Raw genomic sequence first — 55123 nt, 5'->3', positions numbered from 1 at the left:
AAGGTGGCCGCCGCCAAGGAGCTCGAGGCGCTGCTCGACGGCGAGGCGGATGCCAATGACACCTTCCTTGAGATCAATGCGGGCGCCGGTGGCACCGAGAGCTGCGACTGGGCGTCGATGCTGGCGCGGATGTATGTCCGCTGGGCCGAAAAGCGCGGCTACACCGTCGAGCTGCAATCGGAATCGGCGGGGGAAGAGGCGGGGATCAAATCCGCCGCCTACAAGATCAGCGGGCACAATGCCTATGGCTGGCTGAAATCGGAATCGGGCGTGCATCGCCTTGTCCGGATCTCGCCGTTCGATTCGGCGGCCAAGCGCCACACCTCGTTTTCGTCGGTCTGGGTTTATCCGGTAGTCGACGACAATATCGAGATCGAGGTGAATCCCGCCGATATCCGCATCGACACCTATCGCAGTTCGGGCGCGGGTGGGCAGCACGTCAACACCACCGACTCGGCGGTACGGATCACCCATATCCCGACCGGCATCGTTGTGACCTCAAGCCAGAAATCCCAGCACCAGAACCGCGACATCGCCATGAAGGCGCTGAAATCGCGGCTCTACCAACAGGAGCTTGACCGCCGCAACGCCGCGATCAACGAGGCGCATGACAACAAGGGCGATGCGGGATGGGGCAATCAGATCCGCTCTTACGTGCTGCAACCCTACCAGATGGTCAAGGATCTGCGCACCGGGGTGGAGACCTCCGATACCAAGGGGGTTCTGGACGGCGATCTCGATCAGTTCATGGCGGCAACGCTGGCGCAGAATGTCAGCGGCAAGAGCCGCGCCGAGGCGCAGGGGGGCGATTGACCGCCTTGCGGCGCGCACCTAGGGTGGGGGCAAAGAAATTGTCATGTTTTAGGGGCGCGCGCTCGCATTGGTGCTTCCAACCGGCGCTTTGAACGACTAGATAAACCAATGATATTCCCGGGGGCGATCGATGGACCCCCGTGAAAGGGAGAGACAGACATGCTGAACAATATCGGCCTTCCCGGCCTTCTTCTCATCGCCGTGGTGGTGCTGGTGCTATTCGGTCGCGGCAAGATTTCCTCGCTGATGGGCGAGGTGGGCAAGGGCATCACCTCGTTCAAGAAGGGTGTTGCCGAGGGCACCAAGGAGCTCGACGAGGACTCCAAGAAGGACGACGAGGTCGAGACCGCCCGCGACGTGACCCCCGAAGACAAAAAAGACAAGGTCTGATCGCCAAATGTTCGACCTGGGCTGGACCGAGCTTTTGCTCATCGGCATCGTGGCGCTGATCGTCGTGGGCCCCAAGGACCTGCCCGGGATGTTTCAAGCCGTGGGCAAATTCGTGGGCAAGGCCAAGGGCATGGCGCGCGAATTCAGCCGCGCGATGAATGATGCCGCCGATCAATCCGGCGTGAACGATATCCAGAAAACCTTCAAGGCCGCGTCCAACCCGATGAAATCGGCGATGGATGAGGTCAGGAAGACGACCGAGAACGCGACCCGCGATCTGACCACGGTTGACACCCCCGCGCTCAGCCCCGAACGGCAGGCGCAGGCCGACAAGATCCGTGAAAAGGCAGGCGAGATGGCCACCGCCCGCCGCGCCGCCGAGGCCGAGGCGGAGGCCAAGACCGCCGAGGCGCAGACCACGGACGCGCCCGCTAGCAAGGCTGCCAAGCCGAAGCCCAAAGCAAAACCCAGGGCCAAGGCCAGCAAGCCCGCCGCGGCCAAGACCAAGGCCGAGGACAAGGCATGAGCAGCCCAGACGAGATCGACGACAGCAGTGCCCCGCTGATCGAGCATCTGGCGGAACTGCGCACGCGGCTGATCCATTCGGTCGTGGCCTTCATCATCGGCATGGTGATCTGTTTCACCGTCGCCACCCCGATCTTCAACTTCCTCACCGCGCCGCTCTGTCAGGTCCTGGCCGAGCGCGGGCAGGATTGCGACCTGATCTTCATCTCCCCGCAAGAGGGGTTCTTCGTCGCCATCAAGGTCTCGCTTCTGGGCGGGTTCATGCTGGCCTTTCCCTATATCGCCAACCAGATGTGGCGGTTCGTGGCACCGGGGCTCTATAAATCGGAAAAGGGCGCGTTCCTGCCCTTCCTCGTCGCGTCCCCGTTCATGTTCTTCCTCGGCGCGTCCTTCGCATTCTACGTGGTCACCCCGCTGGCCTATGACTTCTTCCTCGGTTTCCAGCAATTCGGCGGGCAGGGCGAGGTGGTCGAGGGCGTGCAGGGCGCGGCTCCCCTGTCGGTGGTGTTCCAGGGCTCCGCGCAGGAATACCTCAACCTGACGATCAAGTTCATTGTGGCCTTTGGTCTCTGTTTCCAGCTTCCCGTGCTGCTCACGCTTATGGGCAAGGCGGGGCTGGTGAGCGCGCCGGGCCTGCGGTCGGTGCGCAAATACGCTGTGGTCGGCATCCTTGTGCTGGCCGCCTTGGTGACGCCGCCCGATGTCATCACCCAGATCATTCTCTTCGTCGTGGTTTACGGCCTCTACGAGGTATCGATCCAGCTTGTGCAGCGCGTGGAGCGCAAGCGCGAGGCGGAACTGCGCGAACAGGGCCTGTGGTTCGATGACGACGACGATGACGAGATCGTCCCCGACGAGGAGGAGTTGCAGGCCGAGTTCGACCGCGACGCCGCCAAGGGCAAGGACAAGGACTGAATGACCGCCGACCCGATGGACCGAATCGCCGCCGCGCTGGAGCGGATGGCCCCCGCCCCGCTGACCGCGCCCGATTTCGACACAGCCGATGCCTTTGTCTGGCATGTGTCGCCGGATCGGCTCGAGCCGGTGGCGACCGTCAACCGAGTCGATATGCAGCTTCTGGTCGGCATCGACCGGTCGCGTGATACGCTCCTTGCCAATACCCAGCAATTCGCGCGCGGTCTGTCGGCCAATAACGCGCTGCTATGGGGCGCGCGAGGCATGGGGAAATCGAGCCTTGTGAAGGCGGTACATGCGTCTGTGCGAGCCGAGGGGCTGCCGCTCAAGATCGTGGAATTGCAGCGCGAGGATCTGCCCTCGGTGGGTCGTCTGCTGAACTTTTTGCGCGGGGCGGATGCGCGGTTTCTGCTGTTTTGCGACGATCTGAGTTTTGGTCATGACGACCAGCATTATAAATCGTTGAAAGCGGTGCTCGATGGCGGGATCGAGGGGCGGCCCGAGAACGTGGTTTTCTACGCCACCTCGAACCGCCGCCACCTGATGCCGCGCGACATGATCGAGAACGAGCGCTCGACCTCGATCAACCCCTCCGAGGCGGTCGAGGAAAAGGTGTCGCTCTCGGATCGGTTCGGGCTCTGGCTGGGCTTTCATCCCTGCGATCAAGACGAATACCTGTCGATGATCCGGGGCTATTGCGATGCCTACGGGGTCGAGATCGACGACGCCACCTTACGCGCCGAGGCGATCGAATGGCAGGCCACGCGCGGTGCGCGTTCGGGCCGGGTGGCCTGGCAGTATTTCACCGACCTGGCGGGGCGGCGCGGCGTTCGGGTCTGAGCGCGCGCCGGGCCCCGGTCGAGCGCGCTCAGCCCGCGACAGAGGCCTTGTGGATACCGTCGATCGAGGCGGCGATCGTGGCGTTGAACTCAGCATCCGATTGCCGGGCCGAGAGCCCTTCGGTCAGCGCGCGGCTGAAGCTTGCGATCACGCCCCGGTTCTGCGCCAGACGCGCATTGGCCTCCTCCCGGCTATAGCCGCCCGACAGCGCCACCACGCGCAGCACGCGCGGGTGATTGACCAGCGCCTCGTAGAGATTGGGTGCCTCGGGCAGGGTCAGCTTGAGCATCACCTCCTGATCGGCGGGCAGGGCGTCGAGCTGCGCCAGGATCGCGGCGCGCAGCATCTCCTCGGCCTCGGCCTTGTCGGCGATGGAGATCGTGACCTCGGGTTCGATGATCGGCACGAGCCCGTGGCCGAGGATTTGCTGCCCGACCTCGAATTGCTGCGCGACCACGGCCTCGATGCCCGCTTCATTGGCCGCGTCGATGACCGAGCGCATCTTGGTGCCAAAAATCCCCGCCTCGACGCCGCGCGCGAGCAGCGCGTCGAGGTCCGGCATCGGTTTCATCAGCTTGACGCCGTCTGCCTCGTCGGCCAGCCCCTTGTCGACCTTGAGAAACGGCACCACGCCGCGCTCCTGCCAGAGGAAGTCGGGCGCGGGCTTGCCGCCAATGTCCCGATCCATGGTCATCTCGAAGAGGATCGCGCCGAGCACCTTCTCGCCGGTAAAGGCCGGGGCCTGCGCGATGCGGGCGCGCATGGCGTGGATCAGGTCGAACATTTCGGCGTCCGAGGCGTATTCGCTTTCCTCGACCCCGTAGAGGCGCAGCGCCTTGGGGGTGGAGCCGCCCGATTGATCGAGCGCGGCGATAAAGCCTTGCCCCTCGCGGAGTTTCTGTCTTTGCTCGGCCTGCGACATGCGATGCCCTCTTTGGTCAGGATGGAGTTTCCGCCGTCTTAGGCGAGGGGCGCGCGCCGTGCAATCGTGATGGCGCTAACAGCGGATGTCCGGGCTGCGGGCTTTTGGGGGTACTGCCGGAATTTCCAGCGACGGTCTCAGCGCAGCTTCGGCACCCCGCCGGGCAGGGTGTCACGCTCGACCACCCCGGCGCGCAAGGACCGCCCGATGCGATGCGCCAGGGCCGACCATGCGGCGGCCTGATCCGGGCGCAACTCAGCGCTCAACACACTGTCAAACAGGTCGAGCCAGGTGGAGAACATGCCGGGCCGGACATTCCTGGCCTTCACATGTGCAGCCATCGGCGACCCGTCATAGACCCGCTCATGCAGGATGGAATTGGCCCAGAAATCGGCGACCTTGGCCTCATGCGCCGGCCAGTCATCGACATGCACGGCAAAGACCGGGCCGAGCGTGGGATGCGCGCGCACCGCCTCGTAGAACGCGGCGACGACCCGCTCGATCTCGGGGCGGGTGATGTCAAAACGCGGGGGCAGGGCGGTTCTCATGGGTGTTATGTGGCCTGTCGGGGCGGTGGAGGCAAGCCCCGGGGGAAGTGTCATCATCCGGCTAGACCGGATGATCATCTGGCCGGGAGATCCTCGGGTCAGGCCCGAGGATGACGACGCAGTGCACCGGGGCGGGTCCGCGTGCGTCATCGCCCTCTGGACGTTGCCGTTCGCCCCCCCTATAAGGCGGGCCATGACGCAGACCTTCGCGATCATTATTCGAATTACATGCCCGGCGCTCTGACCCTATCGAGCCGCCGGGATCACAGGCGTTTGAGCCATCGCGCCGCCCCAGACCCCCAGATTTTCAACACCCCGTGACAAAGGACGTCACCCATGTGTTATGACATGCCCGACTACAAAGACACCCTGAACCTGCCGCAGACCGAGTTTCCGATGCGCGCGGGCCTGCCCAAGCGCGAGCCGGAATGGCTCGCCCGATGGGAAGAGATCGGCATCTACGAGCGGCTGCGCGAGCGGGCGGAGGGCCGTGCGCCCTTTACCCTGCACGATGGCCCTCCTTATGCCAACGGCCACCTGCATATCGGTCACGCGCTGAACAAGATCCTCAAGGACATGGTGGTGCGCTCGCAGCAGATGATGGGCCGCGACGCGCGCTATATCCCCGGCTGGGATTGCCACGGTCTGCCCATCGAATGGAAGATCGAGGAACAGTACCGCGCCAAGGGCATGGACAAGGACAAGGTCGATATCGTCGATTTCCGGCAGGAATGCCGCAAGTTCGCCGAGGGCTGGATCGATATCCAGCGTGAGGAATTCAAGCGGCTGGGGATCACCGGCTGTTGGGACCGGCCTTACCTAACGATGGATTTCCGCGCCGAGCGGATCATCGCGGAGGAATTCCAGAAGTTCTTGATGACCGGCGTGCTCTATCAGGGCTCCAAGCCCGTGATGTGGTCGCCGGTCGAGAAAACCGCGCTGGCCGAGGCGGAGGTGGAGTATCACGACAAGGAGAGCTTTACGGTTTGGGTGAAGTTCAAAGTCAGTGATTTCTCAGTTGGTGCTCCCGTTGTCGCTGACAAACCAGATGGAACTTTGAGCGATAATGCCAAGGCAGAGTACAAAGGTGCGGGTGACCTGAAGGGCGCCTTCATCGTCATCTGGACCACGACCCCTTGGACCATCCCATCCAACAAGGCCGTGGTCTATGGCGCTGACATTTCCTATGGCCTCTACGAGGTGACTGGCACGCCCGGTGAATGCTGGGCCAATGTGGGCGACAAGTTCATCCTTGCGGACAAGCTGGCCGGGGACGTGATGACCCGCGCTCGTCTGGAGGAAGGGATGTATACGCGCCTGCGCGACGTCACCGCCGATGAGCTGGCGGGCCTGTCGCTGCAACACCCGCTCGCCGGGGCAGAAGGCTCAAACGGCGAATGGGATGCCCCCCGCGATTTTCGGGCCGCTGATTTCGTCACCGATGAGGAGGGCACGGGATTTGTCCATTGCGCGCCGAGCCACGGGATGGAGGAATACGAGCTCTATCGCGGGCTCGGGATGCTGGGGCAGGTGATCACCTACAACGTGCTTGACGATGGGTCGTTCCGCCCGGATCTGCCGTTCTTTGGCGGCAAATTCATTCTTGATCGCAAGGGGAAAGAGGGCAACGCCAACAAGGCCGTCATCGACAAGCTGGTGGAGGTCGGCGGGCTGCTGGCGCGGGGCAAGATCAAGCACAGCTATCCGCATAGCTGGCGCTCCAAGGCGCCGGTGATCTATCGCAACACGCCGCAATGGTTTGCCGCCATCGACCGCGCGGTCGGTGACGGGCAGGACGAATACGGCACCACCATCCGCGAGCGTGCGCTCAGATCCATCGACGAGTTGGTGACATGGACGCCGAAAACCGGGCGCAACCGGCTCTATTCCATGATCGAGGCGCGGCCCGACTGGGTGCTCTCGCGTCAACGTGCCTGGGGCGTGCCGCTCACCTGCTTCACGAAGAAGGGGGCCACGCCCACCGATCCCGATTACCTCTTGCGCAACGCCGAGGTGAACGCGCGCATCCTTGCGGCCTTCGAGGCCGAAGGGGCGGATGCGTGGTATAAAGCGGGGGCCAAGGAGCGGTTCCTGGGCGGCATCGTCAACCCGGACGATTGGGACAAGGTCGACGACATTCTCGATGTGTGGTTCGATTCCGGCTCCACCCATGCCTTCGTGCTGCGCGACCGCGACGACGGGTCCGAGGACGGCATCGCCGATCTTTACCTCGAAGGCACCGATCAGCATCGCGGCTGGTTCCATTCCTCGATGTTGCAGGCCTGCGGCACCATCGGGCACGCGCCCTATCGCGGGGTGCTCACCCACGGGTTCACGCTGGACGAGAAGGGCAACAAGATGTCCAAATCGCTCGGCAACACCGTGGCGCCCGAGGATGTGACCAAGCAATACGGGGCCGATATCCTGCGGCTCTGGGTGGCGCAGGCGGATTACACGGCCGATCTGCGCATCGGGCCCGAGATCCTCAAGGGCGTGGCCGATGGCTATCGCCGCTTGCGCAACACGATGCGTTTCATGCTGGGCGGGCTGAGCCATTTCAGCGAGGCGGACCGCGTTGAACACTCGGAGATGCCGGAGCTGGAGCAATGGGTGCTGCACCGGCTGGCCGAGCTGGATCACAAGGTGAGGATGGGCTATGAAGCCTATGATTTTCAAGGTGTCTTCCAGCAGATATTCAACTTCGCCACGATCGAGCTGTCAGCCTTTTATTTCGACATCCGCAAGGACGCGCTCTATTGCGATGGCGATACTGCACGTCGCCGTGCGGCGCGGACGGTGCTTGATCTGCTCTTCCACCGGCTGACCACCTGGCTTGCGCCGGTGCTGGTCTTTACCATGGAAGAGGTCTGGCTGGAGCGCTTCCCTGGCGCGCAAAGCTCGGTGCATCTGACCGATATCCCGGACACCCCCGCCGACTGGCTGAACGAACCGCTGGCGGCGAAATGGGCGCAGGTGCGCCAAGCGCGGCGCGTGGTGACGGCGGCGCTGGAGGTGCAGCGCAGCGACAAGGTGATCGGGGCCTCACTGGAGGCGGCCCCCATCGTGCATGTGCGCGATACGGGCATGCTGGCGGCGCTGAAGTCGGTTAACTTCGAGGATATCTGCATCACCTCGGACATCACCCTCACTGACACGCCGCGCCCCGATGAGGCGTTCCGCCTGCCCGAAGTGGATACGGTCGGCGTGGTCTTTGCCAAGGCGGACGGTGAGAAATGTCAGCGTTGCTGGAAGATTCTGCCGGATGTGGGCAATCACGCCCATCCCGGCACCTGCAAACGCTGCGATGCCGCGTTGTCCAACATTAAGATTGAGGCGTAAACCGAAGGATTATTAAGGTATTGTTGCCAAGAAGAAGACGCAGGCGAGGCTCAGGCCTCGCCGCGTTCTTCGGCCTTGGCGCGGTTCCAGAGCGCGTCCATCTCCGTAAGATCCGACTGATCGGGTGTCATGCCCGCCTCGGATAACAGCGCCTCGATCCGCTCGAACCGGCGGGTGAATTTCGCGTTGGCGCGGCGCAGAGCGGTTTCTGGGCACAGATGCATGTGCCGTGCGAGATTGGCCATGACGAACAGGAGATCGCCGAATTCCTCTTCGACCTTGTCTTGTGTTAGATGCTCTGCGGCCTCGTGAAGCTCTTCAACTTCTTCCTGTATCTTGCTGAGAACGTGAGAGGTTTCAGGCCAGTCAAAGCCCACGCGTGCGGCGCGTTTCTGCAGCTTGACGGCCCGCAGCAGGGCCGGAAGCCCGAGCGCCACCCCGTCGAGCGTGCCGGATTTGGCCTCGGCTGCCCGCTCGGTGGCCTTGATCGCCTCCCAGTCGCGGGTCTGTTGTTCGGCGCTCTTGTCACGGCTCTCGGCCCCGAAGACATGCGGATGCCGCGCGACCATCTTGTCGGAAATCGCATTGGCCACGTCCTCGACATTGAAGAACCCGCGATCCTGCGCGATCTGCGCGTGAAAGATCACCTGCAGCAGCAGATCGCCCAATTCGCCGCGCAATCCCGGCCAGTTTTCCTGTTCGATGGCATCGGCGACTTCGTAAGCCTCTTCAATGGTATAGGGGGCGATGCTTGCAAAGTCCTGCTCGATATCCCAGGGGCAGCCGGTCTCGGGATCGCGCAACCGCGCCATGATGGCGATCAGGCGCGGCATGCCGCCTTTGGGGTCGTGAATGAGCGTGTCGTCAGGCATTGCAGCGGCCTCTGCTTTGGGGTTGAGTGGACCCTGACGCGAGAAGGAAAGGATGTCCAGAGATGGCCGTGATCAACCGCATAGCGGGCTTTGCCGATGAGATGACCACCTGGCGCAGGCACCTGCATGCCAATCCCGAAATCGGATTCGACTGTCATGAGACGGCAGCCTTCGTGGTCGAGCGGTTGCGGGAGTTCGGGATCACCCAGATCGAGACGGGCGTTGCCGAGAGCGGCGTCGTCGCGGTGATCGAGGGGCAGGGCGAGGGCCCCTGCATCGGCTTGCGCGCCGATATGGACGCGCTGCCGATGGAGGAGATCACCGGGGTCGAGTATGCCAGCCAACGCCCCGGAAAGATGCATGCATGTGGCCATGACGGGCATACCACCATGCTTCTCGGTGCGGCCAAGTACCTTGCCGAAACACGGAACTTCGCGGGCAAGGTGGTGCTGATCTTTCAACCCGCCGAAGAGGGGCCGGGCGGTGGCCGCGTGATGGTCGAGGAGGGTGTCCTGACCCGTCACGCAGTGGACCAGGTCTATGCGCTGCATACCTTGCCGGGCGCGCCGGAGGGCACGTTCGAGACGACGCCGGGGCCGATCATGGCGGCGGTGGATACGCTGCATGTGGACGTGATCGGGCAAGGCGGGCACGGTGCCTTTCCGCATGAGACGCGCGATCCGGTGATCGCTGCCGTGGCGATCGTGCAGGCCATCCAGACGATCATAACAAGGAACCGTAACCCTTTGGATGATCTGGTGATTTCGGTCACGCAGATCCATACCGGCAGTGCCGACAACGTCATTCCCGAGACCGCCTATATCAACGCCACAATCCGCACCTTCAGCCCTGAGGTTCAGGCGATGGTGCACCGGCGGCTGCGCGAGGTCGCCGAGGGCACGGCGGCGGCGCATGGCGTGCGCGCGGAGGTGAGAATCGACTTGGGCTATCCGGCGACGCTGAACGATGCCGACAAGACTGGCTTTGCCGCAGAGGTGGCGCGGGAGGTCGCGGGGGCCGACGCAGTGATCGCGGATCGCACCCGCGAAATGGGGGCCGAGGATTTCTCCTACATGCTGCAGGAGCGCCCGGGCTGTTATCTGTTCCTGGGCCAAGGCGACGGGCCGGGTCTGCATCATCCGGGGTTTAATTTCAACGATGCTGTAGCCCCGGCCGGGGCGTCGTTCTTTGCCCGGCTGGTGGAGCGGGCACAGCCGGTGAACGGAGGGGCGTGATATGGCGCTGGAAGATGCGAAAACACAAGTCGATCAGGCGTTTACGCGCGAAACCTCGCGTGGTCTGAGTTATGAGAATACCTTTGGTGGGGCGCTGTCCTTTGCGCGGCGGCGCTATACCAAGGATCTGACCGGCGTGGATGTGGCGATCACCGGGGTGCCGTTTGATCAGTCGGTGACCAACCGTCCGGGCACGCGGTTGGGGCCGCGCGCCATTCGCGAGGCGAGTGCGTTGCAGGTGTTCGATCCGCCTTATGGGTGGGACGGGTATGATCCGCTCTCAAGCCTCAGCATTGTGGATTATGGCGATCTGGCGTTTGATTACGCCAAGATCGCCGAGTTTCCCGAAGCGCTGACGGCGCATATCCGGGGCATCCTCGACGCCGGTGCGGCAACCATCACGCTTGGCGGCGATCACTATATTTCTCTTCCGATTCTAAAGGCTTACGTGGAGAAGTTCGGGCCCGTGGCACTGGTTCAGTTCGATGCGCATTCCGATACTTGGGTCGATGACGACATGGGGCGGATCGATCATGGCACGATGTTCTACAAGGCGGTGAAACTGGGGCTGATCGACGTCGAGCGGTCGGTGCAGGTGGGCATTCGCACGGTGAACCCTGACACGATGGGCATCACGACCATCGACGCGCGCGAGGTGCATCTGGAGGGCCCGGTCAGAACCGCAAGCAAGATCAAGGAGATCGTCGGCGATGCTCAGGTCTACATGACCTTCGATATCGACGCGCTGGACCCGGCATATGCGCCCGGCACGGGCACGCCGGTCTGGGGCGGGCTTACCTCGGCGCAGGCGGCGATCATGCTGCGCGATCTGGCCGACATTAACCTGCTGGGCGGCGATGTGGTGGAGGTGTCGCCGCCTTTTGATACGACCGGGTCCACGGCGATTGCCGGGGCGCATGTGGCGATGGAAATGCTGTGCCTCTGGGGCTGGACGCGGCAATGAGGTGGGCTGCCCGTCCTGCGTGATCGCCCGGCTTGACCGGACAGTCTGGTGGCCGGGAGATCCTCGGGTCAAGCCCGAGGATGACCGGTGACTGCCCGAGGAGGAAGGTCCATTCGCTCAGGCGTTGGCTTCGCGGATTTTCTCGGCGGCGGCCTTGTCATAGGTGACGCCGTTCTGCTCGAAGAGCTGGTCAAGCTCGCCCGAGAGGGTCATCTCGGTGATGATGTCGCAGCCGCCGACGAATTCGCCCTTGACGTAGAGCTGCGGGATGGTCGGCCAGTCTGAATAATCCTTGATGCCCTGACGGATTTCCTCGTCGGCGAGCACGTTCACATCGGCGAAATCGACGCCCATGTAGTTGAGAACGCCCGCCACGCGGCTGGAGAAGCCGCATTGCGGCATGTCCTTTGTGCCCTTCATGTAGAGCACCACGTCGGCGGATTTTACGGTTTCCTCGATGCGGGATTTTGCGTCGGTCATGTGCGGCTATCCTGTTCGTTGGTATCAGCGGGATCGGATTGGGTGCTGGCGGTGTCGTCGCCGTCGCCGGGGGTGTATCTCTCGGGATCGTAGCTTTCGTCATCCTCGGCGATGGCACCCACATGGGTAGTATTTGTTTCAGGGTCGTAAGTCAGCCCGTATTCGGCGCGCCCCTCACGCTTGAACCGGCTGTATTCCGACCATGTGGCGTAGACGAAGACCGCCACGAAGGGCAACAGCAGGAAAGCGACGATCAGGCGGACGTCCAAAACGGGTTACTCCGGGGCCTTTGTGGTGAGCGCGAGCGCATGCACCGCGCCGTTGGGGCCGTCCATCCTGCCCTTGAGCGCGGCATAGACCGCGCGCTGCTGCTGCACGCGGTTCATCCCGCGAAAGCTCTCGTCGATCACCTCTGCCGAGAAGTGCACGCCGTCGTCACCTTCGACCCGGATGCGGGCATTCGGCAGGGCTTCGCGGATCAACGCTTCAAGATCCGAGGCGAGCATGGCCATGGTCGTCTCCTTCGTCACGGTCTATCTCTGATTTAGAGCGCGACCGACCCGAGCGCAAGGGACCGTGACGGCTAGATCTCCTGACCCTTCTTCAGCAGGTCGTCGATCAACTGCCGTTGCAGCGCGCCGCTGTCGCCGCCGCCATAGCGCAGCGCGCCGCTTGAATACAGCGTGCCATAGCTCTGCGCGAGGTTCACCACCTGGCCGAGCCCGGAAATGAGCTGATCCTTTTCAAGCGGTGTCAGCGGGTGGATATAGGCAGACCAAAGGATCTCCTTGGCGATGGCGTAGCGCGCGTCGAGCGCTGTGTCAAAATTGGCCTGAAGGATGCGCTGCATGTCCTCGGCCGAGACCTCGTCGGCCTTGGCGATGGGGGTGATGGCGCGCATGCGGTCGGCGGCCTCGTCGGTGACGATCAGTACCTGCACCTCGTTGATGGTGAGCTGCCACATGGTGCCGTTTGATTGCGCCTCGGGGTCGAGCGCGCGCACGATCGCGTCGAGCCGGTCGAGCGTCATGGGGCCTTCGGGCGTGGCGGCGGGGGCGCTGTCGGAGGGAGGCTCAGGGATCGTCTCCGGCGCGGGTGCGGTCTCTTGTGCGGCAAGGCTCACCGGAAGCAACAGCAGGCTGGCGAGTAGGATCAGGGGGCGGAGCATCTGCGCGTCCTTTCATGGCGTTGGTCGAGCCTGCCACAGCGCGGACGGGCACGCCATGCCGCTCCGGAAAACGTGAAAGCGCGTCAGCCGCGCGACAGCCGCGCCGCGCGGCCGCCCCGACGCTTTTTCAGCAGTCCGGCGCGGTCGGGCAGGGCGGCCATCACCTCGCGCCGCTCAGCGCCGCTCATTTTCGACCAGCGGGTGATCTCGTCGATGGAGCGCAGACAGCCGGTGCAGATCCGTGCCTCGGGGTGCACCACGCAGACCCGGACGCAGGGGCTTTCGACCTCATCGCGCTGCCACGGTGTTTCATCCGTCATGTTCTGCCCTCATATGCCTCATCCGGTCCAGCACCCCTTGCAGGATATAGCTTGCCGCGACGCTGTCGATCACCTCTGCGCGACGCTTTCTGGTCGCATCCGCCTCCAGCAGGGCCCGTTCGGCGGCCACCGTGGACAGGCGTTCGTCCCAGAAACCGATTGGCCGGTCGGTCAGCGCGGCCAGATTGCGGGCAAAAGCGCGGGTGGATTGGCACCTTGGCCCCTCGCTTCCGTCCATGTTGCGCGGCAGGCCGAGGATCACGCCGCCCACCTCGCGCGCCGCGATCACCTCCAGCAGATGCGCGGCATCGAGGCCGAATTTGCGGCGCTTCACGGTCTCATGCGGGCTTGCCACCGACCAAAGCCGGTCTGACAGCGCCACGCCGATTGTCTTTGTCCCCAGATCAAGGCCCATTATCGCGCGCGCGCGCGGCAGGGCGGCGGCGAACCCGGCGATATCCTCGACGATCACTCTGCCACACCTGCGTTCTCCGCCGCCGCCCGCACGGTGGCAAGACGGCGCGGGAACTCGGCAAAGACCGCCTGCGCTTCGGTCCAGATGCGGCGCGCGCGGCCTGTCTCGCCCAGCACGCCATAGGCGTTGATCAGCCGGGCCCACTCGTCGGCGGTGCCGCCCTCTTGCGCAAGTCGGTTGGCCAGTTCCGCGACCATGCCCCGGATCAACTCCTGCCGGGCTTCGGGGTCCATGTCCTCGGCGGCCTCGATATCACCTGCCGAGGGACCGGGCGCGCCCACGGACGGCGGCAATCCATAACGTTCGCCTGCCCGCGCCGCCAATTCTTCGATGCCTGCCCGGATCGGCGGCACCCAGGGCGCGTCGGGCGTGCTGTCCTCCAGGAGGTCGCGCCACAGCCGGAACGCTGCATCGGGTCGGTCGATCTGCGTCATGTAAAGGCCAAGGTAGAATCGCGCGGTCGGCGCGCGCGGGTCGCGGTCGAGGGCTTCGCGCAGCGCCGCCTCGGCATCGCTCGAGACATAGCCGCTCGTGGCGTTGATCATCAACTCGGCCAGCGTGGCGTAATCCTCCGCGTTCGCGCCGTCTCCCTTGACCTCGATCAGCTGTGCCTGCGCTCGGCGCGCGGCCTCCATGTTGCCGAGCGCCGCCTCGCTGCGCACCAAAAAGCGCAAGCCCTGCTGATCCTCGGGCCGCTCCGCCACCGTTTCGCGCAGCCGCTCGACCAGCGCCATATATTCGTCGCTGGTGCCGTCGGGCCGGGCGGTGTCCTGCGGGGCAAAGCGGACCTCGGCCGCCGCCTGATCCAGGCGTTCGGCGCGCGCCGCCTCGGAATTAGCGATCCGCGTGGCCATCGGCAGGTCGCCGTAACCCGGCGCGCCGATCTTCGAATAAAGCAACACGCCACCGCCGGTGATCATTGCCACCACGACGCCGGCCATCGCCACCCCGAGCGCCTTTGGTTGCCCGCCGCTCTCGCCGCCCGCGCGCAGCTGCGCATCTGCGGCGAGGATCTTGCGCGACACCTCGGCGCGCAGCCGTTCGGCATCCTCGGCCTCCAGCACGCCACGTTTCGTATCACGCTCGATCTCGCGCAGCTGATCGCGGTAGACGTCGAGGTCATAGGCCGCAGGTGGCGCCTCGCCCACCCGGCCACGCATGAGCGTCAGCCCCAATATGGCCCCGACCCCGATTGCAAGGGCCGCCACGATGATCCAGAATACCATTGTCTCTCCTCGGGTGACTGCCCCCATGTAACGACCCGCAGCGGCGGAAAAAAGAGGCAGATGGTCACTTGGCCGAGGGTGGGGCGCGCCCCGATGTCGCAATGTCGCTATTGATACGCAAATCGCCGCCCCGGGTATCCTTTCCCCGGGCCGTCCATCGCATTACGGTGCCAACGCTACGCCCCTTGCGAATCCACCAACCCCGAGAGCGCGCATGAAACACTATTCCGCCTTTGCCGTCGCCCGAGAGGCGCTCCGCTACCACATGGGATGGGAGCGGGCATGGGCCTCGCCCGAGCCCAAAAAGAAATACGATGTCATCATCGTGGGCGCGGGCGGTCATGGCCTCGCCACCGCCTATTACCTCGGCAAGAATTTCGGCATCACCAATGTCGCGATTTTGGAGAAGGGCTGGCTTGGCGGCGGCAATACTGGCCGCAACACCACGATCATCCGCTCCAACTACCTGCAAGACCCCTCGGCGGCGATCTATGAGAAATCCCGCTCGCTCTACGAGACGCTGAGCCAGGATTTCAACTACAACATCATGTATTCGCCCCGCGGAGTGATCATGCTGGCGCAAACCGAGCATGAGGTGCGCGGCTATCAGCGCACGGCCCATGCCAATGCGCTCCAGGGCGTGACCACCGAATTCATCTCGCCCCAGCGGGTCAAGGAAATCGTCCCGATCATCAATCTCGACGGCCCGCGCTATCCGGTGCTGGGCGGCCTCTGGCAGGCGCGTGCGGGCACGGCGCGGCATGACGCCGTGGCCTGGGGCTATGCCCGGGCCTGCTCGGCCATGGGCATGCACATCATCCAGAAATGCGAAGTCACCGGGATCAGCCGTGACGGCGACAAGGTCACAGGTGTCACCACCAATCGCGGCGATATCGCCTGTGACAAGCTGGGGCTGGTCGTCGCCGGTCACTCCGGCCACCTCGCCGACATGGCGGGCTTCCGCCTGCCCATCGAGAGCGTCGCCCTGCAAGCGCTGGTCTCCGAGCCGATCAAGCCCTGCATGGATTGCGTCGTCATGGCCAACACCGTGCATGGCTACATGTCGCAGTCCGACAAGGGCGAGATGGTCATCGGCGGCGGCACCGACGGCTACAACAACTACACGCAGAGGGGCAGTTTCCACCATATCGAGGAGACCGTGCGCGCCCTGATCGAGACCTTCCCGATGGTCGCCCGCCTCAAGATGCTGCGCCAATGGGGCGGCATCGTGGACGTCACCGGCGACCGCTCGCCGATCCTCTCGAAAACCCCGGTCGATGGCATCTTCATCAACTGCGGCTGGGGCACGGGCGGGTTCAAGGCCATCCCCGGCTCCGGCTGGGGCTTTGCCGAACTGATGGCCAAGGGCCACTCGCCGCTCTGCGACGAGTTTGGCCTCGACCGCTTCTATCAGGGGCGGTTTATTGATGAATCCGTGGCTGCGGGGGTGGCGCACTGATGGAGTATCCGAAGGAAGATACAATAAAGAATCGCCTGAGACCCTACGCTATTGTTCTGTGGATTGCGTCAGGTTTGCTATTGGGACTCGGCATGTTTCTCGATTGGACCGGACTGGTTCCCGAGGCGCTTTCCCGAGCCGGTGCTCTTTCTGTTCTTCTAGCTCTTGCCGTATTCTTCTACTTGGAAAAGAGAGAGTTTTTGACCGGCAATCCCGCACATCTTTTTGACAGTGCGGGTCATGTCGTTCCCAAGGGCATAATTGGTCCTCATGTGACTTGGACTACAATACTGGGTTCTTTCACAGCCATTTTCGGGGATTTAATCGTGTCGCTTTTGAAATGTGGAGCAATGAAATGCTAATCCTCACCTGCCCCTGCTGCGGCGTTACGGGCGAAGAGACGGAATTCCACCAAGGCGGCGAGGCGCATCTCAAGCGTTTCGGCCCCGGCTCGGCGGATGATGAGTTCCACACCTACATGTTCGCCAAGGAAAACCCCAAAGGCGCGCATTTCGAACGCTGGCGGCATAACAACGGCTGCGGCAAGTGGTTCATCATGGCCCGCGATACCGTGACGCTCGAGGTCTACGGCAGCTATCCCGCCCAGACCCATGAGCCGCCCAAACATATCCGCGATGCGATCACCGCCAAACGCCCCGGCTGGACATGGCGCGACTTCGCATGAGCTTTCACCGTTCCAAAAATACTCACAACACGACGCCCGCACCGGGCACGAGGGTTTAAGACATGAGCACGCGTCTGGCCAAGGGTGGCCGCCTCCTCGACAAGGGCCGCGCCCTTCACTTCACCTTCAACGGCAAGCGCCTCAAGGGCCATGCCGGCGATACGCTCGCCTCGGCCCTTCTGGCCAATGATCAGATGCTGGTCGGGCGTTCGTTCAAATACCACCGCCCGCGTGGCATTGTGGCAAGCGGGGCCGAAGAGCCCAACGCGCTCGTCCATCTGGGCGAGGGTGCGCGCATGGAACCCAACCAGCGCGTCACCACGACCGAATTGTTCGACGGCCTGACCGCGACATCGCAAAACCACTGGCCCAGCCTTGAGTATGACATTGGCGCGGTCAACACGCATCTCGCGCGCTTCCTGCCTGCGGGCTTTTACTACAAGATGTTCATCCACCCGCGCCCCTTCTGGAAGCATGTCTACGAGCCGTTCATCCGCCAATCGGCAGGCTTGGGCAAGGCGACCAACCCCGGCGACCCCGACCGGTATGAGCATTTCTACTTCTTCTGCGACGTGGCCGTGATCGGTGGCGGCGTGGCGGGCCTGCAATCCGCCCTCGCGGCGGCAGAGGCCGGGGCCAAGGTGCTGCTGATGGAACAAACCGCCCATTGGGGCGGCCGCGCGCCGGTTGATGGCGGCGAGATTGATGGCCAGCCCGCCGAGGATTGGATCACCGCCACCATCGCCAAACTGCGCGACATGCCCAATGTCACCCTGCGCCTGCGCTGCATGGGGGCAGGGGTCTATGACCACGGCTATCTTCTGGGCTACGAGCGCGTGAATGACCACGCGCCCAGCACCGATACCCCCCGCCACCGCCTCTGGCGCATCCGCGCAGGCCAGATCATCACCGCCACTGGCGCGATTGAACGCCCGCTCAGCTTTGCGGGCAATGACATCCCCGGCGTAATGCTGGCCTCGGCCATCCGCGACTATGCGGTGAATTATGGCGTTTCCATCGGCGACCGCACCGTCGTCGTCACCAATAACGACGATGCCTACCGCACCGCGATCACGCTTAAGAAATTGGGTCTGGAAATCCCCGCCATCCTCGACGCCCGCCAATCGGGCGGCGGCGCTCTGGCGGCAGAGGCCCGCGCGCTTGGCATCCGCGTGGAAAACGGCAAGGGCATCGCCAAGGTCAAAGGCGGCAAGCGCGTGACAGGCGTCGCCATTTGCGCCCAGGCAGGCGAAGGCGCGGTGCTGGAAGAGATCAAATGCGACGCGGTCGCCATGTCCGGCGGCTGGTCGCCTGTGGTCCACCTCTGGTCCCATTGCGGCGGCAAACTCCTCTGGGATAGCGCACAAGCGCATTTCCGCCCCGACCCCGCCAATCCCCCGCGCGGTGCGCAGGGCGAGGCGTTTGTGGTCGTCGCAGGCTCGGCCAACGGCAACCTTGATCTGGCGGCCGCGCTCACCGACGCCGACACTGCCGGTAAAACCGCGGCCAAGGCCATGGGCCACGACACCAAATCCACCAAGGCCCCCACCGCCACCGCAACAGACGAAGCGGCGCTCGAGGCGGTCTGGCTCATGCCCCAAGGCGCCAATATCAAGCTGCGGATGAAATCCTGGCTCGATTACCAGAACGATGTGAAGGTTTCCGACGTTCAATTGGCGGCCCGCGAAGGCTATGAGAGCGTCGAGCACGCCAAGCGTTACACCACGCTCGGCATGGCCACCGATCAGGGCAAGCTCAGCAATATCAACGGCTTGGCGATCCTCTCGGATGCCCTCGGTCAGCCCATCCCGCAGACCGGCACCACCACCTTCCGCCCGCCCTATACGCCGATTTCCCTCTCGGCCATCGCAGGGGCGGCGCGCGACGCCGTGTTCCAGCCGATCCGCAAGACCCCGATCCACGGCTGGCACGAGGCCAACAACGCCCATTTCGAACCCGTGGGCCAGTGGCGCCGCCCCTATTGCTTCCCCAAGGGCGAGGAAACCCACCGCGATGCCGTGAACCGCGAGATCAACCAGACCCGCGCGCGTCTCGGCCTGCTCGACGCCTCCACCCTTGGAAAGATCATCGTCAAGGGACCGGACGCCGGTAAATTCCTCGACATGCTCTACACCAATGTGATGAGCAGCCTGAAACCCGGCAAATGCCGCTATGGCCTGATGTGCAACGAAAACGGCTTCCTCATGGATGACGGCGTCGTGGCGCGCATCGACGAGGATACATTCCTCTGCCACACCACCACCGGCGGCGCGGAATCGATCCACGGGCATATGGAGGATTGGCTGCAATGCGAATGGTGGGACTGGAAGGTCTACACCGCCAACGTGACCGAGCAATATGCGCAAATCGCCGTCGTCGGCCCCAAGGCCCGCGAAACGCTTGCAAAACTGACCACCGATGACCTCAGCAACGACGCGCTGCCGTTCATGGGCTGGGCCGATCTCACACTGGCAGGCATGCCGGTGCGCGCCTATCGCATCTCTTTCTCCGGCGAGTTGAGCTATGAAATCGCCGTTCCCGCCAGCCATGGCCGCGCCCTCTGGGATGCGCTCTTGGACGCCGGGGCAGAACATGGCGTCACCCCCTATGGCACCGAAGGCCTGCACGTCATGCGCGCCGAAAAGGGCTTCATCATGATTGGCGATGAAACCGACGGCACCGTGATCCCCCAGGATTTGGGCATGGGCTGGGCGATTTCCAAGAAGAAAGACGACTACCTTGGCAAACGCGCGCAGGAACGCTCGCATATGGCCGATCCGAACCGCTGGAAACTGGTGGGCCTCGAAACGCTCGACGGCTCGGTCCTGCCCGATGGGGCCTATGCTACGGCCTCTGGTCACAATGCCAACGGCCAACGCATGACCCAAGGTCGCGTGACCTCGACCTATTACTCGCCCACGCTTGGGCGCGGTATTGCCATGGGGCTGGTCCATAACGGCCCCGACCGCATGGGCGACGTGCTGGAGTTTCCAAAGATCGACGGCGGTATCGTGAAAGCGAAGATCGTCGATCAGGTGTTTTACGACAAGGACGGGGAGAAGCAGAATGTCTGAGGCCGTCACCCCCCTGAACGGGGCCCGCTTTGAGGGGCTCGCCACCATCATGGATGCGGGCCTGACCGGCATGATCACGCTGCGGGGCGATCTGTCGTCGAAAGAGGTCAAGGCCGCCGTGCAAAAGGCCGTGGGCCTCGACGTGCCTGCACAGCGTCAGGCGCTGAGCGGGCAGGGGACTGCGGTGCTCTGGATGTCGCCGGACGAGCTCTTGCTGATCTGCGCCTATGACGGGGTGGCCGAGACGATTGCCACGCTGGAAGAGGCGCTCAAGGGCCAGCATTTCCTCGCGGTCAACGTTTCGGACGCGCGCACCTACATGCAGGTCTCGGGCGATGGAGCGCGCGAGGTGCTGGCCAAGCTTTGCCCGGTGGACCTGTCGCCGGCGGCCTTTACCCCCGGCATGTTCCGGCGCACCCGGATGGCGCAGGTGCCCGCCGCGTTCTGGCTGGATGAGGATGGCGCCTTCCATCTCATCTGCTTCCGCTCGGTGGCCGACTATGCCTTCAACCTACTGAAAACAGCGGCCCTGCCGGGGGGCGAGGTGGGCGTTTACGGTTGAACCCCGGCAATCCCGACAGAAAAACTCCGACGCGCAGGGTTGACCTTTGCCCGATCCGCCCACCATGTAAGGGACATCAGATTTTAACACCAACGAACAGGGGGCATACCCATGGCTTTCGAACTTCCCGACCTTCCGTATTCGCACGATGCGCTCGCTGATCACGGCATGAGCCGCGAGACGCTGGAATACCACCACGACATCCACCACAAGGCCTATGTCGACAACGGCAACAAGGCCGTCGCTGGCACCGAGTGGGAGGGCAAGTCGGCTGAAGAGATCATCAAGGGCACTTATGATCCCAAGGCCGTCGCGCAGTCGGGCATCTTCAACAACGCCTCGCAATACTGGAACCACAACCAGTTCTGGGAGATGATGGCGCCGGGCGGCACCGGCATGCCGGGGGAACTGGAAAAGGCGATCACCGAAAGCTTCGGTTCGCTCGACAAGTTCAAGGAAGATTTCGCCGCCGCCGGGGCAGGTCAGTTTGGCTCGGGTTGGGCGTGGCTCGTCAAGGATACCGATGGCAGCCTCAAGGTCACCAAGACCGAGAACGGCGTGAACCCGCTCTGCTTTGGTCAGACTGCGCTGCTGGGCTGTGACGTGTGGGAGCATTCCTACTACATCGACTTCCGCAACAAGCGCCCGGCCTATCTCCAGAACTTCCTCGACAACCTGGTGAACTGGGAAAACGTCGCCTCGCGTATGTGATCCGGAGTCGGTCGGCTTTTGCAAGGCCCGCCATTCTGGCGGGCCTTGATATTTGAAGTGATATGATAAAGCTTTGATCCAACCGGATTTTCGGACGGAACCTACAGGCTCTCCAAACGTTTTCATCAAGAAGGGAAATTCAAAAGGAGATACCCATGGCCGACCGTGTGAAATCGAAGGATGGCAGCCGGGAAACCGAACAGATCCTTGGAGAGAAGCCGGAAAACCTTGAGAAAGCTCCCTCGGCCGCCGGTCGCGCCGGTGGTGAGGTCGCCCGCAAGGTGGGCACGCGTGACGAGAAGAAACGGCACGACGAGACCTCTGCGGGCAAGACGCGGGGAACTGCTCAGGATCAGGACGAGAGCGGCGACAAGGAGAAGATGTGATGGCTGTCCTGACCAACGGAACCTGGGTGTTGATCGCGGACGGGGAAAAGGCGCTCGTCCTGCGCAACACCGTCGATGCCATGGCACCGTCGCTTGAGGTTGTCCGCAAGAACGAACAGGAGAACCCGTCGGATTATGCCCAATCCGCCAACCGGCCCGGTCGCATGCACGATACCGGGGTAGAGCAGACGTCGGCAATGGACGATACCGACTGGCACGAACTGGCCAAAGAGCGCTTTGCGCACGAACTCTCCGATATGCTCTACAAATACGCGCATCGCGGCGCGTTCGAGCGCATCGTGCTGGTTGCGGCGCCGCATGCATTGGGCGACTTGCGCAAGGCCCTGCACAAGGAAGTGAGCGACAAGGTTGTGGCCGAGATTCCTAAGGATCTCACCGATCACCCTCTCGACAAGATCGAGACCATGCTCAAGGCCGAACTCGACCCCAAGCTCTGAACCAGCCTGCGCGCTGGCGCTGCTTCACGAAACCCGCAGGCGAAACCAGCCGCTTGTGCGCTTTCGCCTTGCCCCCGCCGCCCGCTTGCGGCAGCACAGGGGCAGGGTGAAAGACGAGGCGGGAAGATCATGCGAGAGGCGACCAAGGGGATTATCGCGATGGTCGCCACATGCACGGTCTGGGGCCTGTCGGGCATCTATTACAAGCTTCTGGATCACATCTCGCCCATTGAGATCCTCGCGCATCGCACGCTCTGGTCCTGCTTGTTCTTCGCCTTCGTTCTTCTGGTTCAGGGGAGAATTTCAATTCTTGGACAGGCACTTGCCGGGCGACGTTCAATCCTTCTGATCGGCTTCGCGGCGCTGATGATCTCCACCAACTGGTTCGTCTTCATCACCTCGATTCAGGTCGGGCGCGCGATGGAGGCCTCGCTTGGCTACTACATCTTCCCGCTGGTGGCGGTGCTTCTGGGCGCGATTGCCTTCCGCGAACGCCTCGGCAAGGCTCAGATTTTCGCCGTGTGCCTTGCGCTCTGCGCGGTCGTGACGTTGACCATCGGGCTTGGTGTTCCGCCTTGGATCGCGCTCATTTTGGCGTCGAGTTTTGGCCTATATGGCCTTGTAAAAAAAGGGCTTTCCGTCGGCCCCGTGGTTTCGGTGACCGCCGAGGTTTTGCTCCTCTCGCCAATCGCGCTGACAGTTCTTTGGTATTTCCACGCGGATGGCCACGGGGCCTTCGGTATCAACTGGCAGGACAGCCTGCTCTTGGCATTTTCCGGCATCCTCACGGGCACTCCGCTGATCATGTTCAGCTATGCCACCAAGCGCGTCACACTGGCCACGGTGGGACTGGTGCAATACCTGAACCCCACCCTGCAATTCCTTGTTGCCACACTTATTTTCCAGGAGGCATTCAGCTTCTGGCACGCCGTGGCCTTCGCGATGATCTGGACCGCACTTGCGATCTACACCACCGCGAGCCTGCGTCAGGACAGGGCGGCGCGCAGGGCGATCCTCAAATCCTGAATGGTTTCAACCGTCTGCACAAAGCTTTTGAGGTTGTCTGCGGCGAACCCCTCGGCGATAACATGCTCCAGGATTTGCATGAGAGGCGACCAGTAACCCTCGGTATTCATTAAATAGATCGGCTTTTCATGCAGGCCGAGCTGGCGCCACGTCAGAACTTCGAAGAACTCGTCCAGAGACCCCGCGCCGCCGGGCAGCACGACGATGGCATCAGAATTCATGAACATCACCTTCTTGCGTTCATGCATGGTCTCGGTCACGACGTATTGCGTCATGTTACGTGTGCAGACCTCAAGACCCACAAGATGTTCCGGAATCACGCCAAAGGTCTTGCCGCCCGCCTGCTGCGCCGCCCGTGCCGTAGCCCCCATCAGTCCCACATCCCCTGCGCCATAGACCAGCCGCCAACCGTTCTCGGCCAACATCTTGCCCGTATTGGTCGCGACCTGCATATATGTCGGACGATTGCCTAGACGTGCGCCGCAAAAGACACAGACGGATCGTTCTGACATGGCATCACTCCGGGCTGAACAAGCGTTGCTTTGACCCCTGATAGCCTTGTTGATATGCTCCGACAACCGGGCGCGGTGCCACGGCAGGGGATGTTGAAAAAAGATGAGCAAATTCGCCGGTTTAGGGGCTGGGCCTGCTGCGGGTGCTGTCGCTGTGGCCGTGGCGGCGCTGGTCGCGGCCGGGGTGTATCTCTATCGTGGCGCCGAGCCCGAGACCACGCAGGCCACCGCGACACAGCGAGCCGCGCCAGAGCCCGAAGCGCCAGAGCCCGCCGCCTCCGAGCCGGTCGCCACTGTCGAACCCGCCCCGAAAGATGCCACGGCGCACACGCCGCAGCCCGCGCCAGAGGCACCCGCCACGCCGGATATGCCGATGCCGCCCGCCATCGATACCTTCCGGATGGAGCCAGACGGCCAGATGATCATTGCCGGACGCGGCACCCCCGGTTGGGACGTGTCGATTCTGATCGACGAGGATACCATGGGCAGCGCCGCGCCCGACGGGTCCGGAAAATTCGTTCAGTTCCTCGAGGTTCCAGGCAGTTCCGTGCCGCGCGTCCTGACCTTGACCATGCGCTCAACCGAGGATGGGCGCGAGGTCAGGTCAACCGATGAGATCCTGATCGCCCCGACCCCACAGCCCAAGCCCGCCGAGGCTGCAACCGCATCGGCGACAGCACCCGAACCCGACGAGCGTGACCCTGAGGACAGCGCCGCCGCGCCTGCCGAAGCGCCCGCAGAGGACGCCCCCAATGTTGCGCAGAGCGCGCCCGCTCTGCGCGAGGCTGCCGCGTCCACCAGGCAACAGCCTGCGCCCGCCACGCAAACCGCCGCCGCGCCCGAGGCGGTATCCCCGCCGGTGCCGCAACAACCCACGGTGCTGCTGTCGAACGAAACCGGCGTGCGCGTGCTGCAAGCCCCGCAGGAGCGCGCACCGGAGGTCATGTCCTCGGTCGCGCTTGATGCAATCACCTATTCCGAGGCGGGAGAGGTACAGCTGTCAGGCCGGGGCCGTGGCGACGGATTCGTCAGGATTTACCTCGACAATCAGCCGGTCACGACCTCACGTATCGAAGAGAACGGGGGCTGGCAAAGCGCGCTTCCGGATGTGGATACCGGCGTCTACACGCTGCGCGTCGATGAGGTGAGCCCGGCGGGTGACGTGATCTCGCGCGTTGAGACGCCGTTCAAGCGCGAGGATGAGGCGGTCCTTGCGACCCGCAACCAGAATCCTGACGCGCCGCAGCTCGATGTTGTCACCGTGCAGCCCGGCTCGACCCTTTGGGCGATCTCCCGCGCGCGTTATGGCGAGGGCATTCTCTATGTGCGGGTCTTCGAGGCCAATCGCGACCGCATTCGCGATCCGGACCTGATCTATCCGGGGCAGGTGTTCGAACTGCCCGATTGAGCGCGGGCTGGTCATCGGCGGATACGGGGGCTATCTGTGCCCCTCGACCCGATGAAAGGCCAGAGCCCAGATGCGCAAATCCCGCGTGACATCCTCCGAGGCATCGAGCGAGGCACCGCGCAGCGGCTGGATCACCATCCGCCGCGTGGCCCCGTACCTGTGGCCCGAGGGGCAGACATGGGTCAAGCGCCGGGTGGTCATTGCCCTGTTGCTGCTGGTCTTGGCCAAGCTGGTCTCGGTCGGCACGCCGTTCTTCTACAAGGCTGCGGTTGACGCGCTCGCGGGCGAGGGGCAGGAGGCAGCCTGGATGCTGGGGGCCGGCGCCATCGGGCTGACCGTGGCCTACGGCATGGCGCGGCTGATGAATGTGGGCTTTCAGCAATTGCGCGACGCGGTCTTTGCCCGGGTGGCGCAGCGTGCGCTGCGGGCGCTCGCCTTGCAGACCTTCCGGCATATCCACGCGATGTCGATGCGCTATCACATCACGCGCAAAACCGGCGGGCTGAGCCGGATCATCGAGCGCGGGGTGAAGGGTGTCGATTTCCTGCTGCGATTCCTGCTGTTCTCGATCGCGCCGCTGGTGCTGGAACTGCTGCTTGTCGGGATCATCCTGTGGGCGCTGTTTGATATTTGGTATCTGGTCGTTGTGGCGGCTGTCATTGCCGCCTACACCGCCTTCACCTTCAAGGTGACCGAGTGGCGCGTGCGGCTGCGGCGCGAGATGAACGACCAGGATACCGACGCCAACCAGAAGGCGATCGACAGCCTGCTGAATTACGAGACGGTCAAGTATTTCGGGGCCGAGGACCGCGAGGCGCAGCGCTATGATGCGGCGATGGCGGGCTATGAGCGCGCCGCGTTGCAGACCGCGCAGTCGCTGGCCTTTCTGAATTTCGGGCAATCCTTCCTGATCACCGGCGGGTTGATCATCGTCATGGTGATGGCGGCCATGGGGGTGCAAGATGGCAGCATGACGGTTGGCGATTTCGTCATGGTCAACGCCTACATGATCCAGATCACCATGCCGCTGAACTTTCTTGGCACGGTCTATCGCGAGATCCGGCAGGCACTGGTCGACATGGGTGAAATGTTCGAAATGTTGGAGAAGAATCCGGATGTTTCAGAAAAACCGGATGCAGATGTTCTGAACGTGAAAGGTGCCACGATTGCTTTCGATGCCGTTGAATTCGGCTATGACCCGGCGCGGCCGATTCTCAAGGGCGTGTCCTTCAATGTGGAGGCGGGGCAGACATTGGCGGTGGTGGGCCCCTCTGGCTCTGGCAAATCGACCATCGGACGGCTGCTCTTTCGGTTTTACGACGTGCAGGCGGGGGCGGTGCGCATCGACGGGCAGGATGTGCGCGCCGTGACCCAGGACAGCCTCCATGCCGCTATTGGCGTGGTGCCGCAGGATACCGTCCTGTTCAACGACACGATTGGCTACAATATCGCATATGGCCGCGACGGGGTCAGGCAGACCGAGATCGAAGAGGCGGCGCGCGCTGCACAGATCCACGACTTCATCACAAGCCTGCCCGAGGGCTACGCCACACAGGTGGGCGAGCGCGGGCTTAAGCTGTCGGGTGGCGAGAAACAGCGTGTCGGCATCGCCCGCACCCTGCTCAAGAACCCGCCGATCCTGCTGCTTGACGAGGCGACAAGCGCGCTCGATACGCAGACAGAGCGCGATATTCAGGAGGCGCTCGCACGTGCGGCAGAGGGGCGCACTGTTATCATGATCGCGCATCGCTTGTCGACGGTGGCGGGGGCCGACCGGATTGTCGTTCTGGATCAGGGGATTGTCGTCGAGGAGGGCACGCATTCGGACCTTCTGACGCGGCAGGGACGCTATGCCGCGCTCTGGCAACGGCAGGCGGCGGGGCAGGACGAGGCGGCGGCGTGATTTCTGTCATCGCAGAGTTACGTTTGCCACCTATACGACCGTCTAGATATGCTGCGATATAGCAGGCTTGCCAGAGGCCGAACACGATATATAGTGGCGTACAGGTGAGGACAATACCGCCTTACCGCATGGAACCGGGGGCCGCGAAAAAGGGCAGTTCAGACGATGGACGGGGATTTCAGAACCGAATTTGTGAGAGAGCCCGCCGCGCTGCGGCATTTCCCGGCTCTGGTGCTCAATGCGGACTACCGGCCGCTGTCATACTATCCGCTGTCGCTCTGGACGTGGCAGGAGGCGATCAAGGCGGCCTGGTCGGACCGCGTGGACATCGTGGCCGAATACGATCACTGGGTCCGCAGCCCGAGTACCGAGATACGGATACCGTCGGTCATCGTCCTCCGAGACTTTGTGAAACCTCAAAAGCGCGTGGCCTTCACGCGCTTTAATTTATTTCTGAGGGACGAATTCCGCTGTCAGTATTGCGGCGCCAAGGGCGACCTGACCTTTGACCACGTGGTGCCGCGCGCGCGCGGCGGGGTGACAAGCTGGGAGAATGTCGTAGCCGCCTGCAGCCCCTGCAACCTGCGCAAGGGCGCGCGCAGCCTGCGGCAGGTGGGGATGAGCCTGCGCAAACCGCCGCGCGCCCCGGGGGCCGAGCAACTGCGCAACATGGGCCGCAAGTTCCCGCCCAACCACCTGCACGAAAGCTGGCTGGATTTCCTGTACTGGGATGCCGAACTCGAGGCCTGAGCCGCTTTATAACCGTGGTTGCCTGAAGAAAGCGGTCTCCAAGCTCAGGGCGGAGCGAGACATCCTAATAAAAAGCCGCAGGCGTCGGCGCGAGGGAAGCGACATGAAGTTCGCCTTCATCGCGACGCATCGGCATAACCGGAAACCTCTGGAGAGCCGACTCGCCCGGCCTGCAGTATTTTTCTACAGCATATGCAGGATTGCCTGATCCCCGTCGATGCAACACAGTGATGCGGCAGTCATCAAAGGGACAGTCCGCGCGCCATGTTGCCCGACGAAATTCTCAGCCCCCGCGAAATCGAGATCGCCAGCGCCTATGCGCAGGGCGACACTTATCAGGCGATTGCAGCGCGGTTGCGGATCGCGCCGTCAACGGTGCGCACCCATCTCGCGACGATCTATCGCAAGCTTGAAGTCTCGTCCAAGCTGGACCTGCATGCCCGGTTGGGGGGTGCGCAGCCCGCGACCGACATGCAGACGGATCACGCGGCGATCATCTCGGAACTGGCGCTGAGCCTCGAGGAGTCGCTGCGCCGCGAACAGACCCTGGCCGAAGTGCTGCACATCATCAGCCGGTCGCGCGGCGATATCGACGCGGTGATGTCGTCGATCCTCGGCTTTGCCCTCGACCTCTGCGAGGCGGAGTTCGGCATCCTGTTCGAGCATCACGGGCAAGGGCGATTTTCCGCCAGTCATACACGAGGCATCCCCATCCCGTTCCGCGACTGGTTCGCCGCGCAGGGCCTATTCCTGGCGGGTCCGCGCACCGGTCTCGGCAGGCTCGCGCAGAGCCGAAGTGTCGTGAACATCTACGATGTCCGGGCCGAGGAAATCTTTCAGACCGACGACCCGCTGCGCCATGCCACCGCGATCCTCGGCGGAGCGCGATCCTTTGTCGCCATTCCGATGATGTCGGGCGAGACGCTGGTCGGTGCCTTCACGATCTACCGCCAAACCGTCCGTCCATTCAGCGCGCAGTCCACCACGCTGGCGCAAAGCTTCGCCGATCAGAGCGTCATCGCGCTCGACAACGCGCGGATGATTGCCGCGCTGCGTCAGGATGAGTGTCGCCCGTGCCCCTCTGGTTCCACATGAACGCCATATCGACAAGACCGATTGCCACATAGCGCGTGCCATCGGTCAACCCTGCGCGGCCTGCCCGTGCATTTGCAGGGCCAGTGAGACCTTGTCGGCGAAACCGATCAGGTCGCGGCCGATTTCGGCGCGGCGTTTTTCGGTGAAGCGGCGCAGCGGGCCGGTCGCGCCGATGCTGAAGGTGGCGCCGATATTGCCGATGCGGATGGGGGCCGCGACCGACGAGACGCCGACCTCGATTTCCTCGACGCATTCGGCATAGCCGGTCATGCGGATCGTCTCGAACTCGGCACGCAGCGCCTCGGGGTCGTGCTTGGTCCGGGGCGTATAGCGGCGCATCGGGCCATTGAGAATTTCCTCGCGGAAGGTCTCTTCGGCGAAGGCCGCGATCACCTTGGAGCACGAACAGGCATGCATGGGGCGGAACCCGAGGCCCGGGTGCACGAAGGAGCGCGTGGCGTCCTGCGGTGTCTCGACATGGATGATCTCCACACCCTTGTTGCGAAACCGCGACAGGAACACCGCCTCGCCGAACTGGTCCGCGGCCTCGCGCAGGGTGGGCGCGGCGGCGGCGCTCGCGTCCACATCCGTCTGCCCCAGAAGTGCCAGCCGCACCAGCCGCTCGCCGATCAGAAATCGCCCTGGTTCGGGCTCATCGAGCAGGCGATGCTCGGCCAGTGATTGCAGCAAGCGGTAGCAGGTCGGGCGCGGCAGGCCCGTCGCCTGCTGGATTTCGACGGTCGAGACCGCGCGGCCCGCGACGGCTACGGTTTCCAGAAGGCTGGTCAGTCTTTCGAGATGCATGTATGTCTCACAAAATGAACATTTGTCTCATGATTTGAAATTTGCTAGGCAAAGTCAAGGTTGAGGAGGAGGAGATTCTCATGGAATGTTGTGGACCGGGCTATGCCAGCCCCGCCGAGGCGATCAAGGCCCCGCGCGAAAAGCTGCTGTATACGATCGCGATCTATACTGGCACGGGGATTCAGAAACCGGATTACCTCGCCACCGTGGATGTCGATCCCGACAGCCCGACCTACAGTCAGGTGATCCACCGGCTGGAAATGCCCGGCATCGGGGATGAGCTGCACCACATGGGCTGGAACGCCTGCTCAAGCTGCCATGACGATGCCGGCATGTCTCGTAAATACCTCCTGCTTCCCGGCGTACGCTCCAACAACATCCATATCGTCGATACCGCCACCGACCCGCGCGCGCCGCGCCTGCACAAGGTGATCGACGGGGCCAAGATCAAGGCCAAGGCCGATCTGTCAGGGCCGCATACGGTGCATTGTCTGGGATCTGAAATCATCATCTCGTTTCTCGGGGATGCCAAGGGCGAAGCCCCCGGCGGCTATCTGCATCTCGACAAGGAGTTCGAGATCGTGGGCCGCTGGGAAAATTCCATGGGCGACATCAAGTTCGGCTATGATTTCTGGTACCAGCCGCGCCACAATATCATGGTGTCGTCGGAATGGGCGGCACCCAACACCTTCATGCCGGGCTTTGATCTCGAAGAGGTGGGGCACCTGAAATACGGGCGCGAACTGCATTTCTGGGATTTCGAGAAACGCGAACCGATCCAGACCATGTATCTCGGCGAGGATGGTCTGATCCCGCTGGAGGTCAAGTTTCACCACGATCCCGACAGCACGCATGGATTCTGCTGCGCCGCGCTCTCGACGAACGTCATCCATTGGTGGAAGGACGAGGTGGGCAAGTGGCAATGGGAAAAGATCATCGACGTGGCCAACGAGCCGCATCCCGAATGGCCCATTCCCGTGCCCGGCGTGATGTCGGCGCTGCTGGTGTCGATGGATGACCGCTTCGTCTATATCAACAACTGGTTGCACGGCGACATGCGTCAGTATGACATCAGCGACCCGCATAACCCCAAGTTGACCGGGCAGGTCTGGATGGGCGGGCTTCTGGGCCGCGCGCCGGTCGTGAACGGCGTCGAGATGGCGGGTGGGCCACAGATGTTCCAACTGAGCCTCGACGGGCGGCGGCTCTATGTCACCACGTCGCTGTTCTCGACATGGGACAACCAGTTCTATCCGGCGATCCGCGAGAAGGGCGGGGTGATGGTGATGATCGACTGCGATCCGGAAAACGGCGGCATGACGCTCAATCCCGATTTCATCGTCGATTTCGGGCAGGAGCCCAACGGGCCGAGCCGCTGCCACGAGGCGCGCTATCCGGGCGGCGACTGCACGAGCGATATCTGGCTATGAGCACGCGGACCGTCACCATCGCCAATCGCGGCGGGGCCACCTATGAGGTCGAGGCGCGCCGACCTCTGCTTGACGCGCTGCGCGAGCAGGGGGTCGATCTGCCCTATGGCTGCAAATACGGCGGCTGCATCACCTGCGCGGCCAAGCTGACCGTCGGCGAGGTCGATCAGCGGCGACAGGTCGCGCTCAACAACCGGCAGATTGCCAATGGCTATGTCATCCTCTGCGTTGCGCGCGCCCTTACCGACATCACGCTGGAAATCGGCGTCGAGAGCCACGGGCAGCTTTACCGCAACCCGTTCCTCGACCCGCTTCAATCGCATGAATTGAAGGCCGATATTGCCACCCCCAAGGAGCCCTGAGATGGATCACACCCAACCCTATTCCGACGCCTATCTGCAAGGCATCCTCAAATCGGTCAAGACCATCGCCATGGTGGGCGCGAGTCCCGACAAGACCAAGTTCAGTTATGGTGTGCTGCGCGTATTGCACGAGACCGGCTATGACATGATCCCGGTCAATCCACGCCCGGGGCTGCAAGAGATCCGGGGGATCAAGGTCTATCCGTCGCTGGCGAGCATTGATCGACCGGTTGATATGGTCGAAGTCTTTCGTCGGCCCGAGGATTTGATGGGCATCACCGAAGAGGCCATCGCCATCGGTGCGCGCGTGCTCTGGGGCCAGATAGGCGTGGTCGATCACGACGCCGCGCGCCATGCCGAGGCGGCAGGGATGCAGGTGGTGATGGACCGCTGCCCCAAGATCGAGCTTTTCCGGCCGTTCTGGAAGCCGAAACTGCATCTGGAGATATGACCGGGCAGGGATGCACGCCTGTTGCTGTTCAGGCGACCTCGCGCGCAACAGCGCGTTGCCCCGCCTGATCACTGCCTTTAAGTGTGGGGCGGCGGAGGTGCGGGTGGACGCTCCGCCGATCTGATCACGCGACGGGCAGGGCGGCCAGATCACGTGCCTGCTCGCGCAGCACGAATTTCTGGATCTTGCCGGTGGAGCTGCGGGGAATATCCGTGAACACGACCTTTCCGGGCACCTTGTAGGGGGCCAGGTGATCGCGGCACCAGGCGCGCAGCGCCTCGGGGTCTACCGTCGCTCCGCTGGTCACCTCGACAAAGGCACAGGGCGTCTCGCCCCATTTGTCGTGCGGCATGGCGACCACGGCGGCCACCGCCACGGCGGGATGACGATAGAGCGCCTCCTCCACCTCGATGGACGAGATGTTCTCGCCGCCCGAGATGATCACGTCCTTGGACCGGTCCTTGAGCTGGATATAGCCATCGGCATGCACCACGCCGAGATCGCCCGAGTGGAACCAACCCCCGGCAAAGGCGTCTCGCGTGGCCTGCGGATTGCGGAAATAGCCCTTCATCACCACGTTGCCGCGAAACATCACCTCGCCCATGGTCTCGCCGTCGCGCGGCACCGGGGCCATGGTCTCGGAGTCCATCACCTGCAACCCCTCCAGCGGCAGATAGCGCACCCCCTGCCGGGATTTCAGCCGTGCCTGCTCGGGTGACGGCAGATCGGACCACGCGCCGTGCCATTCGTTGACCACCGCCGGGCCATAGGTCTCGGTCAGCCCGTAGAGATGCGTCACGTCAAAGCCCGCCGCCTGCATGTCCGCCAGCAGCTTTTCAGGCGGCGGCGCGGCGGCGGTAAAGAACTGCACCTCTCGCGTCAGCGCCCGCTTTTCGCCCTCCGGGGCCGAGATCAGCAGCGACATCACGATGGGCGCGCCGCATAGATGCGTCACCCCCTCCTCGGCGAGCGCAGACCAGATCGGTTCTGCCCGGACCTGCCGCAGGCAGACATGCGTGCCGATGATCGCCGACAACGTCCACGGGAAACACCAACCGTTGCAATGAAACATCGGCAGGGTCCACAGGTAGACGCTGTGTTTCGCCATCGAGGTGGTCAGCGCATTGCCCTGCGCCAGTAGATACGCACCGCGATGATGCGACACCACGCCCTTGGGATCACCCGTCGTGCCCGAGGTGTAGTTGATCGAAATCGCGTCCCATTCGTCCTCGGGCATCAACCGAGCATAGCCCGGATCGCCCGTCGCCACAAACTCCTCATAGTCATGCGCATCGTCGGTGCCGCCCACCCCGGTGAACTCGGGATCGTCATACTGAATGACCAGCGGCTCCACCTGCGCCAGTTCCAGCGCCTCCTGCATCAGCCCCATGAATTCGCGGTCCACGATCACCACCCGCGCCATCGCGTGATCCAGCTGAAAGGCGATGATCGCAGCATCAAGACGGGTGTTGATCGAATGCAGCACAGCGCCACACATCGGCACCCCGTAATGGCATTCCAGCATCGCGGGCGTATTGGCCAGCAGCGCCGAGACGGTATCGCCCCGCCCGATGCCGGTGCGCGCCAAGGCCGAGGCCAGTTGCCGCGACCGCGCGTAGAACTCCGCATAGCTGCGCCGCAGGCCGCCGTGCACGATAGCCGTATGATCCGGATACACGCTCGCCGCCCGCTCCAGAAAGCTCAGCGGGGTGAGCGGCTGATAATTCGCCGGGTTGCGGTCGAGGCCGGTGTTATAGGGGTTTTCCACCATGATGCTCACTTGTCCTGCCACGCGGGCGCGCGTTTCTCGATAAAGGCGCCGATGCCCTCTTCGGCATCATGCGCCAGCATGTTCTCGACCATCACCGTCGAGGCATAATCATAGGCTGCGGCTAGCGGCATCTCACGCTGCGCGTAATATGCGCGCTTGCCGGTGGCCAGCGTCATGCTCGATTTCGACGCGACCTTGCGCGCCATTTCCATCGTGACCTCGGTCAGCGCCTCGTCCGCCACCGCCCGGTTGACCAGCCCGATCTCTGCGGCGCGCGCCGCCGGGGTCATGTCGCCGGTCAGCAGCATTTCCATCGCATGCTTGTCGGCCACGTTGCGCGACAGCGCCACCATCGGGGTCGAACAAAAGAGGCCGATATGCACCCCCGGCGTGCTGAACCGCGCGCTCTGCGCCGCTACGGCCAGATCACAGCTTGCCACCAGCTGACACCCCGCCGCCGTGGCCACGCCCGCGACCTCGGCGATCACCGGCTTGGGGCAATTCACGATCGCCTGCATCACGCCCGAACACTGCGCCATGACCCGCGCGAAATAGGCGCGGCCGCGATCCGGCGCGTCGCGCCCGGCGGTCATCTCTTTGAGGTCATGGCCCGCGCAAAAGGCCGGGCCGTTGGCGGCCAGCACGATCACCCGCACCGCCGCGTCATTGCCCGCATCGGCAAAGGCGCGCGCCAGTTCGTCCAGCATCGCCTCGGAGAGCGCATTGCGGCGGGGGACGTCGTTGAGGGTCAGGCGCAGGATGCCGTCTGCGCCGAGGTCGTGGTCGAGTATCGCGTGGATCTGTTGCGTGTCGTTCATCTGTCTTTTCCTGATCGAGTCTGTGTGAAACCCTCCAAAGCCAAGGCCCCGCGCAGCCGGGGCCGCGCGATGGCAGGGTTCAGACGGACGGTCTTCGCGAGGTGACCTCAGGCCACGGCCAGCTTCTTGCGGGGATCGAAGAAGGGCTTTTCGACCACCGTCGCCTGCGCCGGGCCAGATTTCGTGTAGACCACGAATTCGGTGCCAAGCTCGGCATAGTCGACCGAGACCATGGCCAGCGCGATGTTCTGCTCCAGCCGGGGCGAGTAGACCGCCGAGGTCACCTTGCCCACGGTCTCGCCGTCATGATTGATCGGCCAGAAGCGTGTATTGGGCCCCGTGAGCGACGCGCCCCCCAGACGCAGCCCGACCTGCTTGCGCGCGACCCCGTTGTCGCGGATGCGGCGCAGGGCGAACTTGCCGATGAAATCGGCCTCCATGTCGACGTTGACCAGCCGGTCGAGGCCCAGCTCGTAAGGGTTGGTGTGGATATCGGCATCGGCGTGATAGCTGAGCATGCCCGCCTCGATCCGGCGAATGGTCGAGGTGTGGCCGGGCTTGAGGCCGAAGGGCAGGCCGGCGGTCATGATCCGCTCCCACAGCGCATCGCCCCAGTCGCCGTCGCGCAGGTAGATCTCGTAGCCCAGCTCGCTCGACCAGCCGGTGCGAGACACGATCAGGGGTATGCCATCGAGCTCGACCTCGCGCAGCCAGTAGTAACGCAGGTCCATGATCTCGTCGCCGAAGAGCGCGCGCATGATCTCGCCCGATTGCGGCCCCTGCAATTGCAGCGGTGACACGTCCGGCTCGGTGATCTGCACATCGAGGCCGGAATGCACCGCCACGCCTTGCGCCCAGAGCAGGATGTCGCTATCGGCGAGCGACAGCCAGAAATGGTTTTCCCCTAACCGCAGGCAGATCGGATCGTTGAGGATGCCGCCTTCGGCATTGGTGATCAGCACGTATTTGCACTGCCCGACCGCCATGGTCGACAGATCGCGCGGCGTCAGCATCTGGGTGAATTTCGCCGCATCCGGCCCGGTGATCTCGACCTGCCGCTCGACGCCCACATCGCACAGGATCGCGTCATTCACCAGGTTCCAGAAATTCTGTTCCGGATCGCCAAAGTCGCGCGGAATGTACATGTGGTTGTAGACCGAGAAGCCTTGCGCGCCCCAACGCACGGTCGCGTCAAAGTAAGGTGACTTGCGTATTTGCGTGCCGAACCCGAAATCAGTTGATTGCGTCATGTCATTCGCCTCCCTTGTCGATCAGCGGCCCATCCGTCCGCCGAATACGTTGAACTCGGGCCCCGTATAACGCCGCTATGGGATGCGGTGCGGTCTGAAAAATGGCAGTCCGAAGATTGAGTGGACTAATTTTTCAGCACACGCAGACCGAACGGTCGTGTGCGCCCGTTGCGCGCCAATTGGGCGCCGAGGGGCGGGCGACTCAGGCCTTGTCGGTCGAGGAGAAGGTGGAGGAGGACGGGACCACGCATAGCTTGGGAAGGTTCGGGGGTGTGGCCTTGACCGTGCGGGTGGTGAAATAGGTCATGTACCGGTCGATCCCCAGATCGGAATCGAGCAGCCCGGCCATCAGCGTCTCGAAGGCGGCGACGTTGCGCACATAGACGGTCATGATGTAATCCATGCCGCCGCCGGTGGCGACGCAATCTGCGATCTCGTCGACCTTGGCGATATGGCTCTCGAATCGGTCGAAATCCGCGCGACGGTGATGCGTGAGCGAAACGGTCACAATCACGCGGGTGAAATCGACGACGCGCTCCAACGCGATCTCGGCGCGGAATGCGCGGATATAGCCCGCTGCCTTGAGCCGGTCGAGCCGTGCCCAACAGGGCGTGGGCGAGAGGTTGACGATCTCGGCAAGCCGCGTCTTGCTCAGCTGTCCATGGGTTTGGACCGCGCTGAGAATGCGAATATCAATGGCATCGAGACCGGTTTTCTTCATGCGTGTGCCCATGTGGCAGGGATTTGTGGTGGCAATCGCGCCTGTGCGCGAGTGCCCTGCAGCTGTATAGCAGCGCAGCGGGAGGAAAAGCGGGTAACTACGACCGGTTTTTGTTCACAGGCGGCGGGGTTGGCGATTCTGGCACCGGTTTTGTCGCGCCGGGGCTGTCGGTCAGCCGAAATCGGGTGGCGGGATGGAGCGGACACTCCGGCACGACCGCCGCCGCGCGGCCATGCAGGTCGATCAAATGGGCCAGGACATTGCGCCCGGCGGCAGGCAGGAGCGCGGGCGGCGTATCGGTATAGAGCCGCGTGGCCAGTGCGTGGGCGGTCTGCGGCCCGTCACTCAGCGCATTCAGGATGGCGGCCTCGCGGGACTTTCGATGCGCGATCAGCCAGTCGAGCCGGGCCACGGGATCGGTGACCGGCGCGCCATGGCCGGGCAGCAGGCGCGCGGGGGCGCGGGCGCGCAGCCGGGCGCAGGAGGCCATGAACTGCGTGAGGTCGCCATCGGGCGGCGAGACCAGCGAACTCGCCCAGCCCATCACCAGATCTCCGCTGAAAAGATCGCGCCCCGTGTCGAAGCACAGGTGATTGCCGAAATGCCCAGGCGTCCAGAGCGCGGTGAGCGACCAGCCGTCGCCCGTCACCCGCTCGCCATCGCAGAGCTCCAGATCGGGGGTAAAATCCGTATCCACGCCCTCTCCGCCGCCGACATCGCCGCGCGCGGCAAGCTCCTGCATGATCGCGCTGCGCCCGGCCCGCGCGTCGCCATAGGCCAGCACCGGCGCGCCGGTGTCCTGCGACAGCCGCGCGGCAAGCGGGGAATGATCGAGATGGGCATGGGTGACGAGGATATGGCTGACGCTCTGCCCCGGCTCTAATGCGTCCAGAATGGCCGCGAGATGAGCCTCTTCATCGGGTCCGGGGTCAATCACCGCAAGCCGTCGATGACCCAGCAGATAGGTATTGGTGCCCCAGAAGGTCATTGGCGACGGGTTGGGCGCGAGAATGCACCGCAGGTCGGCGCCGATCCGCTGCGGTTCACCAACACTCGGTTTCTCTTGCTGATCTGCTCGCATCGCTCTTTCTTCCGCTGCCGCCCGGGGATAGGTTTAGCCATGTCCTTACGCTGGCTCAAACCCTATATGCCGCGCGGCCTGTTCGGCCGGGCAACGCTGATCCTGCTGCTGCCGGTGATCACGCTGCTTCTGGTGGTCTCGATCGTCTTCATCCAGCGTCATTTCGAAGGCGTGACCCAACAGATGACCGAGACCGTGGCGCGCGAGATCCGCGCGGTGCTGGAAGAGCAGGATCGGGATGGGGACGGATCAGTGGCGCGCGCCCTCGGGATCAGCCTGCAGCCGATCGAGCGCGCCGAGATTCCCGACCAGCATTTCCGGCGCTGGTACGATTTTTCCGGCATTGTCGTGATCCGCGAGTTCAGCGCCTATTTCCCGGATCTGCGCCGCGTCGCGCTGCGCGACAACAATATCGTGGAGCTATATTTCGACCGATCCGATGGCGCGCTCAAGCTGATGTTCGAGCGGCGGCGCGTCTCGGCGCGGCAACCGCATCAGTTGCTGGTCAACATGGCGGTGTTCGGCGCGCTGATGACGGTGGTGTCGTTTCTCTACCTCCGCAAGCAGGTGCAGCCGATCCGGCGGCTGGCCGAGGCGGCCGAGGCGTTCGGGCGCGGGCGGCACGTACCCTACAAGCCCAAGGGGGCCACCGAGGTGCGCGCGGCGGGCAGCGCCTTTGTCGACATGCGCGCCCGGATCGAGCGGCAGATCGAGCAGCGCACGCTGATGCTCTCGGGTGTCAGCCACGATCTGCGCACGCCGCTGACCCGGCTGCGGCTGAGCCTTGCCATGCTCGACGAGGAGGAGGCCGCACCGATGCTGCGCGACGTGGCCGACATGGAGCGGTTGCTCGACGGCTTTCTCGATTTCGCGCGCGGCGCGCAGGAGGGCGAGGCGGAGCCGGTCGATCCCGTGGCGCTGGTGCGGCAGGTGGTCGATGACATGCGGCGCGCGCGGGTCGATGTGACGCTGGTCAAAGCCGACGGGACAGGCGAGGTGGCGCTGCGCGCGGGCGCCGTCCGCCGGGCGCTGGAGAACCTGATCAACAATGCGGTGCGCTACGGCACGCGCGCCGAGGTCTCGGTGACGCTGACCGAGCGGTCGCTGCGCATCCGGGTGGAGGATGACGGCCCCGGCATCCCGCCCGAAAGCCGCGGCGAGGCGATCAAGCCCTTCACTCGGCTGGAGCCCGCACGCAACCAGAATCGTGGCACCGGCGTGGGGCTGGGGCTGTCGATCGTGATCGACGTGGCTCGCGCGCATGGCGGCACACTGCGACTGGCCGAAAGCGAGAGCCTGGGCGGGCTCTGCGCCGATATCGTGATCGCGCGCTGACGTGAGGGGCAGGCGGGGCCTCAGCCCGCGCGCCGCTCCTCAAAGCTGAGAGCGATGAAGCTGGGCATGTGATCACCCATGCCGACCACCTTGTTGCCCTGATCGCCACCACGACCCCCACCACTGCGGCCTCGGCTCTGGTTGCGCTCGGAACCACGGTCCTGGGGCTTGTCTTGCGGCTTGTCCTGGGATTTGTCCTGAGGCTTGGGCTCCGCTTTCGGTGTCTCGGCTTGTGCTTCGACGGGGGCCTCCTGCGTTGCGTCGGCCTTCTTGCGACTGACGCTGCGGCTGCGGCGCGGTTTGGACGCGGGTTTTTCGTCGATTGCTGTCTCTGCCGCAGGGGCGACATCACCGCCCGGAACCGGATGGTCGAGTCGCGGGATCTCTTTCTGCAGAAGCGCCTCGATTGCCGCGAAGTTCTTTTCGTCGCGCGGCGAGCAAATCATCATCGCCTTGCCCGAGCGCCCGGCACGGCCGGTACGGCCGATGCGATGGACGTAATCCTCGGCATGGCTGGGCACGTCGTAGTTGAACACATGGCTGACGGCCGGCACATCGAGGCCGCGTGCGGCGACGTCCGAGGCGACGAGAATTTTCAGATCGCCTGCGCGAAACTGATCGAGTGTGCGGGTGCGCTGGCTCTGATCGAGATCGCCGTGGATTGGCGCGGCATCGTAGCCGTGCTTGGTGAGCGATTTCGAAACGACATCCACGTCGATCTTTCGGTTGCAAAACACGATCGCGTTGGTGCAGGCCTCGCCCTCGCCGTCGATCAGCGCGCGCAGCACGTTGCGCTTTTCGCTGTCGGCGCGGTCCCGGCGCGAGGGTTTGATCATCACCACGCCCTGTTCAATGGTCTCGCTTGCCGTGGCCTGACGGGCCACCTCGACCCGGGCGGGGGCGGACAGGAACGTGTTGGTGATGCGCTCGATCTCGGGGGCCATGGTGGCCGAGAAGAACAGCGTCTGCCGGGTGAAGGGCGTGAGACTGAAGATTCGTTCGATATCGGGGATGAAGCCCATGTCGAGCATCCGGTCGGCCTCGTCCACCACCATGATCTGCACGCCGGTGAGCAAGAGCTTACCGCGCTCGAAATGGTCGAGCAACCGGCCCGGGGTGGCGATCAGCACGTCGACGCCCTTGTCGATCAACTTGTCCTGCTCCTTGAAGCTGACCCCGCCGATCAACAGGGCCTTGGTCAGCTTGAGATGCTTGGAATAGGTGTCGAAATTCTCGGCCACCTGCGCCGCGAGTTCGCGCGTGGGGCACAGCACCAGACTACGCGGCATCCGCGCCCGGGCCCGGCCCCGCGACAGCAGCGACAGCATCGGCAGGGTAAAGCCTGCGGTCTTGCCGGTGCCGGTCTGGGCGATGCCCAGAACGTCGCGCCCTTCGAGGGCCGGGGGGATGGCGCCCGCCTGAATGGGGGTGGGGGTTTCGTATCCCGCTTCCTCGATCGCCTTGAGGACTTTGGGGTTGAGATTCAGATCTGAAAATTTGGTCATGCGTATCCGTGGTTTACGGACACAATCTTGGCCCGTACGTCTGTCGCCGGGTCAGGCCCCTCCTGGGCCTGTGGTTCTCCACATGGATGACCCGCTGCGCGCCCCTTACCTCAAGCGCCGGGTGCGGTCAATGCAATGCGCTCGAGCACGCCCGGCGCTTGAGGTAAGGGGCGCGGATTGTCACGCATAGGGAAACAATCAATCGAAATCGGGGAAATGTTTCCGCCTCTTGCCCTCAAGCCCAAGCGTGACACAGTGCAGCGCGTCGCGTGCCGCAAGACGCGCGCGCAGGCCGGGGGAGGCGACGCAAACCTCGTCGTAGAAACCGCGCAGCGCGTCTTCTCCGCCGTCGTCCTCCAGCATCCGGAACAGCGCGTGCATGTTGAGACCACCGCCATCCGACTGTGGCGCTGGCTTCAACTCCTCGCGATAAGAGCCCTGCGCCAGACGGAAGCGATAGGCGGCTTGCCAGTCGTCCCAGCTGGGCGCGTGCAGATGACAGAGCAGCGTGTCGGGCAAGTCCTCGGGCGCATCATCCATCACGTTGTCACGAAAGGCATTGTGGATGCGCAGGCTGGTTCCGGGGCGGTCGGTGCGGACAAAGACCTTGCCCGCCACGTGGCTGAGAAAGCCACCGTTGAGATGTGGGCCGTAGATGGGATAGATGGCGTTGGTCTCCGCACGCCGCTGGTCTTGCAACCGGGCGCATGACTTGAACCATTGCGCGCCATCGAGTGGCGGGTCGGCAGGGTCGGGGGCGAGCGCCTCGATGGGGCGGATGCGGGCGCTGAGCGTGTCCTCGGGCAGGGCGGCCAGCTGCGCGGGCAGGGGGCTGGCAGACCAGAGGAATTCATCCACGTCGATATGCGCTAGCCAATCGACCCGCGGGCGCTTGTTAAGACAATGGGTGGCGTTCAGGCTCTGGCGCTGCTGATGCTTGTCCGGTCGCCCGTTGCGTCGGCGACGGTGCCAGTACGCGTCGTCGCACAGGATCACCCGGCACTTGGGATGCGCGCGCAGCGCGGCCTCGGCCTGCGGATTGGCGGCGTCGAGAAAGACATGCACACGCTGTGCGCCCAGATCGAGGTGATGGGCGGCAAAATTCAGGATGTCTCGGGCGGGGGCCTTGATCGTGGCGACAAGGCCCCATTTGGGCGAAGGGCTCATGCGACGACCATGCGGCGCGGCCTTGTCCTGCGCAAGGGGCAGTTCTGGTTCCTGCCCGACGCAGGCGCACAGACGCGTGTCTCGATCCCTGCTTGATCTGTCGACGGGTCGCACCGTGTGAGGTGAATTGGCCAGTTGCCGCCGTTCTGACAAGCTGCGCATGGCTATAATGATCAACGGCGGAAACCCGTCGGGACGACCTGCACATCTCATGCCGTGCCGGGTCCGACCCCGGGCATTGCATTTTCTCCATTGTAATCCCCGCCACCTACGCTTTAGTGTGACAGTGCGGTGAAGGGCGCTGATTTTCGCGCCCGGCCACAAGAGATTCGCTGTTTCAGCCCCCTGTCGGACCGACAAATCCGTGAGGGCGAAACAGACCGATTGGGTCCCCGTCCGGGGCCACATGCACGCCTGATACCCCGACAAGGTGCCTCAGGCCTTGAATTGGCCCGCAAGGGCCGGAGAAGAAGAACCGCGATGAAGCGCGCGAGACTTGAAAGCGTCATACAGGCAGGGACCACATGTGTCCCGCCCATGCGCACGCCCGCGATCGCCCCTATCAGACATCAGCCGCAACGCGCCGCTCCTCCGGGGGCGTGCGCCGCGCCGCGATGCAAACGGAAAACATGGCCAAGAAAATGCTCATTGATGCCACCCACGCGGAGGAAACCCGCGTCGTGGTGGTCGACGGAAACAAGGTCGAGGAATTCGATTTCGAATCCGAGAACAAACGCCAGCTTGCTGGCAACATCTATCTCGCCAAGGTAACACGGGTCGAGCCATCGCTGCAGGCGGCCTTCGTCGATTACGGCGGCAACCGTCACGGTTTCCTCGCCTTCTCGGAGATCCATCCCGATTACTATCAGATCCCCGTGGCTGACCGCGAGGCTCTGATGGCCGAGGAAGAGGCGCTCGCCCAGGCCCAGCAGGAGGAAGAGGAAAAGCCAAAACGCACTTCACGCTCCCGCTCGCGCTCGAAAGCCAAACCGGAACAGACCACATCGGAAGATGCGGTGACCACCGGCGACATTTCCGGCATGGAAACCATCGACCTCGGCGGAGACGACGACGAGGAAGGCACCTCGCCGATGGAGCGCGTCTCCGAAACCCCGGTCGAGGAACCCGCCGACAGCCAGACCAGGTCTTCGGACGAAGCATCGGACGACACCGACACCGAGAGCGACACCCGCGATCACTCCAGCCATGACGACAGTATCGAATCCGTCGCCGACGAGGATGACAGCGAGGATCTGCGCCCGGTGCGCAAGCCGCGCGCGCGCCGTTACAAGATCCAGGAGGTGATCAAGGTCCGCCAGATCATGCTGGTGCAGGTCGTCAAGGAAGAGCGCGGAAACAAGGGCGCGGCGCTGACCACCTATCTCAGCCTCGCCGGTCGGTACTGTGTGCTGATGCCCAACACCGCGCGCGGCGGCGGCATCTCCCGCAAGATCACGCTCGCTGCCGACCGTAAGAAGCTCAAGGAAATCGCCACCGAGATCGACGTGCCCAAGGGCGCGGGCCTGATCATCCGCACCGCGGGGGCCAAGCGCACAAAGGCCGAGATTAAACGCGATTACGAATATCTCCAGCGCCTGTGGGAACAGATCCGCGAACTCACGCTGAAATCCATCGCGCCCGCAAAGATCTACGAGGAAGGCAACCTGATCAAACGCTCGATCCGCGATCTCTATAATCGCGAGATCGACGAGGTTCTGGTAGAGGGTGAAATGGGCTATCGGATCGCCAAGGACTTCATGAAGATGATCATGCCGTCCCACGCGAAGAACGTGAAACACTATGTCGATCAGCAGCCGCTCTTTGCGCGCCATCAGGTCGAAAGCTACCTCAGCGGTATGTTCAACCCCACGGTGCAGCTCAAATCCGGTGGCTATATCGTGATCGGCGTGACCGAGGCGCTTGTCGCCATCGACGTAAACTCCGGCCGTGCCACCAAGGAAGGCTCGATCGAGGAGACCGCGCTCAAAACCAATCTCGAGGCCGCCGACGAGGTCGCCCGGCAGTTGCGATTGCGCGACCTTGCCGGGCTGATCGTGATCGACTTCATCGACATGGACGAGCGGCGCAACAACGCCTCTGTTGAAAAGCGGATGAAGGATCGGCTCAAGACCGATCGCGCCCGCATCCAGGTGGGGCGTATCTCGGGCTTTGGCCTGATGGAAATGTCGCGCCAGCGTCTGCGCCCCGGCATGATAGAGGCCACCACACAGCCGTGCCCGACTTGCCACGGCACCGGCCTCATTCGCTCGGATGACAACCTTGCGCTGTCGATCCTGCGTCAGGTCGAGGAAGAGGGCGTGCGCCGCCGCTCGCGCGAGGTCCTGCTGAAATGCCCGGTGGGCATCGCCAACTACCTGATGAACCAGAAGCGCGACCACGTCGCACAGATCGAGGCGCGCTATGGTCTCTCGGTCCGGATCGAGGGCGACCCCAGGTTGGTCAGCCCCGATTTCACAATGGAGAAGTTCAAGACCGCGACGCGCACCGTGCCCGAGCCGGACGCCGCGCAATTCGTCTCCGCCGGTGCAGCGCTCATGGTCGAGATCGACGAGATTGACGAGATCGAAGATGAGATCGACGCAGACGAGGTTGAGTCATCGCGCGACGCCGCGGGCGACGAGGGTGAGAAGCCCAAAAAGAAGCGCCGTCGTTCGCGCAGCCGCAGCCGTCGCAAGCCCAAGAACGCGAGCAACGGCCAGTCCGAGAACGATCAATCCGAGAACGGTCAGTCGGACAACGCCGACAACGTCGAGACACAGCCGCAGGAGGAGGCGCGTGGTGATCAAGGCGAAGCCGCGCAGTCGGCCATCGCCGAGGCCGTGAGCGCGCCCTCGCAAGCCGAACAGGCTGAGCCCGCCGCCGAGACCGATGCGTCCAAGCCCAAGCCGAAAAGCTCCAGCCGTTCGCGCAAGAAGACCCCGGTCAAGACCGAAGGCGAGGCAGAGGCAGGGGCCCCGGCAGAGGCCCGGACCGAGGAGACTGAGGCCGACAAACCCAAGCCAAAGCCGCGTTCGCGCTCCGTTTCGCGCAAGAAGAAAGAGCCCGAGACCGCCGCCGTTGCGAAAGAGGGCGACGTACCGGCAGAGCCTGCACCAGCAGATCCCGAGCCGATTCCCGACCCTGTGGCCGAAGCCGCTCCTGCGCCGAAGCCTGAGCCCGAGCCCGAAGCAGAGAGTGTCGCGGAACCGGCCAATACCCCCGAGCCCGAACCGGCGGCCGAGCCCGAAACAGTGACGGACGACTCCACACCGGCCAAGCCCAAGCGGCGCGGCTGGTGGTCGCTGGGCTAAACAGCGGGACATTTCCGAGACTAGCCGCGCCCTGTTTCACGGGCGCGGCTATTGCATGTCGCGACCTTAGCTCGCTTTGCGGATGAGATAGGTCTGCACCCCGGCCAGGTCGCTGGACGAGATCAGTTCATGGCCGGATTCGGCACAGAAATGCGGCACGTCAATCACCGCCGCCGGATCATCGGCGCGTAAGGCGATCACATCGCCAACGGCTAATGACTTCAAGCGCTTGCGCAGCTTGAGAACGGGCAGGGGGCACAAGAGGCCACAGGCGTCGAGCGTGTCATTCGGGGTCATGCCCGATCAGATAGCGGCCTTGTTACAGCCTGTCCACAAGGATGTGACCCTTTGCTGCGTGACGCGGCGGGGTGGACGGGTTATGTGTGATCCCATGTTCGGAATCGAAATCATAGACGCCGCTTTGCTGCCGGCCATGCTCGTGGCCTTAGTTGCTGGAACCCTATCATTTTTAAGCCCATGCGTGCTGCCGATCGTGCCGCCTTACCTCGCCTATATCAGCGGTGTCAGCCTCAATGACCTGACGGAGAGTGGCAGCCAACGCGCCCGTGCCGTTGTGCCTGCGCTGTTCTTCGTGCTGGGGCTGTCGACGGTGTTCCTGTTTCTGGGCTTCACCGCGTCGGCCATCGGCACGGTATTCCTGCAATATCAAGGCTATTTCAACACAATAGCGGGCATACTTGTCATGGCCTTCGGGGCGCATTTCGTGGGCGTCTACCGCTTTGGGTTCCTCGACCGCGAGGCGCGTCTCGATGCGGGCGACCGGGGTGGATCTTCCTTTGGTGCCTATATTCTGGGCCTTGCCTTCGCCTTTGGTTGGACGCCTTGCATCGGCCCGCAACTGGGCGCGATCCTGTCGCTTGCCGCCTCCGAGGCGAATGTGGCGCGTGGAACATCGCTATTGGCGGTTTATGCCATCGGACTGGGGGTGCCGTTCATTTTGGTGGCGGCATTCCTGCCGCGTCTTCAAGGGCTTATGGGCTGGATGAAGCGGCACATGGAACAGATCGAGCGGGTCATGGGCCTGCTTCTCTGGACCATCGGCCTGCTGATGCTGACCGGCGGTTTCTCGGCGTTTTCGTTCTGGCTTCTGGAGACGTTCCCGGCCCTTGCGGTGCTTGGATAGCGCCTTACGCTTGCCTGATTTTCGCGCTAGGCTCTGGCCGACAAGAGGTTGGTCATGAGCAGCAACGCCCCCGTTAACGCCCCGGTTAATGCGCCTGTGCGCCGCAGGCGCGTGTTTTACATTCCGGGCTATGATCCAATCCCGCCACGGCGCTACCGCGAGCTTTACCGCAAGGAAAGCGCCGCGCAGGCGGGTATTTCCGGATATGAAATCAGTATCTTGCCGAGCGAAGCTAAGGTGAGATTCGGCTGGGGTGTGCAGGCCCGCATGGACGGGGCCGAGGTGGATGCCCAAATCGAGGTGCTGGTCTGGTCCGACATCGTCAAGGGCAGCATGGATCAGGGCATTCTTGCGACCTATGCGCAGCTGATCCGCACCGCCGCCACCTATATCGGCACCGGTGCGCTGTTTCGGCTGATGCGTCTGCGCAAAGGTCCGGTGATTGCGGCGCTTTACCCGGTGGGTTTTTTGCTGACGCAACTCGGTCTGGCGCTGCTGGCTGCGTGGGGTCTGGGGCAGTTCCTCGCTCTGCTGCACCCGCTGGCGGCTTGGGGAGGGCTGGTCGTGGTGCCACTCATCCTCGAATGGTTCCGCCGCATGGATGGCCGGTTTTTCGCCTATTACCTGATGCATGACTATGCCTATTCGGCGCGGCATCTGGGGGCCAACCCGCCGGAGTTGGAGGCGCGCATGGCCGAGTTCACCGCCGAGATTGCGCAGACGTTACAAGGAGAGTGCGACGAGGTGCTGGTTGTCGGGCATTCTTCGGGCGCGCATCTGGGTGTGTCGATCCTCGCCGATCTGATCCGCGCCGGGCATGTGCCTGCGACCGGCCCCGCGCTGTCGTTTCTCAGTCTCGGGCAGGTGGTGCCGATGGTGTCTTTCCTGCCGCGTGCGCACCGCTTGCGCGCCGATCTGGCCTATCTCAGCACGCGCGAGGAGCTTTTCTGGCTCGACGTGACCGCGCCTGGCGATGGTTGCGCCTTTGCGCTGTGTGATCCGGTGAGCGTGAGCGGGGTGGCCCCTGAGAACAAACGCTGGCCGCTGGTGATCTCGGCGGCATTCACGCAGACGCTGAGTGCCGAGCGCTGGAAATCATTGCGCTGGCGGTTTTTCCGACTGCATTTTCAATATCTTTGCGCCTTTGATCGGCCCAAGGATTACGACTATTTCCGCGTCACTGCCGGGCCGCAGACCCTTGCGCACCGCTTTACCGGGCGTCCCCCGTCCAAAAGCCGGATCGAGCGGGCGACCTCGGGCTACACGAGCCTTGCGCCATGAGGCCGCCCAAGCCCCCCGCGCGACCTGACCGCGTGTCGTTGTGGCGCTACATGCGGCTGTTTCGGGCAGATATTCTCTCGGCGCAGCCCGCGCGGCTCTATGGTGCGTGGATGGCCGAATTCCGCACGCCGTTCTTTCGCTCCTATCTTTGCAATGAGCCCGAACTGGTCGATCTGGTGTTGCGTGAGCGGCCCGATGACTTCCCCAAATCCGCGCGCGTGTCCGAGGGGTTGCGGCCGCTGCTGGGGCAATCGGTGTTCGTCACCAATGGCGAGATGTGGAGGCGGCAGCGGCGGATCATCGACCCCGCCTTCGAGGGCGGGCGGCTGCGCGATACCTTTGCGGCGATGGTCGCGTCTGGGCAGGGCGCAGTGGCGCGGCTTGCGCCCTTGGCCAATGGCGCGCCGCGCGATATCGAGCCGCACACGAGCCATGCCGCCGCCGATGTGATCTTTCGCACGCTGTTCTCGATTCCCATCGAGAACTCGACCGCGAGCGCGGTGTTCGAGCAGTTCAAGGCGCATCAGCGAACCCAGCCGGTGCTGAACCTCGCGGCCTTTGTGCCGGTGCCGCGCTGGTTTCCGCGCTTTCACCGCCGGAAAACGCGCGAGACCGCCCGCAGCATCCGCGCGCTGATCACGCAGTTGACGGCGCAGCGCATGGGCGAGATCGAAGCCGGGACCGCGCCCGACGATCTGGCCACCAAGATCATGACCACCGCCGACCCGCAGACCGGCGCGCGGTTCGAGACAACGGAAATGGTCGATCAGGTGGCGATCTTTTTCCTAGCAGGGCACGAAACGAGCGCCTCGGCGCTGGCCTGGGCGCTGTATCTGCTGGCGCTTTCCCCCGAGTGGCAGGACCGGCTTGCCGAGGAGGCCGAGGCGGTGTTGGGCAGCCGTGCGCCCGAGTTCTCCGACATGTCGCGGCTGCGCGTGGCGCGGGATGTGTTTCGCGAGACGCTGCGCCTTTATCCGCCCGTTCCGATGATGGTGCGCGAGAGCACATGCCCCGAACGCTTTCGCAATCGCGATGTCAAACCCGGTGCGCAGGTGGTGATCAGCCCGTGGCACCTGCACCGGCATGAACGGCTGTGGGACGATCCCGACGGCTTTGATCCCGCGCGCTATGGCACCGAGAACGGCAAGACCTGCCTGCGTACCGCTTATATCCCGTTCTCCGCCGGGCAGCGGGTTTGCTCCGGGGCAGGGTTCGCGATGATCGAGGGGCCGCTCTTGCTCGCGATGCTGATAAGGGCCTATCGCTTTGATGAGGTGCCGGACCGCCCGGCGATGCCGGTGGCGCATCTGACTGTGCGCGGGCGTGACGGCATCTGGCTGTCGATTTCCCCACGCTGACCCCTTTGCAAGCCCGGCCAAAGCCCCTATGTATGGGGCGTTCCCGGCAACGGGGACTATGGACATAAACGCGCTCGTAATAAGCGGATCGGACCCGGGGGCGGTACCCGGCGGCTCCACCAATCATCCTTCATTTGGGGATCATGGGGCCGAAACAGGATCGACGAACGTCTAAAGGGGTTTGCTTTGTCCCGGTGAGGTACCACCGTTATCGGTCCGAAACGTACAGTTGCAAATGACAACCGTGCTCCGGTCGCCGTTGCTGCGTAAGCAGTAACAAGACCGAAACTTAAGCCCTTGCCTCTAGCCAGGTAAGGCGGGGTCCGCAGGCACCTGGCAACAGAAGCCTGCACTTCGTTTTATTAGGAATAAGCATCTGATTTTCCACTTTACAGTTTTTCAGTGTTTTACAATTTTGTCCTGCTTGCGTTCTTTTAGGTCTCGCAGTACCGCCTGACCGCCCGCTTTCCGATCCGCATACCGGCAATAGCGTTCTATCATCTCTACCGACATTCCAACCATGTCTGATATTTGTTGACACGTGTGTCCATCCTGCCGGAGATGAATCACGGCATTCGCCCGCAAGCCATGCCAGACCGCACCCTCAAGCTCGGGTTGCTTCCTTCGAGCTTCGTCGAAAATCTTCCATGACTGATTTGTGGTCACCGGCTTCCCCACGTTCTTGCCGCTCTCCTGCAGAAGGAACGGTCCAGGCCGCTTTTCCCAAGTCCGCATCTCGGCTTCAAGCTCGGGGAATATCGGGCGCCAGGGCTGCCCCCCGGTTTTCATCTGCGGCAGGTTGAAGCCGCCCTCGTCAACATCGGTCCAGCCCAGCCGAACAACGTCGCTTGTCCGCTGCCCGGTCCACCGCCCCAGTAGGTAAGCGCGGCGCAGCATGCCTGTGAAATTGTCATCTGCGATTTTGAGCTGTTCGGGCGTCCAGGGCTTATGGCCGAGCTATGCGCGATTTTGGGTGACGCGGCCTGATCAAGCGGCGCGGTTTGCAGTGTCGTTTGCGGCGACACCGTCGGTGACTGTGACGCCTTCGATGACCAAAGGCAACTGGTTCGCGCCCTTCAGGCGCCGCCATGTCTTTGCGGCGGCCTGAACAAGCTTGAAGACCATCAGCTTCGCCGTCTTCTGCGACAGCGCGCCCTTGGTTCGCACGGTCCGGTGCCGAACGGTGGCGAAGACGCTTTCGATGGGGTTGCCCGTGCGCAGGTGGTCCCAATGATCCCCCGGAAAGTCGTAGAAGGTGAGCAACGCTTCCTTGTCCTTCGTCAGACCGGTGACCGCCTTCTCGTATTTGGCCCCGTATTTCTCGGAGAAGGTGTCCATGGCGGTCTGCGCCGCGGCGCGGGTGTCGGCCTGCCAGATCTCGCGCAGATCGGCCTTTACTGTCGGCTGCATGGACTTCGGGAACTTGTTCAGGGCATTGGCGATCTTGTGGACCCAGATGGAGTGGTTGCCGCCCTCCCCAGACGGCATCGCAATGTGCCAAGGTCGTGGTGTCAACAGCCACAAAACGAGGAAGACGGCGAGATGAAGAATATGATGATAGGAGTCGATCTGGCAAAGAATGTTTTCCAGGTCCATGGTGCCCTGCGAACCGGGGAGGTCCAGTTTCGAAAAAAGCTGACGCGTAAGAAGTTCCCTGTGTTCATGGCCCAGCAGGATCCCTGCCTGGTTATTTTTGAGGCTTGCGGTAGCGCGCACTACTGGGCACGCGAAATGGAGGGGCTCGGCCACAACGCTCAGCTGATCGCGCCACAGTACGTTCGCCCGTTCGTGAAGCGCCAGAAAAACGACGCTGCCGATGCCGAGGCGATCGTCACTGCGGCTCGGCAACCCGAAATGCGTTTCGTGGCGCCCAAGACGGTCGAGCAGCAGTCCCGCGCGGCGGTGTTTCGCGGTCGGGAGCGACTAGTCCATCAGCGCACCGCAGATGTGAACGCCTTGCGGGCGCTTCTGCATGAACATGGCCACGTGTTTCCCATCGGAACACGCCACCTCAATCGCATGAGGGCGCTTGTAGAGGATGAAGCTTCAGACTTGCCAGTGCTGATCCGTGAGGAGTGCCAGGACATGCTGGCGCAGATCACCGAGAATACGGCGCGTATCACCGCGCGCACCGCAAAACTCAAGGTGCTGGCCGCCCGGTCGGACAGGGCGCGTCGGCTCCAGACCATGCCGGGAGTTGGACCGCTGACGGCTGTGGCGCTCGAGGCATTCGGACCGGACATGGCGCAGTTCAAGACCGGGCGCGACTTCGCGGCTTGGCTGGGCCTGGTGCCCAAGTAGCATTCCTCTGGAGGTAAGGAGCGCTTGGGGCGCATGACCAAGGCAGGTCGGGCCGATATCCGACGTCTCCTGATTTTTGGCGCGATGTCGCGACTGAACTGGCTTGGGCAGCGCACAATTGCGGAGGGCAGCTGGCTGTCGCGTATGTTGGCGCGCAAGCCCAGAATGCTGGTCGCGATCGCTATGGCCAACAAGATGGCCCGGCAAATCTGGGCGATGTTGACAAAGAACGAAGATTACAAGGATCCGGCGCTGGCAGGCGCGGCATGATGCTCATGTCGAACCGCTAGCTACGGTGCCAGGGGGGTGTGAGAAGACGACGACCTGAATGGGCAAAACGATCGAACAGATCCGAAATGGGAAAACCAGAAGCGGTGTTTGGGCCATTGAAGCCCGAAACCCAGATTTGGACCCGGTTCGCTGATCACCATCCCGGCCCGCGGCTTCTGGACATGTCGCACACTGAGGCCTGACAGAAGTGCGCACTCGATCACACGCCAATACGGTCAGAAACTTCTTGCATCACGGGCGGCAACCACAGAACACCGCTGATGACGCGTGCCTGGGAAGAGCTCGTCGAGGGCCTTCCAAAACCCCATCGCGCCGTCACCGACGGCGATCTCGGGCGGCACCTTGAGGCCGCGAGCCTTGATGTCGACCAACAGTTCGCGCCAGCTCTGCGCGCTCTCGCGAACGCCCACCTGGAAGCCGACGAGCTTCTTCTTGCCCTCGGGCGTGGCCCCGAGAATGACCAGCATGCAGTCAGCCTGCGGCTCCATGCGGGCCTGGAGGTAAACGCCGTCGGCCCACATGTAGACGTAGCGCCGCGCCGAGAGATCGCGGCGCTGCCAGTGGTCATACTCCTGCTGCCACTCCCCGGTCAGCCGCGAAATCACACCGGGCGACAGGTTCGGGGCGTCCACACCCAGAAGCGCAGAAAGCGCCTCCTGAAAATCGCCCATCGATAGGCCGCGCAGGTAGAGCGCCGGCAGCAGGGCATCGAGGCTCTTCGAGCGCCGTGCCCATTTCGGCAGGATTGCCGAGGTGAACCGGATCTTTTTCTCATCCGCCACGTCAGCGGCGCGATCACGCACCTTCGGGCGACGCACGTCGAGTGCGCCGATCCCGGTCTGGATGGACCGTTCTGGCCCGTGCCCATGCCGCACAACCCGCTGCCGGCCATCCGGCAGGACGCTTTCGGCATGTTGCGCGACGAAGGTGTCGGCTTCGGCGCGGAGCGCGGCGGCCAGCATCCGGCGCGCCCCGTCACGGGCGATCTCGGTCAGCGGATCGTCAACAGATTCCGGCTGACGCAGGGCGATGATGTCTGTATCGTTCTTCATGGCGTATCGTTCCTTATGGAAGTTCTGGCAGGCTTCGACACCCGCCACGATACGCCGCCCTCTCAAACCCCGTCACCCATTTTCCAGCATAGCTCAGGCGCTGGCGATCTCGATTTCACGCGGGCTGAGGATTTCGTCGGGCGACACGGGGCTGGCACATTTTTCGGCAGGGTTTCTCCCCGATCCTCTGGCACCGGGGCCAATCAGGCAAGCCTGCAAATGCTGTAGCAGAATACTGCACCCTCGGGGTGCAGAATACAGCAACTGGCCGATACAAAAGGCCCGGCCACAGGCGCATCCCGATCCCATGATCAACAGGGAGACGGACCAATGACACTTGAACGGACAGCACGGAATTTCTTCGAGGCCTGCGAAACCGGCGGCGGCTGGGCCGCCTGCAAGGCCTATTGCCATGATGGCGCGAGCTTTTCCTGTCAGGCCGACGCACTGGCGGACACGACCACGCTGGAAGATTACGCGGAATGGATGAAGGGCCTCCTGGGTCCGATCCCGGACGGGCGCTATGACCTGACCGCCTTTGCCGTCGATGCGGATCGAAGCACGGTGGTCGCCTCGGCGGTGTTCCACGGCACCCAGACCGGCCCAGGGGGCCCGGGCGCGCCGACAGGAAAGGCCGTCGCATCCGACTATGCCTATGTCATGCGCTTCGACGGGGATCGCATCGCGCATATGACCAAGATCTGGAACGACACGCAGGCGCTGCGTCAACTCGGCTGGGCGTGATGCGCTGGCGCATCCTGGCGCTGCTCTTTCTCGCCCGTGTCGGGGCCGGTTTCCAGTTTCAGACCATGGGGTCGGTCGGCACTGAGCTTTCGGGCGCCTTCGGCCTCGACAATGCCGAGATCGGGCTCATGATCGGTCTGTTCATGGCGCCGGGCCTCTTGCTCGCCTTTCCGGCCGGGTTTTCCGGGCGCTTCGTATCGGATCGGATGTTGGTCGGACTGGGGCTTGCGGCGCTGGCACTGGGCGGCGCGCTTTCTGCTCTGGCGACAGCCCCTGTCGGTATCGGAGCCGGTCGGGTGCTCTCCGGTGCCGGGTTCGTGATTGCAGGGCTCTATTTCACCAAGATGGTGGCGGACTGGTTCGAGGGCCGCGAGATCGCCACGGCGATGAGTGTCCTGGTGATGAGCTGGCCCTTCGGCATCGCCATGGGGCAGGTCGGGCACACCTGGCTGACAGAGGTCCATGGCTGGCGCGCGCCCTTTGCTGTTGCCTCTGTGTGGTGCGCCCTTGCGGCCGTTGCGGTCTTCACGCTCTATCGTGCGCCGAGCGGCCTACCCTCCGTCGCAGGCCCCCGGATAAAGGGGCTCCTGCCGTATGAGTGGGGTCTGGTTGTCTGTGCAGGCACCGCCTGGGGCGTCTTCAACGCGGGATATGTCGTCTACCTGAGCTTCGGCCCGAGCATGCTCGAGGCGCAGGGGATGGGCACCTTGGCCGCGGCTTCGGTGATCAGCGTCGGCAGCTGGGTGATGATCCTGTCGGGGGCTGTCTGTGGTCAGATCGCAGACCGCTTCGGGCGACGCGAGACAATTCTGGCTATCTGCACCGCCGCTGCGGTTCTTTCCCTGCTGTTGCTCAAGATGCCCGGCACTGGGCTGGCGGCAAGCCTGCTCTTTGGCCTCGTGGGAATGGCACCGGCCGGCGTCATCATGGCGCTGGCGGGTCAGGCGGTGGCACCCGAACGACGCGCGTTCGGCATGGGGGTATTTTTCACCACCTATTATGCCATCATGACCGCAAGCCCACCGATTGCCGGCTGGCTCTTCGACCAAACCGGGGTGCCAGACAGCGCCATCCTCTTCGGTGCCGCGCTTTTTGCTCTCGTCTTACCCGTCGCCATTATATTCCGGATGCTCAAGACCGGAGCCGCCGCAGAACCACTGAAGGAAACGGCCTGATGCTGATCCGAAAGACAATGCTGATCCGGGACCGGACCGAGACCGACGAGATGGGCACCCCCTGCGCCCCTCTCACCCGCGTAGCGGCGTTGGCCGTGCTGCGCAATCCCTTTGCCGGGATCGGTCAGGACGACCTCACAGAACTATTCGAATTCGGCGCAACGCTTGGCGCGCAACTGGCCGCAGAGGCCGTTGCCGCCCTCGATATGCCGCCCGTCAGCTACGGCAAGGCCGCCACCGTCGGCGCTCATGGCGCGGCAGAGCACGGCGCGGCACTCCTGCATCCGCGACTGGGAAAACCCTTGCGCGCGGCGATCGGCGGCGGTCAAGCACTCATGCCCTCGATTGTGAAACTGGGTGGTCTTGGCGGTTTCATCGATCTGCCGCTCGGGCACAAGGACGAGGCCTGGTCCTTCGATCACATCGACACCCTGAGCATTGCAGTGCCGGATGCACCGCTCCCAAACGAGATCGTCGTTTGTGTCGGCATGTCAGATGGCGCGCGCCCTCGGGCACGTGTAGGAAAAGGTCCAAGCCTATAAAGTTGCGGTCCATATCTGCCGGACAGACGAACTCTTGATCGAAGCAGACATTCACTGTGACCCAAGCCGATGTCCGCTAATGGGATGTGTTGGCTGCTTCCCCGCCGTTGGGTTATCCTGAACCGGGATCAACCGCGCAACAAGGAGAAGTAGCCATGTGTGCAAAGA

Annotated in this window: 54 protein-coding genes, 1 other RNA gene and 3 pseudogenes (1 of these 58 cut by a window edge); 35 read left to right on the top strand and 23 right to left on the bottom strand. The window is 63.4% G+C overall.

Annotated elements, in window-relative coordinates; genetic code table 11:
• The 5 genes from prfB to ACSSV4_RS03475 form a co-directional block, all read left to right on the top strand.
• Positions 1-813, top strand: the 3' portion of a protein-coding gene (gene prfB, locus ACSSV4_RS03495; protein WP_454273493.1) for a peptide chain release factor 2. It extends 315 nt beyond the left edge of the window; 813 of the gene's 1128 nt are visible here — the last part of the coding sequence; the start codon falls outside the window, past its left edge; its stop codon occupies positions 811-813.
• 159 nt (positions 814-972) lie between these two features.
• A complete protein-coding gene (locus tag ACSSV4_RS03490) occupies positions 973-1203 on the top strand; it encodes a twin-arginine translocase TatA/TatE family subunit (protein WP_454273491.1) in 231 nt (76 codons plus the stop codon).
• Between the two features lie 7 nt (positions 1204-1210).
• Positions 1211-1729, top strand: coding sequence for a Sec-independent protein translocase protein TatB (gene tatB, locus ACSSV4_RS03485; protein ID WP_454273489.1), 519 nt, complete (start codon positions 1211-1213; stop codon positions 1727-1729).
• A complete protein-coding gene (tatC, locus tag ACSSV4_RS03480) occupies positions 1726-2643 on the top strand; it encodes a twin-arginine translocase subunit TatC (RefSeq protein WP_454273488.1) in 918 nt (305 codons plus the stop codon). The genes tatB and tatC overlap by 4 nt, the downstream gene beginning before the upstream one ends.
• Positions 2644-3483, top strand: coding sequence for an ATP-binding protein (locus ACSSV4_RS03475; protein WP_454273486.1), 840 nt, complete (start codon positions 2644-2646; stop codon positions 3481-3483).
• Between the two features lie 28 nt (positions 3484-3511).
• On the opposite strand, the gene ACSSV4_RS03470 is transcribed toward ACSSV4_RS03475, so the two are convergent.
• Together ACSSV4_RS03470 and ACSSV4_RS03465 are read right to left on the bottom strand one after the other, a co-directional pair.
• Entirely contained in the window at positions 3512-4405 is an 894-nt protein-coding gene (locus ACSSV4_RS03470; RefSeq protein WP_454273485.1) for a fructose bisphosphate aldolase, read from the bottom strand.
• 137 nt (positions 4406-4542) lie between these two features.
• Entirely contained in the window at positions 4543-4953 is a 411-nt protein-coding gene (locus ACSSV4_RS03465) for a group III truncated hemoglobin (protein WP_454273483.1), read from the bottom strand.
• 336 nt (positions 4954-5289) lie between these two features.
• On the opposite strand from ACSSV4_RS03465, the gene ileS reads away from it, so the two are divergent.
• Positions 5290-8292, top strand: a complete 3003-nt coding sequence (gene ileS, locus ACSSV4_RS03460) for an isoleucine--tRNA ligase (RefSeq protein WP_454273482.1) — start codon at positions 5290-5292, stop codon at positions 8290-8292.
• A 50-nt stretch (positions 8293-8342) separates the two neighbouring features.
• Here the strand turns inward: ileS and mazG are convergent, their stop codons facing one another.
• Positions 8343-9164 (bottom strand): nucleoside triphosphate pyrophosphohydrolase, encoded by an 822-nt coding sequence (gene mazG, locus ACSSV4_RS03455; protein WP_454273480.1) that lies wholly within the window; start codon positions 9162-9164, stop codon positions 8343-8345.
• Between the two features lie 62 nt (positions 9165-9226).
• Between mazG and ACSSV4_RS03450 the strand changes: the two genes are divergently transcribed.
• Together ACSSV4_RS03450 and speB are read left to right on the top strand one after the other, a co-directional pair.
• Entirely contained in the window at positions 9227-10399 is a 1173-nt protein-coding gene (locus tag ACSSV4_RS03450; protein ID WP_454273479.1) for a M20 aminoacylase family protein, read from the top strand.
• A gap of 1 nt (position 10400) precedes the next feature.
• Entirely contained in the window at positions 10401-11363 is a 963-nt protein-coding gene (speB, locus tag ACSSV4_RS03445) for an agmatinase (protein WP_454273477.1), read from the top strand.
• A gap of 117 nt (positions 11364-11480) precedes the next feature.
• On the opposite strand, the gene grxD is transcribed toward speB, so the two are convergent.
• From grxD to ccmI, 7 genes are all read right to left on the bottom strand, one after another.
• Positions 11481-11843, bottom strand: coding sequence for a Grx4 family monothiol glutaredoxin (grxD, locus tag ACSSV4_RS03440; protein ID WP_454273475.1), 363 nt, complete (start codon positions 11841-11843; stop codon positions 11481-11483).
• Positions 11840-12112: a hypothetical protein gene (locus ACSSV4_RS03435; protein WP_454273473.1), complete on the bottom strand. Its 273-nt coding sequence runs from the start codon at positions 12110-12112 to the stop codon at positions 11840-11842. The genes grxD and ACSSV4_RS03435 overlap by 4 nt, the downstream gene beginning before the upstream one ends.
• A gap of 6 nt (positions 12113-12118) precedes the next feature.
• Entirely contained in the window at positions 12119-12355 is a 237-nt protein-coding gene (locus ACSSV4_RS03430; RefSeq protein WP_454273471.1) for a BolA family protein, read from the bottom strand.
• Between the two features lie 71 nt (positions 12356-12426).
• Positions 12427-13011, bottom strand: coding sequence for a type III secretion system chaperone (locus ACSSV4_RS03425; protein ID WP_454273469.1), 585 nt, complete (start codon positions 13009-13011; stop codon positions 12427-12429).
• Between the two features lie 83 nt (positions 13012-13094).
• Positions 13095-13331 (bottom strand): DUF1289 domain-containing protein, encoded by a 237-nt coding sequence (locus ACSSV4_RS03420; protein WP_454273467.1) that lies wholly within the window; start codon positions 13329-13331, stop codon positions 13095-13097.
• A complete protein-coding gene (ruvX, locus tag ACSSV4_RS03415; RefSeq protein WP_454273465.1) occupies positions 13321-13803 on the bottom strand; it encodes a Holliday junction resolvase RuvX in 483 nt (160 codons plus the stop codon). The genes ACSSV4_RS03420 and ruvX overlap by 11 nt, the downstream gene beginning before the upstream one ends.
• Positions 13800-15032, bottom strand: coding sequence for a c-type cytochrome biogenesis protein CcmI (ccmI, locus tag ACSSV4_RS03410; RefSeq protein ID WP_454273463.1), 1233 nt, complete (start codon positions 15030-15032; stop codon positions 13800-13802). Before ccmI ends, ruvX begins: the two co-directional genes overlap by 4 nt.
• A 214-nt stretch (positions 15033-15246) precedes the next feature.
• Between ccmI and ACSSV4_RS03405 the strand changes: the two genes are divergently transcribed.
• From ACSSV4_RS03405 to rarD, 9 genes are all read left to right on the top strand, one after another.
• Positions 15247-16491, top strand: coding sequence for a sarcosine oxidase subunit beta family protein (locus tag ACSSV4_RS03405; protein WP_454273461.1), 1245 nt, complete (start codon positions 15247-15249; stop codon positions 16489-16491).
• Entirely contained in the window at positions 16491-16853 is a 363-nt protein-coding gene (locus tag ACSSV4_RS03400; RefSeq protein ID WP_454273460.1) for a hypothetical protein, read from the top strand. The genes ACSSV4_RS03405 and ACSSV4_RS03400 overlap by 1 nt, the downstream gene beginning before the upstream one ends.
• The gene (locus tag ACSSV4_RS03395; protein ID WP_454273458.1) at positions 16847-17176 is read left to right on the top strand and encodes a sarcosine oxidase subunit delta; all 330 of its coding nucleotides are present in this window, start codon (positions 16847-16849) and stop codon (positions 17174-17176) included. The genes ACSSV4_RS03400 and ACSSV4_RS03395 overlap by 7 nt, the downstream gene beginning before the upstream one ends.
• Positions 17177-17238: 62 nt before the next feature.
• On the top strand, positions 17239-20250 hold the full coding sequence (locus tag ACSSV4_RS03390) for a sarcosine oxidase subunit alpha family protein (protein WP_454273456.1): 3012 nt from the start codon (positions 17239-17241) through the stop codon (positions 20248-20250).
• On the top strand, positions 20243-20812 hold the full coding sequence (locus ACSSV4_RS03385) for a sarcosine oxidase subunit gamma (RefSeq protein ID WP_454273454.1): 570 nt from the start codon (positions 20243-20245) through the stop codon (positions 20810-20812). The genes ACSSV4_RS03390 and ACSSV4_RS03385 overlap by 8 nt, the downstream gene beginning before the upstream one ends.
• A 111-nt stretch (positions 20813-20923) precedes the next feature.
• Positions 20924-21523 (top strand): superoxide dismutase, encoded by a 600-nt coding sequence (locus ACSSV4_RS03380; protein WP_454273452.1) that lies wholly within the window; start codon positions 20924-20926, stop codon positions 21521-21523.
• Positions 21524-21678: 155 nt separating this feature from the next.
• Positions 21679-21909 carry a hypothetical protein gene (locus tag ACSSV4_RS03375; protein ID WP_454273450.1) on the top strand — a complete coding sequence of 77 codons (231 nt, stop codon included), beginning with the start codon at positions 21679-21681 and terminating at the stop codon, positions 21907-21909.
• A complete protein-coding gene (locus ACSSV4_RS03370; RefSeq protein ID WP_454273449.1) occupies positions 21909-22367 on the top strand; it encodes a baeRF12 domain-containing protein in 459 nt (152 codons plus the stop codon). Before ACSSV4_RS03375 ends, ACSSV4_RS03370 begins: the two co-directional genes overlap by 1 nt.
• A gap of 129 nt (positions 22368-22496) precedes the next feature.
• Entirely contained in the window at positions 22497-23393 is an 897-nt protein-coding gene (rarD, locus tag ACSSV4_RS03365) for an EamA family transporter RarD (protein ID WP_454273448.1), read from the top strand.
• On the opposite strand, the gene ACSSV4_RS03360 is transcribed toward rarD, so the two are convergent.
• Entirely contained in the window at positions 23354-23905 is a 552-nt protein-coding gene (locus tag ACSSV4_RS03360; RefSeq protein WP_454273871.1) for an LOG family protein, read from the bottom strand. The genes rarD and ACSSV4_RS03360 overlap by 40 nt on opposite strands.
• A 103-nt stretch (positions 23906-24008) precedes the next feature.
• On the opposite strand from ACSSV4_RS03360, the gene ACSSV4_RS03355 reads away from it, so the two are divergent.
• The 5 genes and pseudogenes from ACSSV4_RS03355 to ACSSV4_RS03335 all read left to right on the top strand — a co-directional run bounded on the left by ACSSV4_RS03355 (position 24009) and on the right by ACSSV4_RS03335 (position 29061).
• On the top strand, positions 24009-25313 hold the full coding sequence (locus tag ACSSV4_RS03355) for a LysM peptidoglycan-binding domain-containing protein (protein ID WP_454273446.1): 1305 nt from the start codon (positions 24009-24011) through the stop codon (positions 25311-25313).
• 70 nt (positions 25314-25383) lie between these two features.
• Entirely contained in the window at positions 25384-27216 is a 1833-nt protein-coding gene (locus ACSSV4_RS03350) for an ABCB family ABC transporter ATP-binding protein/permease (RefSeq protein WP_454273445.1), read from the top strand.
• Positions 27217-27381: 165 nt separating this feature from the next.
• Positions 27382-27966, top strand: a complete 585-nt coding sequence (locus ACSSV4_RS03345) for an HNH endonuclease (protein ID WP_454273444.1) — start codon at positions 27382-27384, stop codon at positions 27964-27966.
• 22 nt (positions 27967-27988) lie between these two features.
• Positions 27989-28102 (top strand): annotated as a pseudogene (locus ACSSV4_RS03340) (IS3 family transposase); the annotation flags it as partial.
• Positions 28103-28230: 128 nt separating this feature from the next.
• A complete protein-coding gene (locus tag ACSSV4_RS03335) occupies positions 28231-29061 on the top strand; it encodes a LuxR C-terminal-related transcriptional regulator (protein ID WP_454273443.1) in 831 nt (276 codons plus the stop codon).
• Between the two features lie 45 nt (positions 29062-29106).
• Here ACSSV4_RS03335 and ACSSV4_RS03330 read toward each other — a convergent pair whose 3' ends face one another.
• Entirely contained in the window at positions 29107-29865 is a 759-nt protein-coding gene (locus ACSSV4_RS03330; protein ID WP_454273442.1) for an IclR family transcriptional regulator, read from the bottom strand.
• Between the two features lie 80 nt (positions 29866-29945).
• On the opposite strand from ACSSV4_RS03330, the gene ACSSV4_RS03325 reads away from it, so the two are divergent.
• The 3 genes from ACSSV4_RS03325 to ACSSV4_RS03315 are packed head-to-tail and all read left to right on the top strand — an operon-like array spanning position 29946 to position 32108.
• Positions 29946-31295: a selenium-binding family protein gene (locus ACSSV4_RS03325; RefSeq protein WP_454273441.1), complete on the top strand. Its 1350-nt coding sequence runs from the start codon at positions 29946-29948 to the stop codon at positions 31293-31295.
• The gene (locus ACSSV4_RS03320) at positions 31292-31657 is read left to right on the top strand and encodes a 2Fe-2S iron-sulfur cluster-binding protein (RefSeq protein WP_454273439.1); all 366 of its coding nucleotides are present in this window, start codon (positions 31292-31294) and stop codon (positions 31655-31657) included. The genes ACSSV4_RS03325 and ACSSV4_RS03320 overlap by 4 nt, the downstream gene beginning before the upstream one ends.
• 1 nt (position 31658) lies before the next feature.
• Entirely contained in the window at positions 31659-32108 is a 450-nt protein-coding gene (locus tag ACSSV4_RS03315) for a CoA-binding protein (RefSeq protein ID WP_454273438.1), read from the top strand.
• Between the two features lie 124 nt (positions 32109-32232).
• On the opposite strand, the gene ACSSV4_RS03310 is transcribed toward ACSSV4_RS03315, so the two are convergent.
• From ACSSV4_RS03310 to ACSSV4_RS03290, 5 genes are all read right to left on the bottom strand, one after another.
• Positions 32233-33879 (bottom strand): acyl-CoA synthetase, encoded by a 1647-nt coding sequence (locus ACSSV4_RS03310; protein WP_454273870.1) that lies wholly within the window; start codon positions 33877-33879, stop codon positions 32233-32235.
• 5 nt (positions 33880-33884) lie between these two features.
• Entirely contained in the window at positions 33885-34697 is an 813-nt protein-coding gene (locus tag ACSSV4_RS03305) for an enoyl-CoA hydratase (protein ID WP_454273436.1), read from the bottom strand.
• 107 nt (positions 34698-34804) lie between these two features.
• Entirely contained in the window at positions 34805-35947 is a 1143-nt protein-coding gene (locus tag ACSSV4_RS03300) for a glycine cleavage T C-terminal barrel domain-containing protein (protein ID WP_454273434.1), read from the bottom strand.
• 202 nt (positions 35948-36149) lie between these two features.
• Positions 36150-36668 (bottom strand): Lrp/AsnC family transcriptional regulator, encoded by a 519-nt coding sequence (locus ACSSV4_RS03295; protein WP_454273433.1) that lies wholly within the window; start codon positions 36666-36668, stop codon positions 36150-36152.
• 97 nt (positions 36669-36765) lie between these two features.
• Positions 36766-37749, bottom strand: coding sequence for an MBL fold metallo-hydrolase (locus ACSSV4_RS03290; protein ID WP_454273431.1), 984 nt, complete (start codon positions 37747-37749; stop codon positions 36766-36768).
• 39 nt (positions 37750-37788) lie between these two features.
• Between ACSSV4_RS03290 and ACSSV4_RS03285 the strand changes: the two genes are divergently transcribed.
• Positions 37789-39084, top strand: a complete 1296-nt coding sequence (locus ACSSV4_RS03285) for an ATP-binding protein (protein ID WP_454273429.1) — start codon at positions 37789-37791, stop codon at positions 39082-39084.
• A gap of 20 nt (positions 39085-39104) precedes the next feature.
• Here the strand turns inward: ACSSV4_RS03285 and ACSSV4_RS03280 are convergent, their stop codons facing one another.
• Complete coding sequence (locus ACSSV4_RS03280) at positions 39105-40589, bottom strand: DEAD/DEAH box helicase (RefSeq protein WP_454273428.1); 1485 nt, start codon at positions 40587-40589, stop codon at positions 39105-39107.
• A gap of 198 nt (positions 40590-40787) precedes the next feature.
• Positions 40788-41756 (bottom strand): glycosyltransferase family 2 protein, encoded by a 969-nt coding sequence (locus ACSSV4_RS03275; RefSeq protein WP_454273427.1) that lies wholly within the window; start codon positions 41754-41756, stop codon positions 40788-40790.
• Between the two features lie 629 nt (positions 41757-42385).
• On the opposite strand from ACSSV4_RS03275, the gene ACSSV4_RS03270 reads away from it, so the two are divergent.
• Positions 42386-45067, top strand: a complete 2682-nt coding sequence (locus ACSSV4_RS03270; RefSeq protein ID WP_454273425.1) for a ribonuclease E/G — start codon at positions 42386-42388, stop codon at positions 45065-45067.
• Positions 45068-45133: 66 nt separating this feature from the next.
• Here ACSSV4_RS03270 and ACSSV4_RS03265 read toward each other — a convergent pair whose 3' ends face one another.
• A complete protein-coding gene (locus ACSSV4_RS03265; RefSeq protein ID WP_454273423.1) occupies positions 45134-45364 on the bottom strand; it encodes a sulfurtransferase TusA family protein in 231 nt (76 codons plus the stop codon).
• A 94-nt stretch (positions 45365-45458) separates the two neighbouring features.
• Between ACSSV4_RS03265 and ACSSV4_RS03260 the strand changes: the two genes are divergently transcribed.
• From ACSSV4_RS03260 to ssrA, 4 genes are all read left to right on the top strand, one after another.
• Positions 45459-46211, top strand: a complete 753-nt coding sequence (locus tag ACSSV4_RS03260; RefSeq protein ID WP_454273422.1) for a cytochrome c biogenesis CcdA family protein — start codon at positions 45459-45461, stop codon at positions 46209-46211.
• A 54-nt stretch (positions 46212-46265) separates the two neighbouring features.
• Entirely contained in the window at positions 46266-47492 is a 1227-nt protein-coding gene (locus ACSSV4_RS03255; RefSeq protein ID WP_454273421.1) for a hypothetical protein, read from the top strand.
• Positions 47489-48850, top strand: a complete 1362-nt coding sequence (locus ACSSV4_RS03250; RefSeq protein WP_454273419.1) for a cytochrome P450 — start codon at positions 47489-47491, stop codon at positions 48848-48850. Before ACSSV4_RS03255 ends, ACSSV4_RS03250 begins: the two co-directional genes overlap by 4 nt.
• Positions 48851-49204, top strand: a transfer-messenger RNA (tmRNA) gene (gene ssrA, locus ACSSV4_RS03245).
• A 45-nt stretch (positions 49205-49249) separates the two neighbouring features.
• Here the strand turns inward: ssrA and ACSSV4_RS03240 are convergent.
• Both ACSSV4_RS03240 and ACSSV4_RS03235 read right to left on the bottom strand, forming a co-directional pair.
• Complete coding sequence (locus ACSSV4_RS03240; RefSeq protein WP_454273418.1) at positions 49250-49747, bottom strand: tyrosine-type recombinase/integrase; 498 nt, start codon at positions 49745-49747, stop codon at positions 49250-49252.
• A 90-nt stretch (positions 49748-49837) separates the two neighbouring features.
• Positions 49838-50305: pseudogene (locus ACSSV4_RS03235) on the bottom strand (transposase); the annotation flags it as partial.
• Between the two features lie 87 nt (positions 50306-50392).
• Here ACSSV4_RS03235 and ACSSV4_RS03230 point away from each other — a divergent pair.
• A pseudogene (locus ACSSV4_RS03230) lies at positions 50393-51421 on the top strand (IS110 family transposase).
• Positions 51422-51657: 236 nt separating this feature from the next.
• On the opposite strand, the gene ACSSV4_RS03225 reads toward ACSSV4_RS03230, so the two are convergent.
• Entirely contained in the window at positions 51658-52494 is an 837-nt protein-coding gene (locus tag ACSSV4_RS03225) for an IS256 family transposase (RefSeq protein ID WP_454273417.1), read from the bottom strand.
• Between the two features lie 330 nt (positions 52495-52824).
• Between ACSSV4_RS03225 and ACSSV4_RS03220 the strand changes: the two genes are divergently transcribed.
• From ACSSV4_RS03220 to ACSSV4_RS03210, 3 genes are read left to right on the top strand one after another with little or no spacing between them, the layout of a single operon-like run.
• Positions 52825-53238 carry an ester cyclase gene (locus ACSSV4_RS03220; protein WP_454273416.1) on the top strand — a complete coding sequence of 138 codons (414 nt, stop codon included), beginning with the start codon at positions 52825-52827 and terminating at the stop codon, positions 53236-53238.
• Positions 53238-54413: an MFS transporter gene (locus ACSSV4_RS03215; RefSeq protein WP_454273415.1), complete on the top strand. Its 1176-nt coding sequence runs from the start codon at positions 53238-53240 to the stop codon at positions 54411-54413. Before ACSSV4_RS03220 ends, ACSSV4_RS03215 begins: the two co-directional genes overlap by 1 nt.
• Positions 54413-54955, top strand: a complete 543-nt coding sequence (locus ACSSV4_RS03210; protein ID WP_454273413.1) for an amino acid synthesis family protein — start codon at positions 54413-54415, stop codon at positions 54953-54955. The genes ACSSV4_RS03215 and ACSSV4_RS03210 overlap by 1 nt, the downstream gene beginning before the upstream one ends.
• Positions 54956-55123: the final 168 nt, after the last annotated feature.

Source organism: Roseovarius sp. MBR-154 (assembly GCF_053628595.1).
This window is presented reverse-complemented; position numbering and strand designations above follow the sequence as displayed.

Excerpts from the sequence above, each read along its gene's own strand:
- ACSSV4_RS03295 (WP_454273433.1), bottom strand. The coding sequence starts at position 36,668 with ATGAAGAAAACCGGTCTCGATGCCATTGATATTCGCATTCTCAGCGCG.
- rarD (WP_454273448.1), top strand. The coding sequence starts at position 22,497 with ATGCGAGAGGCGACCAAGGGGATTATCGCGATGGTCGCCACATGCACG.
- ACSSV4_RS03390 (WP_454273456.1), top strand. The coding sequence starts at position 17,239 with ATGAGCACGCGTCTGGCCAAGGGTGGCCGCCTCCTCGACAAGGGCCGC.
- ileS (WP_454273482.1), top strand. The coding sequence starts at position 5,290 with ATGTGTTATGACATGCCCGACTACAAAGACACCCTGAACCTGCCGCAG.
- ACSSV4_RS03475 (WP_454273486.1), top strand. The coding sequence starts at position 2,644 with ATGACCGCCGACCCGATGGACCGAATCGCCGCCGCGCTGGAGCGGATG.
- ACSSV4_RS03370 (WP_454273449.1), top strand. The coding sequence starts at position 21,909 with ATGGCTGTCCTGACCAACGGAACCTGGGTGTTGATCGCGGACGGGGAA.
- ACSSV4_RS03270 (WP_454273425.1), top strand. The coding sequence starts at position 42,386 with ATGGCCAAGAAAATGCTCATTGATGCCACCCACGCGGAGGAAACCCGC.
- ACSSV4_RS03225 (WP_454273417.1), bottom strand. The coding sequence starts at position 52,494 with ATGAAGAACGATACAGACATCATCGCCCTGCGTCAGCCGGAATCTGTT.
- ACSSV4_RS03375 (WP_454273450.1), top strand. The coding sequence starts at position 21,679 with ATGGCCGACCGTGTGAAATCGAAGGATGGCAGCCGGGAAACCGAACAG.
- ACSSV4_RS03290 (WP_454273431.1), bottom strand. The coding sequence starts at position 37,749 with ATGCGAGCAGATCAGCAAGAGAAACCGAGTGTTGGTGAACCGCAGCGG.
- ACSSV4_RS03405 (WP_454273461.1), top strand. The coding sequence starts at position 15,247 with ATGAAACACTATTCCGCCTTTGCCGTCGCCCGAGAGGCGCTCCGCTAC.
- ACSSV4_RS03425 (WP_454273469.1), bottom strand. The coding sequence starts at position 13,011 with ATGCTCCGCCCCCTGATCCTACTCGCCAGCCTGCTGTTGCTTCCGGTG.
- ACSSV4_RS03220 (WP_454273416.1), top strand. The coding sequence starts at position 52,825 with ATGACACTTGAACGGACAGCACGGAATTTCTTCGAGGCCTGCGAAACC.
- tatC (WP_454273488.1), top strand. The coding sequence starts at position 1,726 with ATGAGCAGCCCAGACGAGATCGACGACAGCAGTGCCCCGCTGATCGAG.
- ACSSV4_RS03305 (WP_454273436.1), bottom strand. The coding sequence starts at position 34,697 with ATGAACGACACGCAACAGATCCACGCGATACTCGACCACGACCTCGGC.
- ACSSV4_RS03315 (WP_454273438.1), top strand. The coding sequence starts at position 31,659 with ATGGATCACACCCAACCCTATTCCGACGCCTATCTGCAAGGCATCCTC.
- grxD (WP_454273475.1), bottom strand. The coding sequence starts at position 11,843 with ATGACCGACGCAAAATCCCGCATCGAGGAAACCGTAAAATCCGCCGAC.
- ACSSV4_RS03355 (WP_454273446.1), top strand. The coding sequence starts at position 24,009 with ATGAGCAAATTCGCCGGTTTAGGGGCTGGGCCTGCTGCGGGTGCTGTC.
- ACSSV4_RS03420 (WP_454273467.1), bottom strand. The coding sequence starts at position 13,331 with ATGACGGATGAAACACCGTGGCAGCGCGATGAGGTCGAAAGCCCCTGC.
- ACSSV4_RS03300 (WP_454273434.1), bottom strand. The coding sequence starts at position 35,947 with ATGACGCAATCAACTGATTTCGGGTTCGGCACGCAAATACGCAAGTCA.
- ACSSV4_RS03450 (WP_454273479.1), top strand. The coding sequence starts at position 9,227 with ATGGCCGTGATCAACCGCATAGCGGGCTTTGCCGATGAGATGACCACC.
- ACSSV4_RS03330 (WP_454273442.1), bottom strand. The coding sequence starts at position 29,865 with ATGCATCTCGAAAGACTGACCAGCCTTCTGGAAACCGTAGCCGTCGCG.
- ACSSV4_RS03255 (WP_454273421.1), top strand. The coding sequence starts at position 46,266 with ATGAGCAGCAACGCCCCCGTTAACGCCCCGGTTAATGCGCCTGTGCGC.
- ACSSV4_RS03250 (WP_454273419.1), top strand. The coding sequence starts at position 47,489 with ATGAGGCCGCCCAAGCCCCCCGCGCGACCTGACCGCGTGTCGTTGTGG.
- ACSSV4_RS03380 (WP_454273452.1), top strand. The coding sequence starts at position 20,924 with ATGGCTTTCGAACTTCCCGACCTTCCGTATTCGCACGATGCGCTCGCT.
- ACSSV4_RS03465 (WP_454273483.1), bottom strand. The coding sequence starts at position 4,953 with ATGAGAACCGCCCTGCCCCCGCGTTTTGACATCACCCGCCCCGAGATC.
- ACSSV4_RS03325 (WP_454273441.1), top strand. The coding sequence starts at position 29,946 with ATGGAATGTTGTGGACCGGGCTATGCCAGCCCCGCCGAGGCGATCAAG.
- ACSSV4_RS03395 (WP_454273458.1), top strand. The coding sequence starts at position 16,847 with ATGCTAATCCTCACCTGCCCCTGCTGCGGCGTTACGGGCGAAGAGACG.
- ACSSV4_RS03210 (WP_454273413.1), top strand. The coding sequence starts at position 54,413 with ATGCTGATCCGAAAGACAATGCTGATCCGGGACCGGACCGAGACCGAC.
- ccmI (WP_454273463.1), bottom strand. The coding sequence starts at position 15,032 with ATGGTATTCTGGATCATCGTGGCGGCCCTTGCAATCGGGGTCGGGGCC.
- tatB (WP_454273489.1), top strand. The coding sequence starts at position 1,211 with ATGTTCGACCTGGGCTGGACCGAGCTTTTGCTCATCGGCATCGTGGCG.
- ACSSV4_RS03265 (WP_454273423.1), bottom strand. The coding sequence starts at position 45,364 with ATGACCCCGAATGACACGCTCGACGCCTGTGGCCTCTTGTGCCCCCTG.
- ACSSV4_RS03320 (WP_454273439.1), top strand. The coding sequence starts at position 31,292 with ATGAGCACGCGGACCGTCACCATCGCCAATCGCGGCGGGGCCACCTAT.
- mazG (WP_454273480.1), bottom strand. The coding sequence starts at position 9,164 with ATGCCTGACGACACGCTCATTCACGACCCCAAAGGCGGCATGCCGCGC.
- ACSSV4_RS03260 (WP_454273422.1), top strand. The coding sequence starts at position 45,459 with ATGTTCGGAATCGAAATCATAGACGCCGCTTTGCTGCCGGCCATGCTC.
- ACSSV4_RS03335 (WP_454273443.1), top strand. The coding sequence starts at position 28,231 with ATGTTGCCCGACGAAATTCTCAGCCCCCGCGAAATCGAGATCGCCAGC.
- ACSSV4_RS03285 (WP_454273429.1), top strand. The coding sequence starts at position 37,789 with ATGTCCTTACGCTGGCTCAAACCCTATATGCCGCGCGGCCTGTTCGGC.
- ACSSV4_RS03345 (WP_454273444.1), top strand. The coding sequence starts at position 27,382 with ATGGACGGGGATTTCAGAACCGAATTTGTGAGAGAGCCCGCCGCGCTG.
- speB (WP_454273477.1), top strand. The coding sequence starts at position 10,401 with ATGGCGCTGGAAGATGCGAAAACACAAGTCGATCAGGCGTTTACGCGC.
- ACSSV4_RS03430 (WP_454273471.1), bottom strand. The coding sequence starts at position 12,355 with ATGGCCATGCTCGCCTCGGATCTTGAAGCGTTGATCCGCGAAGCCCTG.
- ACSSV4_RS03360 (WP_454273871.1), bottom strand. The coding sequence starts at position 23,905 with ATGTCAGAACGATCCGTCTGTGTCTTTTGCGGCGCACGTCTAGGCAAT.
- ACSSV4_RS03385 (WP_454273454.1), top strand. The coding sequence starts at position 20,243 with ATGTCTGAGGCCGTCACCCCCCTGAACGGGGCCCGCTTTGAGGGGCTC.
- ACSSV4_RS03280 (WP_454273428.1), bottom strand. The coding sequence starts at position 40,589 with ATGACCAAATTTTCAGATCTGAATCTCAACCCCAAAGTCCTCAAGGCG.
- ACSSV4_RS03310 (WP_454273870.1), bottom strand. The coding sequence starts at position 33,879 with ATGGTGGAAAACCCCTATAACACCGGCCTCGACCGCAACCCGGCGAAT.
- ACSSV4_RS03240 (WP_454273418.1), bottom strand. The coding sequence starts at position 49,747 with ATGCTGCGCCGCGCTTACCTACTGGGGCGGTGGACCGGGCAGCGGACA.
- ACSSV4_RS03490 (WP_454273491.1), top strand. The coding sequence starts at position 973 with ATGCTGAACAATATCGGCCTTCCCGGCCTTCTTCTCATCGCCGTGGTG.
- ACSSV4_RS03275 (WP_454273427.1), bottom strand. The coding sequence starts at position 41,756 with ATGAGCCCTTCGCCCAAATGGGGCCTTGTCGCCACGATCAAGGCCCCC.
- ACSSV4_RS03215 (WP_454273415.1), top strand. The coding sequence starts at position 53,238 with ATGCGCTGGCGCATCCTGGCGCTGCTCTTTCTCGCCCGTGTCGGGGCC.
- ACSSV4_RS03350 (WP_454273445.1), top strand. The coding sequence starts at position 25,384 with ATGCGCAAATCCCGCGTGACATCCTCCGAGGCATCGAGCGAGGCACCG.
- ACSSV4_RS03470 (WP_454273485.1), bottom strand. The coding sequence starts at position 4,405 with ATGTCGCAGGCCGAGCAAAGACAGAAACTCCGCGAGGGGCAAGGCTTT.
- ACSSV4_RS03400 (WP_454273460.1), top strand. The coding sequence starts at position 16,491 with ATGGAGTATCCGAAGGAAGATACAATAAAGAATCGCCTGAGACCCTAC.